Source organism: Streptomyces sp. NPDC050416 (genome assembly GCF_044458845.1).
Lineage (GTDB): Bacteria > Actinomycetota > Actinomycetes > Streptomycetales > Streptomycetaceae > Streptomyces.
The window spans coordinates 635,726-691,680 of the sequence record NZ_JBITII010000004.1; the positions used below are offsets into that span (position 1 = coordinate 635,726).

The following is a 55,955-nucleotide window of genomic DNA, read 5'->3' on the forward strand; positions in this document are numbered from 1 at the left end:
TCCCGTACGAGGTGAACCAGGCGTACGGCACCTGGCTGTTGTTCTCGCCGTGCTGCGCCGTACCCGTCTTGCCGCCGACCGTCGCGCCCGGGACCTGGGCGTTCGTGCCCGTGCCCTTCTCCACGACCGTCTGCATCGCCGACTGCAACTGCTCGGCCGTCGAGGAGGAGACGATCTCCTTCGAGCCCGCGTCGTCGTCGTAGTCCTGCAACACATCACCGCCGCTGTCGGTGATCTGCGAAACCATATGCGGCGAGACCAGCTTGCCGCCGTTGGCTATGGCCGCCGACACCATGGCCATCTGCAGGGGCGTCGCCGTGACGTCGAACTGGCCGATGCCCGTCAGAGCCGTCTGCGACGGGTACATGTCCGAGGGGTACACGCTCGTGTAGGCCCTCACCGGCACATCCAGCTTGTCGTCGTTGAAGCCGAACTTCTCGGCCATCGCCTTCACCTTGTCCTGACCCAGCTGGACGGCCATCTTCGCGAAGACGTTGTTGCACGAGTACTCCAGCGCCGTACGGATCGTGGCGTTCGTGCAGGGCGCGTTCGGGTTCTCGTTCGACAGGTCCCTGGTCGTGCCCGGCAGCGTGTACGGGTCGGGGCTGGCCGTCCTCTCGTCCACCGACGAGTACAGCCCGTCCTCCAGCGCCGCCGCCGCCACGACCAGCTTGAACGTCGAACCCGGCGGCAGCGGCTGCCGCAGCGCCCGGTTGACCATCGGCTTCTCCGGGTCGGTCGTGAGCTTCTTCCAGGCCACCCCCGCCGTGTTGGCGTCGGTCAGCGACGAGGGGTCGTACGAGGGCGTCGACACGACCGCGAGTATCTTCCCGGTCTTCGGGTCGATGGCGACGGCCCCGCCCTTCTTGTCGCCGAGCGCGTCGTACGCCGCCTTCTGCACGTCCGGGTCGATCGTCGTCACCACGTTGCCCGGATCGGCCCGCTGGTTGGTGAGGGTGTCCATCACGGACTTCAGACGGCTGTCCGTGCCGTTCAGGAGGTCGGTGTAGATGCCCTCCAGCTGGGTCGGCGCGTACGCCTGCGAGGCGAAGCCCGTCACCGCCGCGTACAACTCGCCGTCCGTGTACGTGCGCTTGTACTTGAGGTCGCTGCCCTTCGTCGGCGCCGAGCCGGTGACCGACCGGCCGCCCACGATGATGTTCCCGAGCGGCGCCGAGTACGTCAGAATCGCGTTCCGCCGGTTGTCCTTGTCGTCTGCGAGCGCCTGGCCCTCGTAGAACTGCACCCAGGTCGCCCTGACCAGCAGAGCGAACACCAGCAGCAGCGTGAAGACCGACGCGCGCCTGATCGTCTTGTTCATCCCGAACTGGAAGACGAGCCAGGTGGGGCGGATCGTTCCCACCCGTCCCGTTTTCTCATCCGGCGTTCAGAAACCGTGCCTCGTACGCCGCGATGACCGCCTGCGTGCGGTCCCGGGTGCCCGTCTTGGCCAGTACCGCCGCCACGTGTGACTTCACCGTGGCGGGGCCGACCTCCATGCGGCGGGCGATCTCCGCGTTGGTCAGCCCCTGCGCCATGTGCCGCAGCACCTCCCGCTCGCGTCCGGTGAGCTTCGCCACCCACTGCGGCGGCGCCGGGTGCGCGCGTGCGTGCTCCGTCGCGAGCGTGCGGACGGCCGCCGGGAACAGCAGGCTGTCACTGCGCGCCACCAGCCGGACCGCCTGCACCAGCGCGTCGGCGTCCGCCCGCTTCAGCAGGAACCCGGCGGCTCCGGCGCGCAGCGCCTCGTAGACGTAGGAGTCGTTCTCGAAGGTCGTCACGACGATGATCCGGGGCGGCTCGCCCAGGGTGGCGAGGATCTGCTCGGTGGCGCGGATGCCGTCGACCTCCGGCATGCGGACGTCCATGAGGACGACGTCCGGCCGCAGGTCCCGGACGACCGACACCGCCTCCGCGCCGGTGGCCGCCTCACCCACCACCTCCAGGTCCGGCTCGGCGGAGAGGATGGCACGCAGCGCGGTGCGGACCATGCGCTCGTCGTCGGCGAGGACGACACGGATGGGGGCGGGGCGGGTCATACGGGTCCTTTCATCGGCAGACGTACGTGCAACCGCCAGCTCTTCCCGGCCGGTCCGGACGAACCGGCGGCCGGTCCCGCCGTCATGGTCCCGCCCAGCAGCCTGACCCGGTCCGCGATGCCGCGCAGCCCGTGGCCGCCGCCGGGGCGGGAGGACGCGGGACCGGTGACGGTGGCGGGGCCGGTCACCGGATTCTCCACGGTGATCTCCAGCGCTCCGCCCGTCACCGCGATCCGCACGTCCACGGCGACCCGGTCGCCCGCGTGCCTGAGGGCGTTGCTCAGCCCCTCCTGCACGATCCGGTAGGCCTCCCGGGACAGCAGCGCGGGCAGCGCCTCCAGATCGGTGCGGACCGTGGCCGTCACGCGCTGTCCGCCCGCCCGGGTGCGACGCAGCAGCCCGTCGAGGTCGGCCGCGAGCGTCGGCGCGGGGGCCGTGCCTGGGGCGTCGCCCTCGCGCAGCACGCCCAGCACGGCGTCGAGTTCGCCGACGGTGCGCCGGGTCGTGTCCTCGATCGCGGCGAGGGCCTCGCGGACGAACTCCGGGTCGGAGTCCAGGACGCGGCGCGCCGCGCTCGCCTGGAGACCGACCGCGCTGAGCGCGTGGCCGACGGAGTCGTGCAGCTCCCGCGCCAGCCGGTTGCGTACGGCCAGGTCGGCGGCGCGCGCCTCGGCGGCCGCGAGCCGCCCCTCGGGAGACGGGCCGAGCAGCGTCGGCGCCCAGCGGGCCAGCAGCGCGCCGCCGCCGGCCGCGCACCCCGCCAGGGCGACGAGCATCGCCGCGCCCGCGACCGGCGCGAGCGCCAACGTCCAGGCGTGGTCGAGGACTTCGGGAAGCCCGAGCCGGGTGCCGCCCAGTCCCGCGGCGACCGGCAGCGCGATCAGCACGACGGCGAACGGCGGCACGGCCAGCGACATCCCGGCGATGATCCCGCCGAGCCCGAGATGCAGCGTGAACCAGCCCGCCGTACGTCCCTTCTCGCCCCGCGTCCGCGCCGGCCCGAAGGCGAGCCGGTCCGTGTCGACACCGCACAGCCAGCGCACGGCGGCGGCCTCCAGCGGCCGGGTCAGCGGGAACAGGGACGTCACGGCGGCGAGCGGCAGGCCCACGCCGAAGGAGGCGAGCTGGAGCGGAAAGGACGCGAAGACGTCCGCGCCGCCGGTGGCCGGACCGATGATCACCGACCCGACCAGGACGTACGGCATGGCGAGCGCGCCGCCGAGGATGAGATGCACCCAGCGCAGCCGGGCCCGCCGGCCGAACAGCGACCGGGCGGCCCGTCTCACGCCGCCCGCCGCGCGGCCCTGGCCGAGCGCTCCGCGAAGAAGTAGACGCCGATGGCGGCGACGAGGAAGCCGACGAGCATCTGACCAGCGTAGGCGAGGCTCATCAGCGGCGTCGGACGGTCGGCGATGTCCTCGGCGCCGCCGAGGGAGGCGAGCGACAGCCAACCGCCCCAGCAGGCCACGGCGCCCGAGCCGACCCAGGCCAGACCGAGCGGCACGGCCACGGGCAGCGCCCGGCCCCGCCGGAAGGCCAGCAGGAAGCCGCCGGCGACGGCCGCGAGGAGGAACACGACGAACACCGCTTCCAGGACGTGGACGTCCGCGCCCCGGTCCGCCGCCCGGCCCTCGCTGAGCCCGGCGGTGCCGCCGCAGGCCCACAACACGTGGAGGACGAGCGGCAGCAGGGCGAGCACACCGGCCGCGACGGCCAGGGCGCGGTGGGCCGGCCCCGCGACCCCCACGGGCAGCTCCCACACCCGCCCGCGCCACAGGTGCCCCCAGCGGTCGCGGGCGTAGAGCATGAACAGGGCGCCCAGCGCGAGCCCTTGGAGGATGAACCCCGTGTAGACCACGGTGAACACCCACTCCTCCAGGAAGGCCTCCTGGCCCGGAGACTCCGCGCTCCCTCCGCCGAACGCCCTCACGACCAGCTGCGCCGGGAACCCGGCCATGATCGGCGCGAGCAGCCCGGTGGCCACCCAGACGGGCAAGGCCAGGAGCCACGCGGGCACCCGCAGCCCCCACGGCCGGGTCAGCACCAGCGCCAGCACGATCACCGCGCTGTCCAGCAGCACGGAGAGACTGTTGATCACGGCCATGCCCACCCGGTCGTCGAGCAGCCCGCTCCCCTCCGGGATGCCGATGTGGCTCCCGGCGATCCACGCGGCCTTGAGCCCGAGGTAGGGCACGCAGGAGAGGACGGCGACGGCACGCAGGAGTCGCCGGGGGCGGCTGAGGCCAACGGCGGGGCGGGAAGCGATCGACTGAGGCATGCGATCAGGCTCGCGCCGGACAGGCTCCCGCCACCTCCTGCGCGATGACGATCCGTCTCCGCCGGACGGGGGAGGGCGGCTCAGTCCTCCAGGATCAGCACGGTCTCGTCGATCTCGGCGCCCCGGGCCTGCGCGTACCCCCGGGCCGAGGCGACCGCACGGAACCCGCACTTCTCCAGCACGCGCAGCGAGCCCGCGTTGTCCGACGCCGCCCGTGCGTACAAGGGGCGCTCGGGCACCTCCGTCAGCAGCGCCCGCAGGGCCGCCGTGGCGATGCCCTTCCCCCAGTACGCGCGGTCGACCCAGTACGTCACCTCACGTTCGCCCGCCACGCCGTACACCGCCGCGCTGCCGACCACGTCCCCGTCGGCCAGGACGGTCCGCACCACGTCGAACGAGGACCGGATCTTGGCCCAGTGGGCGTCGAAGGCGTCCCGGTCGGCCGGGTCCTTGGGAACGAAGGCCGCCATACGGAGCGCCTCCGGGTCGTTCATCTGCCGGAAGAAGACCGGCAGATCGCTGTCGTGGACCTGGCGCAGCTCGACGTTCATGCCTCAGAGCCTACGGGTGGCCAGTGTCAGCCGGTCCCGCGCGTCGAACAGTGCGTCCTTCACCAGCTGTTCGTGCGCCGGCGTGAGCCGCGCCACCGGAACCGAGCAGCTGATCGCGTCCCGCGCCGGCGTGCGGTACGGGATCGCCACGCCGAAGCAGCGCAGCCCCAGCGTGTTCTCCTCGCGGTCCACGGCGAAGCCCTGCTCCCGGACCTGGTGCAGCTCCTCGATGAGCTTCTCGCGGTCGGTGATCGTGTTCTCGGTCAGCGCGGGCAGCGTCTCCGGGAGCATCTTGCGGACCTGCTCGTCGGAGTAGGTGCTCAGCAGCGCCTTGCCGAGGGACGTGGAGTGCGCGGGCAGGCGGCGGCCGACCCGGGTGAAGGGACGCAGGTAGTGCTGCGACTGGCGGGTGGCGAGGTAGACGACGTTCGTGCCGTCGAGGCGGGCCAGGTGGATCGTCTCGGTCGTGTCGTCCGAGAGCCGGTCCAGCGTCGGGCGGGCCGCCGCCACGACCTCGTCGCCGTCGATGTACGACGTGCCGACCAGCAGGGCCCGCACCCCGATGCCGTACCGCGTGCCCGTCGCGTCCGTCTCCACCCAGCCCAGCTCGACGAGCGTGCGCAGCAGCATGTAGAGACTGGACTTGGGGTATCCGACGGCCTCCTGGACCGCCGCGAGCGAGTGCATACCGGGACGCCCGGCGAAGTATTCGAGCAGTTCAACCGTTCGTACCGCGGACTTGACCTGCGCCCCGCCGCCCGTCTCGCCAGCCGACATCGCCCTTGACCCCTTCGTTCGACGGGAAATAGTCTCCACAGCATATTCATCATCAGAGACAGCGTTCAGTATATCGAACGTCCCTGGTGGATGACCCAGTACTGCGGCATTACATGTGTGGAGGGACCCGCGGTGGCAGCAGCACCAGTCTGGAGTGTCGACCCCCGAACCGGGAAGCAGCGTGAACAGGTTGCGGTGGAGGCCACAGCCCAGGAGGTGGACGCCGCCGTCCGCGCCGCGCACGAGGCGCGTGGCTCGCTCGCCGACCGTACCGTCCGCGCGGCCTTCCTGCGCAGCGCCGCCGAGGAGCTTGAGGCGGCCAAGGACGGTCTCGTCGAGACCGCCGACGCCGAGACCGCGCTCGGCCCGGTCCGGCTGACCGGCGAGCTCGCCCGCACCTGCTACCAGCTGCGGGCCTTCGCCGACATCGTCGACGAGGGCGCCTTCCTCGACGTCGTCATCAACCACCCCGACGACACCGCGACCCCGCCCATCCCGGACCTGCGCCGCTACAAGGTGCCCCTGGGCGTCGTCGCCGTCTACTCGGCCTCGAACTTCCCCTTCGCCTTCTCCGTCGCCGGCGGCGACACGGCGAGCGCCCTCGCGGCCGGCTGCCCCGTCGTCGTGAAGGCCCACCCGGACCATCCGGCCCTGTCCGAGTACGTCGCGAAGGTGCTGCGCCGCGCCGCCGCCCGGCACGACATCCCCGAGGGTGTCCTCGGGCTGGTGCACGGCTTCGAGGCGGGTGTCGAGCTGATCAAGCACCCGCTGGTCGCCGCGGCCGGCTTCACCGGTTCCGTGCGGGGCGGGCGTGCGCTGTTCGACGCGGCCGCCGCGCGTCCCGTGCCGATCCCGTTCCACGGCGAGCTGGGCTCGCTGAACCCGGTCGTCGTCACCGAGGCCGCCGCCGCCGAGCGGGCCGAGGCGATCGGCTCGGGCCTCGCCGGTTCGATGACGCTGGGTGTCGGCCAGTTCTGCGTGAAGCCGGGCCTCGTCCTCGCGCCGTCCGGCGCCGCCGGTGACGCCCTGCTGAAGTCGCTGACCGACGCCGTCAGCGACACCGACGCCGGGGTCCTGCTCGACCACCGCATGCGCGACAACTTCGTCGCCGGTGTCGCCGAGCGGGCCGAGCTGCCTGACGTCGACTCCCCGGTCACCCCGGGGGCGGGCGGCGAGCACACCGTCAGCGCGGGCTTCCTCACGGTGCCGGCGAGCAGGCTGGCGCAGGAGGGTGAGCACGACCTGCTCCTGGAGGAGTGCTTCGGGCCGGTCACCGTGGTGGCCCGCTACGAGGACGAGGACGAGGTGAAGGCCGTGCTGTCGCGGCTGCCGGGCAACCTCACGGCGACGGTGCAGCTGTCCGAGGAGGAGGCCGCGGGGCAGGGCCGGGGCGCGGAGCTTCTGCAGGAGCTGACGCCGCTGGCCGGGCGTGTGCTGGTGAACGGGTGGCCGACGGGGGTCGCCGTCGCGCCGGCTCAGCATCACGGGGGGCCGTACCCGGCGACGACGTCTACGTCCACGTCGGTGGGCGGTACGGCGATCGAGCGGTGGTTGCGGCCGGTTGTCTACCAGAACGCTCCGGAGGCGCTGCTTCCGGCCGAGCTGCGGGATGAGAATCCGTTGGGGCTGCCTCGGCGGTTCAACGGGCGTTTGGAGCGGTAGCGCCGTAGGGGTGCGGTGAGTTGCGGGGGTGGCGGTTCGTTGGGGTTGATCGCGCAGTTCCCCGCGCCCCTGGAGGTCGGACCTGGAAGACTGAGTTGGATGGATCTGGAACTTCCCGAACTTCCTTTCGCTCTGCGCACATACGGGCCCGAGGCCCACTGGTCCTATGAGGACGGGGTGCTCACCGGGTGGGCCGGGGCGCGGCAGGATCGGTTTGTGCCGCCCACGGGGGAAGGGCTGGACCCCGCTTCCGACGCGCCGCGGCTGCTGGGGGCGCCCGAAGGGGACTTTCAGCTGATCGCGCGGGTCACGGTCGGGTTCGGTGCCGCGTTCGACGCCGGGGTGCTCTACGTCCATGTCGGCGAGCGCGCCTGGGCCAAGCTCTGTCTGGAGTACTCCCCGGACGTGCCCACCGTCTGCACGGTGGTCACCCGGGGGCACTCCGACGACGCCAACTCCTTCACCGTCGACGGCAGTTCCGTCTGGCTCCGGGTGAGCCGCACCGGCCGCGCCTTCGCCTTCCACGCCTCCCGCGACGGTGAGCGCTGGACCTTCGTCCGCCTCTTCACCCTCGGCGACGAGAAGGAGACGGGCGCGGCCCTGATCGGCTTCATGACCCAGTCGCCGATGGGGGAGGGCTGCGTGGTGACGTACGACCACATCGAGTTCAGGCCCCACTGGCCGAACGACCTGCGCGACGGGAGCTGAGGCGTGGTGATGATCCGTACCGTCCTGCCCGCAGAGGTGGAGGACATCGTCGCACTGCACGCGCGATCCCGGGCGACCTACTACCCCGACGGGCTGCCGCAGGACGGCACCGACTGGCTCGCCGCCTGGCGAAGCGCCCTCGCACGACCGGACGGCCGGGTGCTGTGCGTCGAAGAGGCGGGACGCATCGTCGGCCTGGCCTCCTTCCGCACTCCCGAGGGCGTCCCGGCGGACACGGTGAAGCTGTTCCAGTTCCACGTCGACCCGGACCGCTGGGGCCGCGGCGTCGGCAGCGCCCTGCACACGGCCTGCGTCGAGTCATGGACATCCGGCGGCAAGCACACGGCCGTTCTCGAGGTGCACGTCGACAACCGGCGGGCGCAGCGGTTCTACCGGCGGCACGGGTGGGCGCCGGAACCTGCCGAGCCGGGGGATCACCACCTGACGATGAGGCTCCCCCTAACCGCGGAATGAACCCAGCTGTTTGAATGTTCACCAACTCGGCGGAGGGAGCCTCCGCACCCCGGACGAGCTGGAGAGAGCCGAAGACATGCGCGTCGAGATCTGGAGCGACATCGCCTGCCCCTGGTGCTACGTGGGCAAAGCCCGCTTCGAGAAGGCGCTGCGGGAGTTCCCCCACCGCGACGACGTCCAGGTGGTGCACCGCTCCTTCGAGCTGGACCCGGGCCGCGCCAAGGACGACATCCAGCCCGTGATCACGATGCTCACCAGGAAGTACGGCATGAGCGAGGCCCAGGCCGAGGCCGGTGAAGACAACCTCGGCGCGCAGGCCGCCGCCGAGGGCCTGGACTACCGCACCCGGGGCCGCGACCACGGCAGCACCTTCGACATGCACCGCCTGCTGCACTTCGCCAAGGAGCAGGGGCGCCAGGAGACGCTGCTCGACCTGCTGTACCGGGCGAACTTCGCCGAGGAGCGCTCCGTGTTCAACGACGACGAGCGGCTGGTGGAGCTCGCCGTGGCCGCCGGGCTGGAGGCGCAGGCCGTCCGCGCGGTGCTCGCCGATCCCGGCGCCTACGCCGACGACGTCCGCGCCGACGAGCGCGAGGCCGCGCAGCTGGGCGCGAGTGGTGTGCCGTTCTTCGTGCTCGACCGCACGTACGGCGTCTCCGGTGCCCAGCCCGCGGAGGTCTTCGCCCGGGCCCTGGCCCAGGCGTACGGCGAGCGCTCGTCCCTGACGATCGTCGACAGCGGTGACGCGGACGCCTGCGGGCCGGACGGCTGTGCGGTGCCCCAGCGCTGAAAACGCAGGTCGGGGCATATCCATAAGCGCTCCTTAGCGGCATCACGCAGAAATCGGCAATGGACGGGGAGATCCAGGGGACGCAGAGTGGTTCCATGGAGACCTTCGAGAACCTCGTCCGTGCCGAGTTCGCCCCGAAGCACACCTACCTCAACACCGCGAGCAACGGGCTCCTGCCCGCCCGGACCGTCACCGCCGTACAGCAGGCGGTGCGGATGCGCGCGGAGGGCACGCCCCTGGGTCCCCTGTACGAGGACGTCGAGGCCGCTCGCGCTTCCTTCGCCCGGCTGGCCGGCGTGCCGGCCGAGCGGGTCGCCACCGGCGCCTCGGTCGCCGAGTACGGCGGGCTGATCGCCGCCTCACTGCCCGAGGGCGCCGAAGTCCTCACCGCGGAGGCCGACTTCGCCTCCCTGGTGAACCCGTTCCACGCGCGCGGCGACCTCAAGGTGCGCGCCGTGCCCCTGGAGCGGCTCGCCGAGTCCGTCCGCCCCGGCACCGCGCTCGTCGCGGTCAGCACCGTCCAGTCCGCCGACGGCCGGCTCGCCGACCTGCAGGCCGTGCGCGAGGCGGCCCGGGCGCACGGGGCCCGCACCTACGTCGACGCCTCCCAGTCGGCCGGCTGGCTGCCGATGGAGGCCGACGCGGACGACTTCCTCGCCGCCGTCGGCTTCAAGTGGCTCCTGGGACCGCACGGGGCCGCGTTCTTCGTCGCCCCGCGGGACTTCGGCGGGCTCACGCCGCTGCTCGCCGGCTGGGTCGCCGGTGAGAAGCCCTGGGACAGCTGCTACGGCCCCGTCGAGGAACTCGCCCACTCCGCACGGCGCTTCGACATCAGCCCGTCGCTCTTCAGTTACGCCGGGCTGCGCGCCTCCCTGGAGCTGCTGGAGGACATCGGCGTCGACGTCGTGCACGCCCACGACGTCGCCCTCGCGGACCGCTTCCGCGTCGGGCTCGCCGAGCTGGGGCACGCGCCGGTGCCCGCGCCGGGCTCGGCGATCGTGTCCGTGCCGGGGCTCGGCCACCGGCAGGGCGAGCTGAGCCGGGCGGGCATCGAGGTGTCCGACCGGGCGGGGAATCTGCGAGCCGCGTTCCACCTCTACAACACGGCGGCGGACGTCGACCGGCTCCTGGACGTCCTGAAGGCATGAAGGCATGAAAAAACCGGGTGGGGCCTCCCGTCCCACACGAGGAGGCCCCACCCGGCAGCTTCGTCACACGGTCACTTCACCGGCGTGAAGTCCCGAGCGCCGATGAACTCCGGCCGCCGCACCGGCGCCGCGAACGGTTCCACCGCAGTGTTCTCCACGCTGTTGAACACGATGAACACGTTGCTGCGCGGGAACGGCGTGATGTTGTCGCCGGAACCGTGCATGCAGTTGCAGTCGAACCACGTCGCCGAACCGGCCTTGCCCGTGAACAACTTGATGCCGTGCTGCGAGGCCAGCAGGGTCAGCGCCTCGTCCGACGGCGTGCCCGCGTCCTGCATCTGCAGCGACTTCTTGTAGTTGTCCTTCGGCGTGGCCCCCGCGCACCCGAGGAACGTCTTGTGCGACCCCGGCATGATCATGAGTCCGCCGTTGGTGTCGTAGTTCTCGGTCAGCGCGATCGAGACCGACACCGTGCGCATCCGCGGCAGACCGTCCTCGGCGTGCCACGTCTCGAAGTCGGAGTGCCAGTAGAAACCACTGGCCCCGAAGCCCGGCTTGACGTTGATCCGCGACTGGTGGACGTAGACGTCCGAGCCGAGGATCTGCCGCGCACGGCCGACGACCCGCTCGTCCCGCACCAGCTTGGCGAACACCTCGCTGATCTTGTGCACCTCGAAGACCGAGCGGATCTCCTTGGACTTCGGCTCGACGATCGACCGCTCGTCGGCACGGATGTCCGGGTCGTTCACCAGCCGGTTCAGCTCGTTCCGGTAGACGGCGACCTCGTCGTCGGTGATCAGCTCGTCGATGGCGAGGAAGCCGTCACGCTCGAAGGAGAGCAGATCGGCCGGCGCGACCGGACCGGGCGCGTCGGGGGCGCCCCAGACGACCGGGTCCTGGCGCGGGGTGAGCACCTCGGTGGCGCCCCGACTGGGATACAGGTCGGGGATACCGGTGGTGGTGGTGTCGGTGATGGCGGTCATGGAAACGTCACACCTCCTCGGTGAGCAGCGGGTAGACGCCGTTCTCGTCGTGGTCCTCCCGTCCGGTCACGGGCGGATTGAAGACGCAGAGGCAGCGGAAGTCCTTCTTGATCCGCAGCGTGTGCTTCTCGTGCCCGTCCAGGAGGTACATCGTGCCGGGCGTGATGGTGTACGACTTCCCGGTCTCGCGGTCGGTCAGCTCGGCCTCGCCCTCCACGCAGACGACGGCCTCGATGTGGTTGGCATACCACATCGACGTCTCCGTACCCGCGTACAGGATCGTCTCGTGCAGGGAGAAGCCGACCTTCTCCTTGGCGAGGACGATGCGTTTGCTCTCCCACGTGCCGGACGCCGACTTCACGTGCCGGTCGGTACCTTCGATCTCCTTGAACGAACGGACAATCACGGTGCTGCGATGCCTCCTAATTGGGGTGGTGCCGGTTGCTCGATCAGGCGGTCTCACGGACGGCGCGGGCCAGCGTCGACAGACCCTCGTCCAGTTCCTCGGGCGTGATGGTCAGGGCGGGGAGCAGTTTCACGACCTCGCTCTCCGGCCCGGACGTCTCGATGAGCAGGCCGAGCTCGAAGGCCCGCTTGGCGACCTTGCCCGCACGGTCCTTGTCGTGGAACTCCAGGCCCCACACCAGGCCGCGGCCCCGGTACTCCTTGACGTCGGCCAGGTTCTCCTCGGTGATGGAGATCATGGCCTGCTCGACCTGCTCGCCGCGCTTGCGGGTCTGCTTCTCCATCGCGGAGCCGTCGGCCCAGTACGCCTCCAGGGCCGCGGTCGCCGTGACGAAGGCGGGGTTGTTGCCGCGGAAGGTGCCGTTGTGCTCACCGGGCTCCCATATGTCGAGCTCCGGCTTGAACAGGCAGAGCGACATGGGCAGGCCGTAGCCGCTGATCGACTTCGAGACGGTGACGATGTCCGGCGTGATGCCCGCCTCCTCGAAGGAGAAGAAGGCGCCGGTACGGCCGCAGCCCATCTGGATGTCGTCGACGATCAGCAGCATGTCCTGCCGCTCGCACAGCTCGGACAGGGCGCGCAGCCACTCGGCCCGGGCCACGTTGATGCCGCCCTCGCCCTGCACGGTCTCGACGATCACGGCGGCCGGCTTGTTCAGGCCGGAGCCCTGGTCCTCCAGCAGCCGCTCGAACCACAGGAAGTCCTCGACGGTGCCGTCGAAGTAGTTGTCGAACGGCATGGGCGTGCCGTGCACCAGCGGGATGCCGGCGCCGGCCCGCTTGAACGCGTTGCCGGTCACGGCCAGCGAGCCGAGCGACATGCCGTGGAAGGCGTTGGTGAAGGACACGATCGACTCGCGCCCCTTCACCTTCCGCGCCAGCTTCAGCGCGGCCTCCACGGCGTTGGTGCCGGTCGGGCCCGGGAACATGACCTTGTACGGCAGGTCGCGCGGCCGCAGCAGCAGGTTCTGGAAGGCCTCCAGGAACGTGCGCTTGGCGGTGGTCGACATGTCGAGCCCGTGCGTGACGCCGTCGCGCTCCAGGTAGTCGATCAGGGCGCGTTTCAGGACGGGGTTGTTGTGCCCGTAGTTCAGTGACCCGGCTCCGGCGAAGAAGTCGAGGTACTCATGGCCGTCCTCGTCGTACATGCGGCTGCCCACCGCACGGTCGAAGACGGTGGGCCAGCCGCGGCAGTAGCTGCGTACCTCGGACTCGACGGTCTCGAAGACGCTCAGGTCGGGCTGGGTGATGGTCACGACGAATCGCTCCTCGGTGCGTGGGGGAAGTCTGGGGAGTCGGGGGAAGTCAGTGGGACAGCGGGCCGATGCGGTACAGGACCTCTGGGTCGTGCGGCCCGTCGGGGAACACGGCCGTGTCGAACAGCACCTCGCGCTCCAGCCGGGCGCCGTGCCGCTCGGCGAATGACGTGAACAGGCGCTCCGAGGCGGTGTTGCCCGGGGTGATGGTGGTCTCCACCGTCGTCACCCCGCGTTCCGTGGCGGTCCGGGCGACCAGACCGTCGAGCAGCGTGGCGGCCAGCCCGCGCCCGCGGTGCGCCTCGTCCACCGCCACCTGCCAGACCAGCAGGGTGTGCGGGCTGTCCGGCCGCACGTACCCGGTGATGAAACCCATCGGCTCGCCGTGCTCGTCACGCGCTACGGCCGACGTGGCCGCGAAGTCGCGGCACCACAGCAGATAGCTGTAGGACGAGTTCAGGTCGAGAACCTTCGAGTCCTTCGCCATCCGCCACAGTGCGGCTCCGTCAGCCACCGTGGGGCGGTCGATTTGCGGATCTGCTTGTACGGCAGTCATGCGAATTGAACTTACCCAGCGAAATTCGAAATTGCATCGCCGGGAGGGGTTACGTATGAGCCGGTCCTGTGTTATCGCGCGAGCGCGAGGCTCCGCGTAAAAGGGCAGCGGTATGCCCAATATTGTCCGGGTAATACCGGGCATAGTGGTCACGGTGTGTAACGCGTCACAGCCGTGTAATCACCACGAGATCTGTCCGAATTCCTTCTCCAGGTGTCCTCAAAATCTTTGGGTTTAGGATTGGAGAAAGCGGGCAGAAGAATACGGGAAGCTGTTCTTGAAGGAATTCCTAATTGTGTGCCAGCTTACATGCGGGTCGTCTCGGAAACACGTTTAATTCAAGCCCCGGTCACTCCGTCGATACGTTCCCGCAGGAGATCGGCGTGACCGTTGTGCCGGGCGTACTCCTCGATCATGTGGATCAGGACCCAGCGCATGCTGACCGCCATCCCGGGCACCGGGCCCTCGGCGACCCGCCCGATGTGGTCCAGCGGCAGCCCCGCGCACAGCTCCCGCCCCCGTGCGATCTCCCGCCGCCAGATCCCGAGCGCCTCGTCGAGCCCCCGCCCCGGGTCCAGCGTGTAGCCGGTGCCGTCCTCGTACACCGGTGGCACGTCGAGGCCGGCGGCCACCCGCTGGAACCAGTTCCGCTCGACCTCGGCGAGATGCTGCACCAGCCCGAGCAGCGTCAGCGTGGACGGCTCGGCCGACGCCGTCCGCACCTGCGCGTCGTCCAGCCCGGCGCACTTCAGCTCCAGCGTGGCCCGGTGGAAGTCCAGCCAGCTCTCCAGCATGGCCCGCTCGTCACCGGTGAGATGCGGGACGGGACGGCCGTCGGGAAGGGTGATGGGGGCGTCGGCGGGGGTGTTGTCGGCAGGGCTGTTGGTGGTCATGCGGCGAGCATGGCACGGACGACTGACAACGACGGCGGACCCGGGCTGCGGCCCGGCGGCGGGCTCTGGCTGCCGCCCGGCGGCGGGCTCTGGCTCCTGCCCGGCCTTGGGCCCCGGCTCCTGCTGGCGGTGGACCCTGGCTCTCGCCCGGCGGCGGCCCCGGCTCCTGCCCGGCTTCGGCCTCTGGCTCTCGCCCGGCTTCGGCCTCTGGCTCTCGCCCGGCTTCGCCTCTGGCTGCCGCCCGGCGGTGGACCCTGGCTCTCGCACGGCGGCGGCCCCGGGCTGCCGCCCGGCCTTGGCCCCCGGCTCCCGCCCGGCGGCTGGCCCGGGCCACCGCCCGGCCTCGGACCCCGGTTCCCGCCCGGCGGCTGGCCCGGGCCACCGCCCGGCCTCGGACCCCGGTTCCCGCCCGGCGGCTGGCCCGGGCCGCCGCCCGGCCGTGAACCCCTGCTACCGCCACGCCTCCTCGGCCGCCCGCAGTGCCCCCGCCACGTCCACCGACAGGCCCGCCTCGGAGAGTGCCGCGCCCAGTGCCGCCAGGCTCGCCCGCACGGTGCCCGGCGTCGCGTCCGCCCCGTAGTGGTTGACCCGGATCATCTCCTTGGCCAGCGCACCCCCGCCGGCGGCGAGCGGCGCCGCCGGATCCGCCTGGAGCGCCCTGGCCACCAGCTCCGACGCCACCACCCCGGACGGCGCCCGGAGCGTCGTCGCGACCGGCGCCGCGTCCCGGGCCTCGTACACGTACGGCTCCAGCCCGCCGCCGAGCGCCACCGCCCCGGCCCGCGTGGCCGCCGCCGAGGAGGCGTGCCGGGCCATCACCGCCTCCAGCCCGATCGTCTCGATCCGCTCCACGCACGCCTCCAGCGCCAGCATCTCCAGCTGCGCAGGAGCGTGCAGCAGCGCCTTGCGGCCGCCGTCGATCCACCGCTCCTTCCAGTCGAGCAGCGACAGGTACGACCGGCGCGGCGCCCGCGGGTTCGCCGCCATCCGGGCCCAGGCCCGCTCGCTCACCGACACCGCCGACACCCCGGCCGGCCCGCCCATCGCCTTCTGCGCCCCGATCACGCACAGGTCCACGTCCCACGCGTCCGGCAGCACCGGCTCGGCACCGATCGACGCCACCGCGTCCAGATAGAACAGGGCCCCGTGCTCCCGCACCACCGCGCCGATCTCCGCGACCGGATTGGTGTTGCCGGTCGCCGCCTCCGCGTGCACCAGCGACACGAAGTCGATCTCCGGGTGCTCGGCGAAAGCCTGCCGGACCTGCTCGGCCGTGACCGCCGTGTGGAAGGGCACCGCCAAGTCGACCACCGTCGCCCCGCAATCGCGCAGCCAGTCGCCGAAGGTCCGCCCGTACGGGCCCGTGATCACGTTCAGGGCCGTCGTGCCCGGACCGGCCGCGGCGCGGATCGCGCCCTCCAGCGGCAGCAGTGCCTCGCCCTGCATGATCACGACGTCCTGCTCGGTGCGCAGCAGCCGTGCCACACGGTCCTCGATCGCGGCGAAACGGTCCGCACCGAGCGGGGTCAGGTCCAGAAACGGATGCGTCACGGTGGCACTCTCTTCACGTGCGGGGACAACTCGCGGGACTACTCGCGGGAACAACGGGAACGAGCGTAACCGCCGCGCCCCAGCCCGCTACGACCGAGCCCCAGCCCCCTACAACCGGTGACTTCGCAGGCCCGACGCCCCCCGCAGCCATCGGATTGTTTTCAGTCACTCAAACTTCTCCTTATGATCGGAACCCACAGTTCACTCACAGGAGGCTCGCCGTGAACACGCACCCCGGGCACCGGGCCCGCATCCTGGCCGCCACCACCGCGACGGCCGGGCTGCTGCTCGTGGCCGGCTGCACCTCCACCGACGACGGCGGCAGCGGCAAGAAGACGGCCCCGGGCGGCGTCGAACTCGTCAAGGCGGGCAAGCTCACCACCTGCACCCACCTGCCGTATCCGCCGTTCCAGTCGGAGATCGACGGCAAGGTGCAGGGTTTCGACGTGTCGCTGATCGACCTGGTCGCCAAGGACCTGGGCGTGAAGCAGGACATCGTCGACCAGCCCTTCGAGAACTTCAAAACCGGCGGGTCCCTCAACGCCGGCCAGTGCGACCTCGCCGCCGCCGGCATGACCATCACCGAGGAGCGCAAGAAGAACGTCGACTTCTCCGACCCGTACTTCAACGCCACCCAGGCCGTACTGGTCGACAAGAAGAGCGGCATCTCCTCCTTCGCCGGCCTCAAGGGCAAGAAGCTCGGCGCCCAGGCACAGACGACCGGTGAGGACTACGCCAAGAGCAAGGGCCTCGACCCGGTCTCCTTCGAGTCCTCCGACGCCGTCCTCAACGGCCTGCGCACCGGCCAGGTCCAGGCCGTCGTCATCGACTACCCGGTCGTCCAGGGCTGGCTGAAGGACAAGGCCAACGCCGATGCCTTCGAGGTCGCCGAGCAGATCAACACCGGCGAGCAGTACGGCTTCACGGTGAAGAAGGGCAACACCAAGCTCCTCGCCGCCATCAACAAGGCGATCGCGGACGCCAAGGCCGACGGCACGTACAAGAAGCTGTACGAGCAGTGGATCGGTCCCTACGACGAGTCCGCCGCGTCGCCCGCCGCCTCATGACGGACACGGCCACGCCCGAAGTCCAGCCGAAGAAGAAGGGCCTCACCCGGCGGCAGAAGCGCGGCGTCTCGCGCGGCGTCCAGTACGCCGTCTTCGTCGCGGCCGTGATCGCCTTCGCGGTCTCCGCCGACTGGGACCGGCTCCAGAACCAGTTCGCGCAGGCGGACATCGCCGAGCGCATGTTCCCGGACGTCATCGAGCTGGCGCTGAAGAACACCGTGCTCTACACGGTGTCCGGCTTCGCCGTGGGGCTGGCCCTCGGCATGGTGATCGCGCTGATGCGGCTGTCCTCCGTGGGGCCGTACCGCTGGCTCGCCGGGATCTACATCGAGATCTTCCGCGGCCTGCCCGCCCTGCTGATCTTCATCTTCATCGGCGTCGCCGTACCGCTGGCCTTCCCCGGCACCGAGATCATCGGCGGCACGTACGGCAAGGTCGCCCTGGCGCTCGGCCTGGTGGCCGCCGCCTACATGGCCGAGACGATCCGCGCGGGCATCCAGGCCGTGCCCAAGGGGCAGATGGAGGCGGCCCGTTCACTCGGCTTCTCGCCCGCGCGGGCGATGATCTCCATCATCATCCCGCAGGCGTTCCGCGTCATCCTCCCGCCGCTCACCAACGAACTGGTGCTGCTGTTCAAGGACTCCTCGCTGGTGCTGTTCCTCGGCGTCACCCTGGAGGAGCGGGAACTGTCCAAGTACGGCCGCGACCTGGCCAGCCAGACCGCCAACTCCACGCCGATCCTGGTCGCCGGACTGTGCTACCTGCTGGTCACGATCCCGCTCGGCTTCGTCGTACGCCGCATGGAGGCGAAGGCCCAGGAGGCCGTGAAATGAGCCGACCCGAGATCGAGGTACGCGCGCTGCACAAGTCGTTCGGCGCCAATGAGGTGCTGCGCGGCATCGACCTGGAGATCGGCCGGGGCGAGGTCGTCTGTGTCATCGGCCCGTCCGGCTCGGGCAAGTCGACGCTGCTGCGCTGCGTGAACCTGCTGGAGGAGCCGACCAAGGGGCAGGTGTTCGTCGGCGGCACGGAACTGACCGACCCGGACGTCGACATCGACGCCGTACGCCGTCGCATCGGCATGGTCTTCCAGCAGTTCAACCTGTTCCCGCACCTGACGGTGACCGAGAACCTCACGCTGCCGCAGCGGCGGGTGCTGCGCCGCGACAAGGCTGCGGCCGCGAAGGTGGCCGCCGAGAACCTGGCGCGCGTGGGCCTGTCCGAGAAGGCGGCGGCCTACCCCTCCTCCCTGTCCGGCGGCCAGCAGCAGCGCGTCGCCATCGCCCGGGCCCTGGCCATGGGCCCCGAGGTGATGCTGTTCGACGAGCCGACCTCGGCCCTGGACCCCGAACTGGTCGGGGACGTCCTCGCGGTGATGCGCATGCTCGCCGACGAGGGCATGACGATGATGGTCGTCACCCACGAGATGACCTTCGCCCGCGAGGTCGCCGACCGGGTCGTCTTCATGGACGGCGGCGTGATCGTCGAGGACGGCACCCCCGAGCAGGTCATCGGAGCCCCGCGCCACGACCGCACCCGCCACTTCCTCTCCCGCCTCCTCGACCCCGCCATGGCCGAGGTGGAGGAGGAGACCTCGGACCAGGTGGGCAAGGCCGACTAGCGGCTCACTAAGGTGCCGTACATGAGCGATCGCACGGTGCTGCACGTGAAGGGACGGGTGCTCGTCGGACCCGAGGAGGTCCGCGACGAGCTGTGGGTCGTGGACGGCCGGATCTCCTACGGCCGTCCCGTCGGCGCCCGCGACATCCGTACCGTCAGGGGCTGGGCCCTGCCCGGCCTCGTCGACGCGCACTGCCACGTGGGACTCGACCGGCACGGCGCGGTCCCCAGGGACGTCGCCGAGAAGCAGGCGCTGACCGACCGGGACGCGGGCACGCTGCTGATCCGCGACGCGGGCTCGCCCTCCGACACCCGCTGGATCGACGACCGCGACGACCTGCCGAAGATCATCCGTGCCGGGCGGCACATCGCCCGCACCCGCCGCTACATCCGCAACTACGCCTGGGAGATCGAGCCGGACGACCTCGTCGCCTACGTCGCCCAGGAGGCGCGGCGCGGCGACGGCTGGGTGAAGCTGGTCGGGGACTGGATCGACCGCGACCTCGGCGACCTGTCGGCCTGCTGGCCGCGCGGGGCGGTGGAGGCGGCGATCGCCGAGGCGCACCGCCTGGGCGCCCGGGTCACCGCGCACTGCTTCTCGGAGGACTCCCTCCAGGACCTCGTCGAGGCGGGCATCGACTGCATCGAGCACGCGACGGGCCTGACCGAGGACCTGATCCCGCTGTTCGCCGAACGGGGCGTCGCCATCGTCCCGACCCTGGTCAACATCGCCACCTTCCCGCAGCTCGCCGACGGCGGCGAGGCCCGGTTCCCGCGCTGGTCGGCCCATATGCGCCGGCTCCACGAACGCCGCTACGACACCGTGCGGAACGCCTACGACGCCGGCGTCCCCGTGTTCGTCGGCACCGACGCGGGCGGCGGACTCGCCCACGGCCTCGCGGCGGCCGAGGTCGCCGAGCTGGTCACCGCGGGCATCCCGCCCGTCGAGGCCCTGGCGGCGGGAACCTGGACGGCCCGGACCTGGCTCGGCCGCCCCGGCCTGGACGAGGGCGCCCCGGCCGACCTCGTCGTCTACGACGAGGACCCGCGCAAGGACGTGGGCGTGCTGACCGCGCCGCGCCGGGTGGTGCTGAACGGGCGCGTGGTCGGCTGAAGCAGAGGCGGCACCCCGGGGCCCGGATGGCGGGGCAGGCCGGCCTCTGGGAGCGTGGAAGGCGAGGACGAACCCTGCCAGAGCGGGAGGTTCCGATGCGCGTCGCACCTTTGAGCGGACTGCTGGCCGTCATCCTGACCATCACCGCTTTCGCGCTGCTCGGCGACACACCCGCCTATGACGCCACCGGCCGCGAGGTCAGAGCCTTCTACGAGGACCACCAGGGCCAGACGTGGACGAGCCTGTACCTGCTGGTGCTCGCCGCGGTGTTCGTCGTCTTCTTCGCGGCCCACCTGGCCGGTGTCGTACGGGACGTCCCGGCGGGCGGCGGCTGGCTGCACCGCGTGGTCCTCGGCGGCGGCCTGCTGATCGCCGTCGGCTTCCTGATCGGGGCCTCGCTGACCCTGGCCCTGGCGGACCTCGCCGGCGAGCCGACGGCCTCCGGTCCCGCGCTCCAGGGCCTCAACACCTTCAACGAGGACTTCTTCATCCCCTTCGTCGGCGGCATGGGCCTGTTGCTTCTGGGCACGGGCCTGGCCACCTTCCGCGCCACCGTCAGCCCGCTGCCCCGCTGGCTGGCCTGGGCGGCCGTCGTCATCGGCGTGCTGATCTTCATCCCCTGGGTCGGCTACCTCGCCTTCGCGGCCGCCGGGCTCTGGGTCGCCGTCACCAGCGTCCTGCTGACCCGCCGCCCCGAGGACGGCACCCCGATCGCGAGGGAGACGGCCGGGACCGCACGGCGGTGAGCCGTCAGCTCGCCCTTGCACGGCGGTGACACCGCACGTCAGTGAGCCGTCAGCCCGCCACCGCCCGCTCCAGCGCCCGCAGGAACCCGTCCACCGTCGCCCGGTCCCGCACCGCCAGCCGCAGCCACTCCCCGTCCAGGCCGGGGAAGGTGTCCCCGCGCCGCACGGCGTAGCCGAGGTCGCGCAGCCGGTCGCGTACGGCCGCCGCGTGCGGAAGCCGGATCAGGACGAACGGGCCCTGCGCGGGCTCGACCACCCGCAGCCCGGCCGGGGCGAAGCGGGACAGGCCCGTCAGCAGGTGGGCCCGGTCCGCGGCGATGCGGTGGGCCGCGTGAGCCGCCTCCGCCAGCGCCCGTGGCCCCACGCACGCCCGCGCCGCGGCCAGCGCCGGCGTCGACACCGGCCACAGCGGCTGCGCCCGCTCCAGGTCCGCAATGGTCTCCGGCGCCGCCAGCACGTACCCGATCCGCAGCCCGGCCAGCCCCCACGTCTTGGTCAGGCTGCGCAGCACCACGAGCCCGGGCACGTCGACACGGTCCGCGAGGGCTTCCCGCTCGCCCGGCACCGCGTCCATGAACGCCTCGTCCACCACCAGCAGCCGCCCGGGCCGGGCGAGAGAGGCGATCACCTCCGCCGGGTGCAGCACCGACGTCGGGTTCGTCGGATTGCCGATCACCACCAGGTCCGCGGCCTCCGGGACGGCCGCCGGGTCCAGCCGGAATCCGTCCTCCTCCCGCAGCAGCACCCGGTCGACCGTGTGCCCCGCGTCCCGCAGCGCGGCCTCCGGCTCCGTGAACTGCGGATGGACCACGACCGGCCGCCGCACCTTCAGCGCCCGCGCCAGCAGCACGAACGCCTCCGCCGCCCCCGCCGTCAGCAGCACCCGCTCCACCGGCAGGCCGTGCCGCGCCGCCACCGCCGCGCGCGCGGCCCGCCCGTCCGGGTAGGCCGCCAGATCGCCCAGCGACGCGGCGATGTGCTCCCGCAGCCACGCCGGCGGGGTGTCCGCGCGGACGTTCACGGCGAGGTCGACGAGCGACCCGCCGCCGTCCCGGACCTCCGCGTCCCCATGGTGCCGCAGGTCGTGCCCGCCGTCAGTGCGCATGGGAGTGCGCCCCGTGGTGGTGGCCGTGCCCGTGGTGATGGCCGGCGTCGTCCGGGTGGAAGTGCGGCTGCTGCGGCATCCCCACCTTGTCCTCGAAGCCCGGCAGCGCGACGCGGTACACGCACGAGTCGCAGTTCATCCGCAGATCGCCCTCGACGGCCTCCGTGTACCGCTCCCACACCAGGTCCAGCAGCTCCGGCTCCGGCCCGATGACGTCGGCCGAGCGCACCTCGACCTCCGGGTGCGCCGCCGCCCAGCCCTCGGTCTGCAGCCGCACCCGGTCCGGCAGGATGCCGGTGAACAGGAAGTAGGGGAGCACCACGATCCGGCGGGCGCCCAGCCGCGCGCAGCGGTCTAGTCCGCTCGGCACGTCCGGCGCCGCCAGCGACACGAACGCCGTCTCGACCCCCGCGTACCCGCGCCCCTCCCACAGCAGCCGCGCCGCCTTGTGCACCTCGGCGTTGGCGTCCGGGTCCGTCGAACCGCGCCCCACCAGCAGCACCGTCACATCGGCCCGGTCACCCGGCCTGCGTCCCGCGGCGCCGCCCAGCGCCTCGTCCAGCCGCCGCTCCAGCACGTTCAGCAGCGCCGGGTGCGGACCGAGCGGACGACCGTACGTGTAGGAGATCCCGGGGTGCCGCTCCTGCTCGCGGGCCAGCGCCGCCGGGATGTCGCCCTTGGCGTGCCCGGCGGACACCAGCATCAGCGGCACGGCGGCGAACCGCCGCACACCCCGCTCCACCAGCTCGGCGACGGCCTCGCCCAGCGGCGGCGGGGACAGCTCGATGAAGCCGCCCGCGACGGGCAGTTCCGGGTGGCGGGCCCCCAGTTCCCGCACGAAGTCGCGGAACGCCTCGGCTCCGGCGTCGTCACGGGTGCCGTGGCCGGCGATGAGCAGGGCTGGCGGAGTGGTCACAGGTTCTCCTCGGCGGACGTGGGGTGGTGGACGACGCGGTTCACTCGGGCTCCTCCTGCCAGCGGTAGCCGCGCGGCGTCACCATGCGCCCGGCGATCTCCCGGGTCGCGGTGTTGCCCACGGTGACGACCGTCATCATGTCGACCGTCGCCGGATCGAGCGCGGTCAGCGTCGTGAGCCGGGCGGACTCGTCCGGCCGTGAGGCGTTGCGTACGACACCGACCGGCGTCGTCGGCGCCCGGTGCTCGGCGAGGATGCTCAGCGCCCTGGGCAACTGCCAGTCGCGGCCGCGCGAACGCGGGTTGTAGAACGTCACCACGAGGTCGGCCTCGGCCGCCGCCCGTACCCGCCGCTCGATGACCTCCCACGGCGTGTGCAGGTCGGACAGGCTGATCGACACGTGGTCGTGGCCCAGCGGCGCGCCCAGGATCGCACCGGCGGCGAGCGCCGCCGTCACGCCGGGCACGCCCACCACGTCGATGTCGTCGGAGGCCTCGGCCAGCGCGGGGGACGCCATGGCGTACACGCCCGCGTCCCCGCTGCCGATCAGCGCGACGGCCCGCCCCGCCCGGGCCTCCTCGACGGCCGTGCGCGCCCGCTCCTCTTCGGCCCCGAGGCCCGACTCCAGGATCCGGGTGCCGGGCCGCAGCAGATCACGGATCTGGTCGACGTACTGGTCGAGTCCGACGAGCACGGAAGCGCGCCGGAGTTCGGCCTTCGCCCGCGGCGTGAGCAGGTCCCGGGCACCCGGCCCGAGCCCGACCACCGCGAGCCGCCCGCGCCCCGGGCGCCGTACGACGGCACAGGTCGCCATGGCGGACTTCCGCTTGGGGACCAGGAGTTCGCCGCCACGCAGAAGTGCCGAGGCCTCCGCGACCGAGGGCGTACCGACGGCGGCGAGCGGCGCGTCGGACGGATTGGGCACGTCGACGGCGGCCAACTCCCCGGCGGAGTACGTCACCAGGGGCACACCGAGCCGCCGCGCGGCCTCGACGAGGCCGGGCTCCCCGGCCTTGGCGTCGACGGTGGCCAGCTCGGCGACCGACGCCGCGGACAGCCCGGCCTCCCGCAGGGCGTCCTCGACCAGCCCGAGCACCTCTTCGACGGGAGCGCCCTTCGACGCCCCGACCCCGACGACCAGCGACGGCGGGCGCAGCACCACCTCGCGCTCGGCCGCCTGGACGAGCCGGTCGGTCAGCCGGATCGTGTACGACCCCTCGGCGGCCACCGGGAGCGGCGGCAGCGGCCAGGCCACCTCGGCCCGCAGCGTCACCGCCTCACCGTCCAGCAACGCCCGCGAGACCCCGGCGACATCGCCCTCCACGGGCAGGCCGAGGGCGTCGAGACCGGGCAGGCCCACGGCGTCCGTCGCCGTGGTCACCACCGGCTCGGCACCCAGCAACTCCCCGACCTCCCGGGCGAGTTCATTGGCCCCGCCGGCATGCCCGCCCAGCAGGGACACCGCGAACCGGCCGCCCTCGTCGACGCACACCACGCCCGGGTCGGCCGCCTTGCCGGCCAGCAGCGGCGCCACGAGTCGCACCACCGCGCCCGTCGCCAGGAAGCACACGAGCTGCTCGCACTGCGCGAACGCGGCCCGCACGGCGTCCCCGACGGGACCCTCGTACACGCGCGTGCGGTCCGGCCAGGCGGCGGCCAGCCGGTCCCGCGCGGCCGCGCCCGCCGCGGTGGCGGAGATGAGGCCGATCACTGAGCGACTCCTTCTGCGATTCCTGCGTCTTCTTCGACAGACCGGGCGATCATGTGCGGGCACCCCGTTCGCGCAGGGCCTTGCGGGCCTCGGGGTCGGCCTTGCGGTAACCGTGGAAGTGACCCGGGTGGTAGAGGTGCGAGCGCGTGCCGTGCGCGTCGAGCGCCGGGCCGACCAGGAACAGCGTGTGCTTCCAGAGCTTGTGTTCCTTGACCGTCTCCTCCAGCGTGCCGACCGTGCACTTCACGATCAGCTCCTCCGGCCAGGTCGCCTGGTACGCCACCACGACCGGGGTCGTCGTCGGATAACCGCCCTCCAGCAGCTCCCGCACGAGCTGCCCGCTGCGGGCCGCGGAGAGGAAGATCGCCATGGTGGTGCCGTGCCGGGCGAACTCGCGGACCTCCTCCCCGGGCGGCATGGGCGTCTTGCCGCCGCCGAGCCGGGTCAGGACGACGGACTGCGCGACCTCGGGGATGGTCAGCTCGCGCTGCGCGAGCGCGGCGACGGCGGAGAAGGCGGACACCCCGGGCACGACCTCGGTCGCCAGGCCGATCTCGGCACACCGGTCGAGCTGCTCCTGGGTGCCGCCCCACAGGGCGGGGTCACCGGAGTGGATCCTGGCGACGCGCAGGCCCTCCTCCCGGGCCCGCCGGTACACGGCCACGACGTCCTCCAGGGACAGGGCCGCAGAGTCGAGGATCTCCGCGTCCTCGCGCGCGTGCTGGAGAACCTCCGCCTGGACCAGGCTCGCCGCCCAGATCACCACGTCGGCCTCGGCGATGGCCCGTGCGGCACGGAACGTCAGCAGGTCGGCGGCGCCGGGGCCGGCACCGACGAAGGTCACCTTGCCCGTGGGGGCGTCGGCCATGGAGTGGTCCTCTCGTACAGGGGGTTCCGATGGGTGGGCGAGTCAGAGCTTTCCGCCCCGCCCGCCGTCGCGCCGGGCGGGGGAGATGAGCGTCGACAGGTAGGGCAGGGGAGTGCCGTCCAGGTCGGCGGCCGGCCGGATCGACTCCTCCGTCAGCCCCAGTGCCGACCCCCACACCGCGTCACCGATCCGCCCGGTCTCCCGCAGCGCGTCGGCGACCTCGTGCGCCTGCCGGCCGAACTTGTAGGCGACGACCGTCCCGGGTCCGGCGAGGGCCTCCTTGAGGACGGTCGACCCCGCCGTGACGGGCACGAGCGTGAGCGGCTCGGTCCCCTCGGTCAGCACGGCGCCCGACCGCGCGGCGAGGTCCTGCATGGCGGTGATCCCGGGCACGGTCTCGACGACGGTCCCCGGCACCAACTCGGCGACGGTCTGCGCGAGATACGTGAACGTGGAGTACACGTTGGGGTCCCCGATGGTCGCGAAGGCGACGGCACCGTGCCCGCGCAGCAGCTCGGCCACCCGTTCGCCCGCCGCGTCCCAGGCCGCCTCGCGCCGCGCCCGGTCGCTCCGCTCGTTCAGCGCGAACACGACCCGGACGACCTTCTCCTCGGGCACGTAGTGCAGCACGGTCGCCTCGGCCCGCCCGCGCTCGCCGCCGTCTTTTCCATCAGACGCAGCCATCACGGGAACGACCACGACCTCGGCCTTCCGCAGGGCGTTCACACCCTTGACGGTCACCAGCTCCGGATCCCCCGGCCCGACCCCGACCCCGACCAGCCTGCTGCTCATGACGTCCGGCACCTCTCCACGAACCGACGGGCGACACCGGGCTGTGCCGCCCAGTGCGTGTGCAGATAGCTCGCGTGCACACCGCGCCGCACGAACCCCTCGACGCGCCGCTGAGGGGTCCTGAGGCCCCAGGCGGGTTCGGCCCCCGCCCCGGGCTCCACGGCGGTCCGGTGGAACTCGTGCCCGCGCATCCGTGTCCCCGCCGCCGCGAGCACACTGTCGCCGACGGCCACCGCGTCCCGGTACCCCAGGGTCAGCCGTCCGGTCATCCGCGCCCCGGCGTCCAGCACCCCGCACATCGGCTGTCCGTCCAGCTCCCGGCACAGATAGAGCAGCCCGGCACACTCGGCGGCCACGGGAGCGCCGCTCTCCGCCAGGTGGGCAACGGCCTTGCGCAAGGGTTCGTTGGCGGACAGCTCGGCGGCGTACACCTCGGGGAACCCGCCCCCGATCACCAACCCGCGCGTCCCTTCGGGCAGTTCCTCGTCCCGCAGCGGATCGAAGGGCACGACGTCGGCACCGGCGGCGGTGAGCAGCTCGGTGTTCTCGGCATAGGAGAAGGTGAACGCCTCACCGCCGGCGACGGCGACGACCAGCCCGTCCGGCGTTTGAGGACGCGGCCGTTCAGGCCGACCGGGGGTCCAGGGGGCGGAGCCCCCTGGCGGGGTCGAAGGGGCGGAGCCCCTGGAGGACGGGACGGGTAGGGCCGGCGGGGGCGAGGAAGCCACAGCCGCAGCAGCATCCCACGCCTCGCACGACAACACCCCCGCACTCCGGGCCAGCCCCGCCAACGCGTCCAGATCACAACCGTCGGAGACCTGCGCGGCCATCGCCGCAACCGCCTCGACCGCCTCGGCCCGCCGCTCGGCGACCGGCACCAGCCCCAGATGCCGCGACGGCGTGTCCACCTGAGGAGCCCGCCGCAACACCCCGAGCACCGGCACGCCCGTCTGCTCCAGCGCCTCCCGCAGCATCTCCTCGTGCCGGTCCGACGCGACCTTGTTCAGGATGACGCCCCCGACCCGCACCTCCGGATCCCAGGAGACGAACCCGTGCACCAGCGCGGCCACCGACCGCGACTGCGACGACGCGTCGACGACCAGCACCACCGGCGCCCGCAACAGCTTCGCGACATGCGCCGTGGAGGCCAGCTCCCCCTCCCCGGCGGCCCCGTCGTACAGCCCCATCACGCCCTCGACGACCGCGATGTCACACCCGCGCGCCCCGTGCAGGAACAGCGGCCCGACCAGCTCGGGCCCGCACAGATACGCGTCGAGGTTCCGTCCCACCCGTCCGGTCGCGAGCGCGTGGTACCCGGGGTCGATGTAGTCCGGCCCGACCTTGTGCGGGGACACGGCGAGCCCCCGCGCGGCGAACGCGGCCATCAGCCCCGTGGCGACGGTGGTCTTGCCGCTGCCCGACGAGGGCGCGGCGACGACCAGCCGGGGCACGGACGAGGACGTCACCACTCGATGCCCCTCTGCCCCTTCTGCCCCGCGTCCATGGGGTGCTTCACCTTGGACATGTCGGTCACGAGGTCGGCGAAGTCCAAGAGCTTCTGGGGGGCGTTGCGCCCCGTGATCACCACATGCTGGGTGCCGGGCCGGTTGCGCAGGACGTCCACGACCTCGTCCGTGTCGACCCATCCCCAGTGCATCGGGTAGGCGAATTCGTCCAGCACGTACAGCCGGTACGTCTGAGCCGCCAGGTCCCGCTTGACCTGCTCCCAGCCCTCCCGGGCCTTCTCCTCGTTGTCCAGCTGTGCGTCGCGCTGCACCCAGGACCAGCCCTCGCCCATCTTGTGCCAGGCGACGGACCCGCCCTCACCGGAGGCACCGAGGACACGCAGCGCGTTCTCCTCGCCGACCTTCCACTTCGCCGACTTGACGAACTGGAACACCCCGATCGGCCAGCCCTGGTTCCAGGCCCGCAGCGCGAGCCCGAAGGCGGCCGTCGACTTGCCCTTGCCGACGCCCGTGTGCACGACCACCAGCGGCCGGTTCCGGCGCTGCCGGGTCGTCAGACCGTCGTCCGGAATCACACTCGGCTGTCCCTGCGGCATTACGCGGCCCTCCTCGAAGTCCCCTGCACATCCCTGACCAGCCCGGCGATCGAGTCGGCCCGCAGCTCGTCCAGCGTCACGGCCGTGCCGCCCAGCTCACCGGCGAGCTGCCCGGCGAGTCCCAGCCGCACCGGCCCCGACTCGCAGTCCACGACGACCGACGCGACACCCTCGGCCGCGAACAACCGTGCCGCCCGCCCGGCCAGCGCGACCGGCTCCGGGCCCCCGGTGGCCCGCCCGTCCGTCACCAGCACGACCAGCGGCCGCCGCGCCGGATCCCGCAGCCGCTCCAACCGCAGCACGTCGTGCGCGCGCAGCAGTCCGGCGGCGAGCGGCGTCCGCCCGCCGGTCGGCAGCGACTCCAGCCGGGCCGCCGCCGCGTCCACGGACGAGGTCGGCGGCAGCGCGACGTCCGCGCCCGAACCCCGGAACGTCACCAGCCCCACCTTGTCCCGCCGCTGGTAGGCGTCCAGCAGCAGCGACAGCACGGCCCCCTTCACGGCACTCATCCGCTGCCGCGCCGCCATCGACCCGGAGGCGTCCACGACGAACAGCACGAGATTGCCCTCGCGCCCCTCGCGGGTGGCCTGCCGCAGATCGTCCCGGCGCACGACCAGACCCGGCCCGGACCGCCCGCGCGCCCGCTGGTGCGGCGCCGCGGCCTGCACGGTCGCCGCCAGGTGCAGCTTGGTGAGCGTGCCCCGCGGTCGCCGGGACCCGGTCGTCCGCCCGTGCTCGGTCCGCGCCCGCGAACGCCGCCCGGCCGCGCCCTCGCCGATCCCGGGCACGCTCAGCACTTTGGCCCGGAACGGCTCGGCCGCCCGTACGGCCGACTGCTCACCGGCACCCGACGGCTGCGGCTGCCCGTTCTCCCCGGCCTCGGGCGTGGCCCCGGTGTCGTCGCCCTGGGGACCCTCGTCGGGCTCCGGCTGCCCGCCGTCTCCGCCGCCTCCGCCGGGTCCGTCCGGCCCCTGGTCGGGGTCGGGATCGGGGTCCGGGTCGTCGTCCCCGGAGAACTCCTCCAGGGTCTCGTCCAGCTTGTCCTCGTCAAGACCCGGCGCGTCGAAGGGGTTGCGCCGCCGCCGGTGCGGCAGCGCGAGCAGCGCGGCCTGCCGGACGTCCTCCGCGAGCACGTCCGTACGCCCCGCCCAGGCCGCCAGCGCGGTCGCCGTCCGCGCCATCACGATGTCGGCGCGCATGCCGTCGACCTCGAAGGCCGCGCAGGTCGCCGCGATCTGCCGCAGCGCCCCGTCGCCCAGCCGCACGGACGGCAGCAGCTCCCGTGCCGCGATGATCCGCGCCCGTACGTCGGCCTCCTCGTCCGCCCACCGGGCCGCGAAGCCGTCCGGATCGTCGTCGTAGGCGAGCCGCCGCCGGACGACCTCGACCCGCTGGTCGGGCTCCCGCGAGGCCGCGACCTCGACGGTCAGCCCGAACCGGTCGAGCAACTGCGGCCGCAGCTCGCCCTCCTCGGGGTTCATGGTGCCGACGAGCAGGAAGCGGGCCGCGTGCCGTACGGAGACGCCCTCGCGTTCCACGTACGAGGCGCCCATCGCGGCCGCGTCCAGCAGCAGGTCGACCAGGTGGTCGTGGAGGAGGTTGACCTCGTCCACGTAGAGGATGCCGCGGTGCGCGTCGGCGAGCAGGCCGGGCTCGAAGGCCTTCACGCCCTCCGACAGCGCCCGCTCGATGTCCAGCGCGCCCACGAGGCGGTCCTCCGAGGCACCGACGGGCAGTTCGACCATCCGGGCCGGACGGGCCTGGCCGGCTGCTCCCGGCGCGTGCGGCCCGTCGGGGCAGGCGGGGTCTGGGGAGGAGGGGTCGCAGGAGAAGCGGCACTCGGGGACGACCGGGACCTCGGGCAGCAGCGCCGAAAGAGCGCGCACGGCGGTGCTCTTCGCGGTCCCTTTCTCCCCGCGCACGAGCACGCCGCCCACGGCCGGGCTGACTGCGTTCAAGAGCAACGCCAAGCGCAGGTTGTCTTGTCCGACGACGGCTGTGAACGGATAGGGAACACTCACGCCGGGATAACTCCTTCGAGTGGCTGGTGTGATGACTGCGCGCCGCAAGCGGGATCGGCTGAAAGGCTGCGGGCATGCTCCCCGCCGACGCGGGGGTGGTCCGACGTAGTCGGCGCTGAGTTGCTCGTAGATCCAGTGGTCCCCGCCGACGCGGGGTTGGCGAGGAGGGTCACCTGTCCCCCTCCAGTTCTCCCTCAAGTTCGAGGTAGGTCGCGCGGAGCCGGTCCAGCGTTTCTTGGTTCGGCTCCGCCCACAGCCCTCGGTCCGCCGCCTCCAGAAGCCGTTCGGTGATGCCCCTCAGAGCCCAAGGGTTGGACCTCTTCATGAAGTCCCTGTTCTGGGCGTCGAAGACGTACTCCGCCGACAACTTCTCGTACATCCAGTCGTCCACGACCCCGGCCGTGGCGTCGTACCCGAACAGGTAGTCCACCGTCGCCGCCATCTCGAAGGCGCCCTTGTAGCCGTGCCGCCGCATGGCCGCCATCCAGCGCGGGTTGACCACCCGGGCGCGGAACACCCGGTGCGTCTCCTCGCCCAGCGTGCGGGTCTTCACCTGGTCCGGGGTGGCCGAGTCGCCGACGTACGCCTCGGGGCTCGCGCCCGTCAGATGGCGGACCATGGCGACCATGCCGCCGTGGTACTGGAAGTAGTCGTCGGCGTCGACGAGGTCGTGCTCCCGCGTGTCGACGTTCTTCGCGGCGACCGCGATCCGCCGGAACGCCGTCTCCATGTCCCCGCGCGCGGCCCGCCCGTCCAGCCCCCGCCCGTAGGCGTAGCCGCCCCACACCGCGTACACCTCGGCGAGGTCCGCGTCGGAGCGCCAGTTGCGGGCGTCGATCAGCGGCAGCAGACCCGCCCCGTACGCCCCCGGCTTGGAGCCGAAGATCCGGGCGGTCGCCCGGCGCCGGTCGCCGTGCTCGGCGGTGTCCTCATCGGCGTGCGCCCGGACGTAGTTCTGCTCGGCGGGCTCGTCCAGCTCGGCGACCTTGCGGACGGCGTCGTCGATCAGCCCCACCACGTGCGGGAACGCGTCCCGGAAGAAGCCCGAGATACGGACCGTCACGTCGATGCGCGGCCGGCCGAGCTCCTCCGGGGGGATCACCTCGAACCCGGTCACCCGGCGCGAGGCGTCGTCCCACACCGGCCGGCAGCCCAGCAGCGCCAGGATCTCGGCGATGTCGTCGCCCTGGGTGCGCATGGCCGAGGTGCCCCACACCGTCAGGCCGACGGACTTCGGGTACGCACCGGTGTCGGTCAGATACCGCTGCACCAGCGAGTCCGCGAGCGACTGCCCGACCTCCCAGCTCAGCCGGGACGGGATCGCCTTGGGGTCGACGGAGTAGAAGTTGCGTCCCGTCGGCAGGACGTTGACCAGACCGCGGGTCGGCGAACCGGAGGGACCGGCAGGGACGTAACCGCCGTCCAGCGCCCGCAGGATGTGCCCGATCTCGTCGGTGGTCCGGGCCAGCCGCGGCACGACCTCCGTGCAGGCGAACTCCAGCACCGCCACGGCGTCGGGGACGTCCCTGCCGAGCACATCCCGGACCAGCGCCGGGACCTCGGCGACCGTCCAGTCGCGCTCCTCCATGCCCTCCGCGATCCGCCGGCACAGCTGCTCCAGCAGGTCGATCGCGTCGGCGCCGGTGCGCGCCGGGCCCGCCACCAGGCCCGTCAGCTCCGCCGGCACCTTCAGCGGAGCGCCCGGTTCGGCCAGCAACTCCTTCTCCACCAGCCCGAAGTGCTCCGCCAGCGCCGCCCTCAGCCCGGGCAGCGCGTCTGCCTGACCGCCCCACACCTGCGAGGCGCGCAGCACCGCCAGCACGAGGTTGACGCGCGGTTCGCCGACCGGGCCGCCGCCCAGGACGTGCAGGCCGTCGCGGATCTGCACGTCCTTGATCTCGCACAGATAGCCGTCGATGTGCATGACGAACTCGTCGAACGCCTCGTCGTCCGGCTGTTCGTCGACATGCAGGTCATGGTGCAGCTCGGCGGCCTTGACCAGGGTCCAGATCTGCGCGCGCACCGCCGGGGCCTTCGCCGGGTCCAGGTCGGAGACGAGCGCGTACTCGTCCAGGAGCTGCTCCAGCTTGGCCAGGTCGCCGTAGGTGTCGGCGCGGGCCATCGGCGGCACCAGGTGGTCGACGACCGTGGCGTGCCCGCGCCGCTTGGCCTGGGTGCCCTCGCCCGGGTCGTTGACGATGAACGGGTAGATCAGCGGCAGCTCCCCGAGCACGGCGTCCGGGGCGCACCCGCCGCTGAGCCCGAGGCCCTTGCCGGGCAGCCACTCCAGCGTGCCGTGCTTGCCCATGTGCACGATCGCGTCCGCGCCGAAACTGTTCTCCAGCCAGCGGTAGGCGGCCATGTAGTGGTGGGACGGCGGCATGTCCGGGTCGTGGTAGATCGCGATGGGGTTCTCGCCGAAGCCGCGCGGCGGCTGGATCATCACGACGACGTTCCCGAACCGCAGGGACGCCAGCACGATGTCGTCCCCGTCGACGTAGAGGCCGCCCGGTGGCTCGCCCCACGCCTCGGTCATGGCGTCCCTCAGCTCTGGGTCGAGCTGGTCGAACCAGGCCCGGTAGTCCGCCAGCGGCACCCGCGCGGGCGCGGCGGCCAGCTGCTCGTCCGTCAGCCACTCCACGTCGTGCCCGCCGGCCTCGATGAGCCGGTGGATCAGCTCGTCACCGCCCTCGGGGTACTCGGTGAGGCCGTACCCGGCGTCCCTGAGGGCGTCCAGCACCCGCACGGCCGAGGCCGGGGTGTCCAGTCCGACGGCGTTGCCGACCCGCGAGTGCTTGGTCGGGTAGGCGGTGAAGACGAGCGCGACCTTCTTCTCGGCGTTCGCTTTGTGCTTCAACCGCGCGTGCCGTACGGCGATCCCGGCGACCCGCGCGGCCCGCTCCGGGTCGGCGACGTACACGGGCACGTCGTCCGCGCCCTGTTCCTTGAACGAGAACGGCACGGTGATCAGCCGCCCGTCGAACTCCGGGATCGCCACCTGCATCGCGGCGTCCATGGGGGACAGGGCTGCGTCGGACGCTTCCCAGGCGCTCCGTGAGGACGTCAGGCACAGCCCTTGCAGCACGGGGATGTTCAGCTCGGCGAGGGCGCCGATGTCCCAGGACTCCTCGTCACCGCCCGCCGAGGCCTGCGAGGCGTGGGTGCCGCCGGCGGCGAGGACGGTGGCGACGAGGGCGTCCGCCCGCCCGAGGATCTCGTACAGCCCCGCGTCGGCCCCGCGCAGCGAACCGCAGTACACGGGGAGCGCGTTGGCGCCCCGCGCCTCGATCGCGTCGCACAGGGTGTCCACGAAGGCGGTGTTGCCGCTCAGCTCGTGCGCCCGGTAGAAGAGCACGCCGACGGTCGGGCGGCCCTCGACCTGGGCGCGCTCGCCCCGGACGCCGTACTCCGGCATCCGCTGCGGCGCGGCGAAGCCCTCGCCCGTGAGCAGCACGGTGTCGGACAGGAACCGCGCCAGCTCGGTGAGGTTGGCCGGCCCGCCCTCCACGAGGTACTTCAGCGCCTCCGCGACGACACCGGCCGGCACCGACGACTCGGCCATCAGCTCCGCGTCGGGCACGGCCTCGCCGCCCAGCAGCACGGTCGGGACACCGGACGCCTTCAGCGCGGCGAGCCCGTCCTCCCAGGCCCGCTTGCCGCCGAGCAGCCGCACGACGGCGATGTCCGCGCCGTCGAGCAGGGCCGGAAGCTCCTCCTGGACGTCCACGCGGGTCGGGTTGCCGATCCGGTACGAGGCTCCGGCGGCGGCCCGGGCCGCCAGCAGGTCGGTGTCGGCGGTCGACAACAACAACACAGTGCTCATGCGGGCGCTCCCGGTGGAATGAAGGGCAGTCCTCGCGGCGCGCCCGACTCGATGAGCCGCCACAGCGCGTCCGTGTCCGCGTGCTGTTCGATCAGGTCGCCGAGCCGGTCGAGCTGCTCCTCGCGCAGCGCGGCGAACGAGGTGTCCGGCGCCGGCACGAAGCGGCGCCCCGCGGCGGCCGCCACCTCGCGCAGGAAGGCCCGCCGGAACCCGTCCGACTCCAGCGAGCCGTGCCAGTGCGTGCCCCAGGTCTGGCCGACCCGGCAGCCGTCCAGGCTGTGTCCATGGTCATCAGAGATGAACGCGTCCCCTCCGGTGACGTCGGCGACCCCGTGATGGATCTCGTAGCCCTCCACGCGCTCCCCGAGGGCCTCGCCCTCCGGCCGCGTGAGGGTCTTCTCGCGGGCGAACCGCACCCGCACGGGCAGGACCCCGAGCCCCTCGACATGCCCCCGGCGGCTCTCCACGTCGTCCTCGATGTGCTCGCCGAGGATCTGGAAGCCGCCGCAGATCCCGAGGACGGGCCGCTGCTCGGCGGCCCTGCGGACCAGGGCCTCGGCGAGCCCCCGCTCCCGCAGCCACTCCAGCGCACGGACGGTCCCCCGGGTCCCGGGCACGATGACGAGGTCGGCGTCGGCGAGTTCCTCCGGCCGGTCCACGAACCGCACCACGACACCCGGTTCGGCGGCCAGCGCGTCCACGTCCGTGAAGTTGGACATGAGCGGAACGGCGCACACGGCGACGCGCAGCACGTCCTCGCCGACCGGCGGGGCGACGACGGACTCCCGGACCGTCCCCCGCAGGGAGACGCGCAGCCCGTCCTCCTCGTCGATCCCCAGCCCGTGCCGGAAGGGCAGGACACCGTACGTACGCCGCCCGGTGAGGCCCTGCAACATGTCGAGCCCCGGCTCCAGCAGGGAGACGTCCCCCCGGAACTTGTTCACGAGGAACCCGGCGACGCACTCCTGGTCCTCGCGCGACAGCAGCGCCACGGTCCCGAAGAACGAGGCGAAGACACCGCCCCGGTCGATGTCGCCGACGACGAGCACAGGGAGCCCGGCGTTGCGGGCGATCCCCATGTTGACGATGTCCGTCCGCCGCAGATTGATCTCGGCCGGACTGCCCGCCCCCTCACAGATCACCGCGTCATACGTGCCCCGCAACTGCTCCAGGCAGTCCAGCACGGTTCCGAGCAGCTTCTGCTGCCGTCCGCCGTGGTACCCGCGTGCGCTGAGCTCCCCGACCGGCTTGCCCAGCAGCACGACCTGGCTGCTGCTCTCGCCGCCGGGCTTGAGCAGCACCGGGTTCATCAGCGCCGTCGGCTCGACGCGGCAGGCCTGCGCCTGCATGGCCTGCGCCCGGCCGATCTCGGCGCCCTCCTTGGTCACGAAGGAGTTGAGGGACATGTTCTGCGCCTTGAAGGGCGCGACCTTGACGCCCTGCCGCACCAGCCACCGGCAGATCCCGGCGGTCACGACGCTCTTGCCTGCGTCGGACGTGGTGCCGGCGACCAGAAGCCCACCGCCCGTCATGACGTACGCCCTTTCGCGATGCGGCGCGCGGCGGCACAGACGCCGAGCGCGAGCCAGCCGACACGCCTGGACAGCCGTACGGCCCGTTCGATGTCCCGGGTGGCGACGGCGCGCCCGGCCCTGTTGAGCACGGGCCGGTGCTCGACGCGCCCGCCGTACGCCAGGGTCCCACCCAGCCGCACCCCGAGCGCCCCCGCGAACGAGGCCTCCACGGGCCCGGCGTTGGGGCTCGGATGCCGGTCGGCGTCGGCACGCCAGGCGCGCACCGCTCCCCGGGGATCGTCTCCTGCCAGGGCCGCGAGCACGGCGGTCAGCCGGGCCCCAGGCCAGCCCGCGAGATCGTCCAGCCGCGCGGAGGCCCACCCGTAGCGCCGGTACCGGGCCGACTTGTGCCCGACCATGGCGTCGAGGGTGTTGACGGCCCGGAACCCGAGGAGCCCCGGCACACCGCCGACGGCCCCCCACACCAGTGCCCCCACGACCGCGTCGGAGGTGTTCTCGGCGACGGACTCGACCACGGCCCGGGCGATCCCGTCGGCGTCGAGCGCCTGCGGATCCCGCCCGCACAGATGCGGCAGCCGCGCCCGGGCGCCGTCGACGTCCCCCGCCTCCAGGGCACGCCCGATGGCCCGTGCCTCCCGCGCGAGCGAAGTCCCCCCGACCACGGCCCAGGTGGCGGCACCGGTCAGTGCCACGGAGGCGACAGGGAAGTTCCGCACGGCGCGCGCGGCGACGCCCCCGAGCGCGAGGGCTCCTCCGGCGCACACCACGGTGTGCAGCGCGCCCCACCCCCGGTGGTCCCGCCACAACATCCGTTCCACGGCGCCCGCGGCCCGCCCGAACACGGCGACCGGATGCCCCCGGCGGGGATCGCCGAGCAGCAGGTCACCGATCAGACCGGCGGCGGCGCCGTACGCGAAGACGCGACCGGCACCCATGGGCTCAGCCGGCCGCGGGGGCGGGCAGGGGTGGGGTAATGAACCTCGATCGGCAGCCGCGCATGGCGATATGTCCTCACTCAGGGTGTCCACGCCCTGGTTCGACTAGACCGGCGGTGAGAGTTCCTGGCTCCCGGGGATTGCTACCCCGGTGACAGTGGCGGGACCGCGCCGGACTTCCACCGGCTTCCTCTCCTGCCGCCGTTGATGGCCCCGGCAGTCCACCACGGCCGGGTTCAGCCGTCAACTTGCCGTTGACCTGCGAGGGGAGAGTGTGCAGAAGCCCACACCGCCCCCCGCACACGACAACCGGGCGGCACAGAACCGAAGTCCCGAACCGCCCGGCGGAAGTGACCGTGGTCAGGCCACGATCAGATAGATCCCATAGCCCACGGCCGCCGCACACGCCGCGAAGCACGCGTACGCGCCCGTCACGGCAAGTCCCGCGGAGCCGCCGGCGGCCACCGCCCGCTCGCGGCGGGACAGGCCGGTGATGCCGAGGGTGAACAGGCCCACGAGGGCCACGGTGACCACGAGGCTGACGCCGAAGACGGAACCGAGGGCCGCCCAGTCGATCTTCATATCGGAGACTCTTCCTTGTTACCGGTCGGCGGGGTCAGACCGTGGTGGTCGTCGAGGGCGTCCGCTCGGCGGCGGCCTGGGCCGGGAACGACGGCAACGGGTCCTCCGTCGCCTCCGTCACCGTGCCGGCCGGCGGCGGCGTCACCGCGGCCATCGCCGCGGTCACCACACCGGCCGGCTCCGCCGCGTCGGCGTCGTTGACGTTGGTGTGGTCGACGACCTCACGCCGCGAGAGCTTCCAGATCGCCGCGCTGGAGGCGACGAGGAAGACGGCCACCACCGCGGTGCCCCAGCTGCCGAAGCCGGTGACGTACTCGGCGAGCGCGCCCACCAAGGCCGCCGCCGGCAGCGTCAGGCCCCACGCGACGAACATCCGCGTCGCCGTCGACCAGCGGACGACACCGCCCTTGCGGCCGAGCCCCGCGCCCATCACCGAGCCGGAGACGGAGTGGGTGGTGGAGAGGGAGAAGCCGATGTGCGAGGAGGCCAGGATGACCGTGGCCGCGCTGGTCTGGGCGGCGAAGCCCTGCTGCGGCTGGAGGTCCGTCAGGCCCTTGCCCATGGTGCGGATGATGCGCCAGCCACCGAGGTACGTGCCGAGCGCGATGGCGAGACCCGCCGAGAGGATGACCCAGGTGGGCGGGTCGGAGTCGGGGGCGACGGCGCCGCCGGCGACCAGGGCGAGGGTGATGACACCCATCGTCTTCTGGGCGTCGTTCGTGCCGTGGGCCAGCGAGACGAGGCCCGCGGAGGCGATCTGGCCGGCCCGGTAGCCCTTCTCGGAGGCCTTGCCGTCGGCCTTCTTGCCGAGGGAGTACGTCAGCCGGGTCGCGAGCATCGCCGCGATGCCCGCGACCAGCGGGGCGGCGATCGCCGGGATCAGCACCTTGGTGACCAGCACGTCGCCGTGGACAGCGCCGACGCCCGCCGAGGCGATCGTGGCGCCGATCAGGCCGCCCATCAGGGCGTGCGAGGAGCTCGACGGCAAGCCGACCAGCCAGGTCAGCAGGTTCCAGAGGATCGCGCCGACCAGGGCGGCGAAGATGACCTCGGGACGGATGCCGGTCTCGTCGACGAGACCCTTGGAGATCGTGTTGGCGACTTCCACCGACAGGAAGGCGCCGACCAGGTTGAGGACGGCGGACATGGCGACGGCGACCTTGGGCCGCATGGCGCCCGTGGAAATGGTCGTGGCCATCGCGTTCGCCGTGTCGTGGAAACCGTTCGTGAAATCGAACGCGAGTGCGGTTACCACCACAATCGCGAGGATCAGCGAGAAGCTTTCCATTTACCCAGGCAATCGTTCGAGGTCATTGGCTCGTCGAACGTAGGTAACCCGAGTGAACGGAAGATGAACTGAGGGGGGCGCATGGGTGTCCGCAATCGAGGTTTAGGGTTCCGCCGTGGGGGCGGGGTGGTATGCACCTTTTCGTATACACGGCTTCCGGCCTGAAGCGGACCCGCCCTGCGGCGCGTTGAGGGCCCGCCTGGCAGGATCGCCGCATGGCTGAGCAGCGAGGCGACGGGCGGGACGTGCGGGACGTGGGGGAGTCGCGGCGCAGAGGCGTGCGCCCCGAGGAGGCGGGCGCCTGGGAGGAACTCGTCACGACCGCCCGCCGGACCGTCTCCGACGGGCTCGTCGTCGGCACGTCCGGGAACGTCTCGGTGCGCGTCGGGGACACGGTCCTGGTCACGCCCTCGGGCGTCCCCTACGACCGGCTGCAGCCGGACGACGTGACGGGCGTCGGCCTCGACGGCCGGCAGGTCCTCGGCACCCTCGTCCCGACCAGCGAGCTGCCCATGCACCTCGCGGTCTACCGCACGACCGGCGCCCGTGCCGTCGTCCACACCCACGCCGTGCACGCGACGGCCGTCTCGACGCTCGTGAGCGAGCTGCCGCTGATCCACTACATGGCCGCCGCGCTCGGCGGACCCGTCCGGGTCGCCCCGTACGCCACGTACGGCACCGCCGAGCTGGCCGAGAACATGCTCCGCGCCCTCGCCGACCGCTCCGGCTGCCTCCTCCAGAACCACGGCACCGTCACCCACGGCGCGTCCCTGGACCAGGCCTACGACCGCACGGCCCAGCTGGAATGGATGTGCCGCCTGTGGCTGACCGCCACATCGGTCCCGGGCCTGTCCCCGAGCCTGCTGTCGCAGGAGCAGCTGGCGGAGGTCCAGGAACAACTGCGGGGCTACGGGCAACGCGGCTGACGTCCGCCCGGACGCCCGGTACTGCCGGGCTTGCCCGAATGCCCCGGGCCGACGGGTCCGGCCTGCCGCCCCGGGCCGACGCGTCTGCCGGATGCCCCGTCCTGCTCCGGCCGCCTCGGCCCACCGGCCGGGTATGCCACCGGTGCGCCGCCGACGCCGCCAACTCTCGCGGCTCTCCTGGGGGCCGTCCGGCCGTGCGCTGCCCGCGCCGCCGTTCTGTGCGTACGAGGGCACATGCGCGGGCTGAGTTCGCCCTGCCCTCCGGGCGCCTCGGTCACGCCGCTGCCCCAGCGTCTCCCGAGGGCGCCCAGTACGCCGTGCGCTGCCCGCGCCGCCGTTCTGTGCGTACGAGGGCACATGCGCGGGCTGAGTTCGCCCTGCCCTCCGGGCGCCTCGGTCACGCCGCTGCCCCAGCGTCTCCCGAGGGCGCCCAGTACGCCGTGCGCTGCCCGCGCCGCCGTTCTGTGCGCACGAAGACCACGCACGCCCTCGCCCCACCCCCAGCTCAGCCGCCCCGCCGCCGACACGGACGCCCTTGGCCCCGGGCACGGCCGTCACACCGTCGCCCGCCGGCGCCCTGCGCTCCGGGCGCCGCCCACCCCTCCGCCGCCCACCCGTCCCCCCGGGAGGCAGCCGCACCCAGCCGACCACCCCTATGCCCTCCCGCCCGGCCCCACCGCGCCCATCACCCCGCCGCTGCCGCCCACTGGTCCGTCGCCCGGTCCGCCAGGACACTGGAGCCGTGCGCACTGTCAAAGCGACGGCCGCTGCCGTCACCGCCGTGATCGGAGCCGGTGCGGCCGCCGTGGCCGCCGGGCGGCTCGCCAGTGACGCCGCGCTCAAGGCGCCTCCTGGCAGGCCCCTGCCCACCGAGCCCCGGCTCACCGTGCACGGCACCGCCGCGGGGCAGATCAGCCTCACCCGGGACCTGGCCGCCCTGCGGCCCGGCCGCTACGGCCTGTCAGGCGACGGTTCCCACGCGGTCGTCGGGCCCGTCCTGGCCGGCGCCTCGGACACCGCCGACACCGTCGTACGCCGCCTGGAGAGCGTCACGCACGGCACCCTGAAACCCGGCGACAAGGCCTGGCTCACCCCGAACGTGTACGTCGGCAACCCGAGCGCCGCCCTCGGCATCGAACACGCCGACGTCGACATCCCCGGCGAACTCGGCGCCCTGCCCGCCTGGTTCGTGCCCGGCGCCCGGGACACCTGGGTGATCGCCGTGCACGGCCTCGGCACCACCCGGGAACTCGCCATGAACGTCATGGGGTTCCTGCACCGCAACCACTTCCCCGTGCTCGCCCTCGCCTACCGCGGCGACCTGGGCGCACCCCGCCCGCCCGACGGCCTGAACCACCTCGGCGAGACCGAGTGGCGCGACCTCGACGCGGCGATCCGCCACGCCGTGCGCTCCGGCGCCCGCCAGGTCGTCCTGCACGGCTGGTCCACCGGCGCCACCATGGCCCTGCACGCGGTCGCGCACTCGGGGCTGCGCGACCGCGTCTGCGGGCTCGTCCTGGACTCCCCGGTGCTCAGCTGGGAGACCACCCTGCGCGCGCTCGCCGCGGCCCGCCGCACCCCGGGCGCGCTGCTGCCCCTGGCGGTCCGCGCCGCACAGGGCCGCACCGGCCTGTACGGCGACCGCCTCCCCGGCGCGTCCCCCGCAGCCGGGCTCCGGGTCCCGGCACTCGTCCTCCACGGACCGGACGACACGGTGGCCCCCTGGCAGCTCTCCCGCCGGCTCGCCGACGCCCGCCCCGACCTGGTCGCCTTCCGCACCGTCGGCGACGCGCCCCACTCGGCGATGTGGAACGCCGACCCGCAAGGCTACGAGGAAGCCCTGCGACGCTTCCTGACACCTCTCATCTGACCCCTGGCCCGCACACCGGCCTCCACACCCCCCGTTCATGCCCCCTCGCCCCGTCGCAACCACGTCCCCTCCCACTCCCCGCAGACCGGTCGGGAAGATTCCGTTTAGCGTCGTACCACTGGCTTGTTTGCGGCCCTCGACCATTCACGGGACCCCGTGCGTTGGCCATCCCCGTCGCCCGCCGTGACATTCCGTTTGGGTTTTCGGACCGTCAACCGGAAGACTGCCCTCGTGACGTCCCGTATCCCGCGCGACTCCAGGCTTCGACTCGTCCGCCCGCGACCCCTGGCCGCCGCCCCCAGAGCGATGAACCAGCGGCGCTCGCGCCGCCCCGCACCGCGCCCCCCGGAGGGCACCCCGGCTCCGGCGGAGCTGGCCAGAATGGCACGCTCAGGTCTTGCCGACGCGGCCCGCGTCGCCCGCTGGGCCGACACCGAGCTCGGCCCCGGCCGGGGCAGCGCCACCGCCGACGGCAAGGCCACCCTCTCCGCCGCGACCGCCGAACGGGCCGCCCAGGAGCTGGGCCTGACCCCGGATCAGGTCAGGGCCGACTGGGACACCGCCCGGCTCGCCGGTCTCGTCGAGGTGCACGGCGACAGCGCGCGCCCCGGCTGGCGGCTGCGCGCCTGGGACCGCGACGACAGTGCCGTCCTGCGGGGCTGGGTCGCCCTCTTCGACGCCTGGTCGCTGGCCTGCCCGGAACCCGAGGACCACGAGCCCGCCGCCGTCGCCGAGGTCGTCTCGGCCATGCCGCAGGTGCTCTCCTTCCTCCAGCTGTCCGCCGGGCCCGTCCCCGTGGAGCAGCTCCTCGACCTCCTGGAGCAGCGCGTCACCGAGCTGCGCACCGCACGCTGCGAGATCCCCTACGGCCCGCAGCCCGAGACGCCGGCCGAACAGGCGCCCACCGACGCCCCCCTCGCCCCGCTCCTCGACTGGGCCCTGCGCGCCCTCGCCGCCGTCGGCGCCCTCACCTACGGCGACGGCCAGGCCACGCTCACCCCGCTCGGCAACTGGGCCGTCTGGGTCAAGCTGGAGCAGATCTGCGTCGCCGCGCAGAGCCCCGCCGGGAACATCGAGCAGGCGGCCGAGGACATGCTCCGCGGCTGCGCCCAGCTGCGCCCGAACGCGGCCCGCGCCGAGTACCGGGCCTGGCTCGCCGCCCGCACCGTCGGCAGCGCCGTCACCGAGCTCCTGGCCGCGGCCCGCGGCGAGGACGCCCTGCTGCGCGGCCTCGCCTTCGAGGCGCTGCGCGTGGTCGGCGCCCCCGCCGAGCCGGACGTCCGCGCCGTGCTGGACGAGCCGACGCTCAGGCCGTACGCGCTGCTGTGGCTGGCCGAGCACGACGGGACCGACCCCGAGGACGCCCACGAGGTCCTCACCCGGGAGGAGGCGACCTGGCTGTGGGTGGACACCGCGGCCGCCGTCGCCGACCACGGTGAGGCACCTCTCCTCGTGCGCCACCTGGAGTCCGCCGTGCAGCCGACCGTCCCGATGCTGCTGGACGAGGTGCGCGCCGTCGGGCACCCGCGGACCGTGCAGGTCCTGGTCGCCCTCGCCGCGGCACACCCCGACCCGGCCCTGGCCAAGGCCGTACGCCGGGCCGCCTTCCAGGTGCACACCGGAGGAAGTTAGCCGGACGCCCCGGCGTGGGCCGTCAGCCCGGTATCTCCGGCGCGTACGTCCCGAAACTCCACACGTTGCCCTCGAGGTCCCGGGCCATGTAGTCCCGCGAGCCGTAGTCCTGGTCCGTCGGGGGCATCAGGATCTCCGCGCCGTGGTCCACGGCGCGGCGGTGGTGCGCGTCCACGTCGTCCACGACGACGTACACCCCGGTCGTGTCCGCGTCCTTCATCGCCTTGTCGAAGACGCTGCCGGTGCCCTTGCTGCCGATCATCACCGCGCCGTTGCCCTGTACCAGCTCGGCGTGCATCACCGCGCCGTCCTCGCCCTCGAACACGGACAGCTCCGTGAAGCCGAAGGCCTCCGTGAGCTGCCGGACGGCCGCCTTCGCGTCGGCGTACAGCAGCGTGGGGTAGATGCTCGGACGCCCGCCGGACGTGCCTGCCATACCGATCACTCCCTTGTGTTCGGTCCTTGTGCTCGGTCGCCGGAAAACCGATGATCCGGTTCTGCTGCCCAGTCTGGCACCCACCACTGACAACGACCCGGCGAGACGAGATCCGGCGAGACCAACCGAACACCCGCACGCAGAAAAAGTGGTTGCACCGCCCCGTTAGACTGTCCCCCATGGCCTTTCTCCTCGCGCATTAGACGGCGGGAACGTCCTCAGCCGCCCATTCCGCCCCCGTATCCGCCCTGGAGTCTGTCCGTGATCTCCGCCTCCGGTATCGAGCTGCGCGCCGGTGCCCGCGTCCTCATCGAAAACGCCACCTTCCGCGTCGCCAAGGGCGACCGCATCGGCCTGGTCGGCCGCAACGGCGCGGGGAAGACCACCCTCACCAAGTGCCTGGCGGGGGAGGGCGTGCCCGCCGGCGGCACCATCACCCGCTCCGGCGAGGTCGGTTACCTCCCGCAGGACCCCCGCACCGGCGACCTCGACATCCTCGCCCGCGACCGCATCCTCTCCGCGCGCGGCCTCGACGTACTGATCCGCAAGATGCGCGACAACGAGCAGCGCATCGCCAACGGCCAGGGCGCCACCCGCGAGAAGGCCCTCAAGCAGTACGAGCGGCAGGAGACGGAGTTCCTCACCAAGGGCGGGTACGCCGCCGAGGCCGAGGCCGCCACCATCGCCGCCGCGCTGAACCTTCCCGACCGGGTGCTCGGCCAGCCCCTGCACACGCTCTCCGGCGGTCAGCGCCGCCGTATCGAGCTGGCCCGGATCCTGTTCTCCGACGCGGACACGCTGCTGCTCGACGAGCCCACGAACCACCTCGACGCCGACTCGATCATCTGGCTGCGCGACTACCTCAAGACCTACCGCGGCGGCTTCATCGTGATCTCCCACGACGTCGACCTGGTGGAGACGGTCGTCAATAAGGTGTTCTACCTGGACGCCAACCGCGCCCAGATCGACGTCTACAACATGGGCTGGAAGCTCTACCAGCAGCAGCGCGAGGCCGACGAGAAGCGCCGCAAGCGCGAGCGGCAGAACGCCGAGAAGAAGGCCTCCGCGCTGCATTCGCAGGCCGACAAGATGCGGGCCAAGGCCACCAAGACCGTCGCCGCGCAGAACATGGCCCGCCGAGCGGACAAGCTGCTGGCCGGCCTGGAGGCCGAGCGGAAGTCCGACAAGGTCGCCAAGCTGCGCTTCCCCGAGCCCGCGCCCTGCGGCAAGACCCCGCTGATGGCCGAGGGCCTGTCGAAGTCGTACGGCTCGCTGGAGATCTTCACCGACGTCGACCTGGCCATCGACAAGGGCAGCCGCGTCGTCATCCTGGGCCTCAACGGCGCCGGCAAGACCACCCTGCTGCGGCTGCTGGGCGGCGTCGAGCAGCCCGACACGGGCGCGGTCGTCCCCGGCCACGGCCTGAAGCTCGGCTACTACGCGCAGGAGCACGAGACCCTCGACCCGGAGCGCACGGTCCTGGAGAACATGCGCTCGGCCGCCCCCGACCTGGACCTGGTGGAGGTCCGCAAGACGCTCGGCTCGTTCCTGTTCTCCGGCGACGACGTCGACAAGCCCGCCGGTGTCCTCTCCGGCGGCGAGAAGACGCGCCTGGCGCTCGCCACCCTGGTCGTGTCCTCGGCGAACGTGCTGCTCCTCGACGAGCCGACCAACAACCTCGACCCGGCCAGCCGCGAGGAGATCCTCGGCGCGCTGCGCACGTACAAGGGCGCGGTCGTCCTCGTCACGCACGACGAGGGCGCCGTCGAGGCGCTCCAGCCCGAGCGGATCATCCTGCTGCCCGACGGCGTCGAGGACCTGTGGGGCGCCGACTACGCGGACCTCGTCGCCCTGGCCTGAGAGTCAGTGCGGTTTGATCGAACACGTGATCAACGGCGTATGGATCATTCGGCCCAGCGGTGATCCATCATCTGTGTGAGATCTCCTCGTACCGAGGTGTGTCCTACATCGATTTCGCGGCCGAGCCCCCGATTCTTCCGGGCTCGGCCGCGACGCCTTTCTGACCTGGCCTTTCACGGGGGAATCCGTTCGGGCGTACGGACACCACTCGTCGGAATTTTGTATTCCGTTTGTGGGGACGCGCTCCCGTCGTCACAACCTTGTCTCACGGACCTTGCCGAATGGGTGGCCATCAGGGCCCGGAGGGGTGATCATGAGGAGACCAGAGCGCACTTCCCATGAGGAGGCACGGGTGGCCGAGACTCTGAAGAAGGGCAGCCGGGTGACCGGCGCCGCGCGCGACAAGCTCGCGGCAGACCTGAAGAAGAAGTACGACGCCGGTGCGAGCATCCGGGCGTTGGCCGAGGAGACCGGCCGCTCGTATGGCTTCGTGCACCGCATGCTCAGTGAGTCGGGCGTCACGCTGCGAGGGCGTGGCGGGGCGACGCGGGGCAAAAAGGCCACGGCCTGATCCCCGGGTGGCCCCTCGGCTCCGATGGTGGCCACCCGGTCGGTCGGCTGATCGACCGGGTGGTTACTGTGCAGTCACTTAGCTGACCGCACACCTCGGAGGCGTCCATGGCTTCGCCCGACAAACACCTCGTTCCCGTACTCGACAAGGACGGCGTACGGCTCACCGTCGACGACGCGATCGCCACGGTGACGCTGACCAATCCGGCCAAGCGCAACGCGCAGAGCCCCGCTCTGTGGCGGGCGCTGACCGAGGCAGGGCGGCAGCTGCCGGGCTCCGTCCGCGTCGTGGTGCTGCGGGCCGAGGGCAAGTCCTTCTCGGCCGGTCTCGACCGGCAGGCGTTCACGCCCGAGGGCTTCGACGGGGAACCGTCGTTCATCGACCTCGCGCGTGGCAGTGACGCCGAGCTGGACGCGACCATCGCCGAGTACCAGGAGGCGTTCACCTGGTGGCGGCGCAGCGACATCGTCTCCGTCGCCGCCGTCCAGGGGCATGCCATCGGGGCGGGCTTCCAGCTCGCCCTCGCCTGCGATCTGCGCGTCGTCGCCGACGACGTGCAGTTCGCCATGCGCGAGACCAGCCTCGGACTCGTGTCCGACCTGACGGGCACGCACCCGCTGGTGGGACTCGTCGGCTACGCCCGCGCGCTGGAGATCTGCGTGACCGGGCGCTTCGTCACGGCCGACGAGGCCATGAACACCGGTCTGGCCAACGTGGCCGTGCCCGCCGACCAGCTCGACGACACGGTCCGCGACCTCGTGTCGGCCGTGCTCGCGGCGCCCCGCGACGCGGTCGTCGAGACCAAGGCACTGCTGCGCGGTGCCCAGGACCGCACCTACGAGGACCAGCGCACCGCGGAACGCCAGTCCCAGGCCCGCCGCCTGCGGGACCTCGCGGGCATCGGGGACTGATCCGGCCGGATCACGCCCGTCGCGGGCGTCACCCGGGGAGTTGCCGCCGGGTGCCGCTCGCTCAGCCGATCCCGCTCACCAGGACCGCCACCGTCGGATGGTCCTGCAGTGTCGCCCGTACCGCTGTGCGGACCTCGCGGGCCACGTCCCGGGCCCGGTGGTCCTCCCGCACCGCGAGTTCCAGTCGGACGTGGCGGTGCGGCAGGGCGGTGTCGCCCCGGAGTTCCTCGATGTGCACGGGGTGGCCCAGTGCGCCGGTCAGCCGGAGTACGCCCGGGACCCCGAGCGCGGCGGCGGCGACACGTCTCTCGTCGTCGCCCCCGGCCTCGGCGGCGTGCGGTGGCTCGGGGAGCGGCGCGGCGGGCCCGGGCGGTTCCGTCTCCTCGTCCAGCAGGCCCGTCACGCGCAGATCCACCTCCCTCACCGTCAGACCGAGCCGCTGCGTCGCGGCCGTCGCCAGCGCCGCCCGCAGCAGGGACGCCGTCGTCGGCAGCGGCTGCGAGGCCGTGGCCGCGAACTCCGCCGTCACCCGCAGGGGCCCGGGCGGCAGACCGCTCGGCGGGGCCGGCACGACAGAACTGCCGGTCTCCGCCGGATCGGCGAGCGCGACGCGGAGCGTGTCGAGGCGCACGCCCGGAGCGTCCCCCGCCGCACGCCGCAGCACCGCCTCTGCCGCCCGCTCGGCGATCCATGCGCCGTCCCGCGCATCACCCAGCGGCAGCAGCTTGCCGAGGCCCAGCTGATGTCTCACTGCCTGCGTCCACCGATCGGCCGTCATTCCTCCAGCCTGCCGCATCAAAGGCGCGTATCCACGCAACCGTGCTTACGGTGGTCGAAGGACGACAACCGAAAAGGACACACGGCGATGACTGACATGACCGAGAACCGGGGCGGAGAGACCGAGACATCGGCGGCGCGCAGGAGTCCGCTGACCAAGCGCGGCGGAGGAGACCCCGGATCCCGGGGGCGGACGACCATCGCGGACGGCGTCGTGGAGAAGATCGCCGGACTCGCCGCACGCGATGTCGACGGCGTGCACGCCATGGGCAGCGGCCTGTCCCGCACCTTCGGAGCCGTGCGCGACCGCGTGCCCGGCGGCGCGAAGTCGGTGACGCGCGGGGTGAAGGCCGAAGTCGGCGAGGTGCAGGCCGCTCTCGACCTGGAGATCGTGGTCGTCTACGGCGTGGCGATCGCCGATGTGGCCCGGGACGTACGGGAGAACGTCATCACCGCCGTCGAGCGGATGACGGGCCTCGAGGTCGTCGAGGTCAACATCGCGGTCAGCGACGTGAAGCTGCCGGACGAGGAGGAAGAGGAACCGGAGCGCCGGATCCAGTGAGCCACCCCGCCCCGCAGAGCGCAGCGACCGAGGAGCTGAGGAGCGCAGCATGAGCATGGCCGTCGTCGGCATGATCGCCGGCATGGCACTGGCATTCGCCGGGTATTTCGGCGGATTCGGCGCCTTCCTGCTGGTGGCGGCGCTGGGCGCCGTCGGCTTCGTCGTCGGCCGGTTCCTCGAGGGGGACATGGACTTCGGCGACTTCTTCCGTCCCCGTGAACGGCGGCGGTGACGGCCGTGAGCACGGGGGCCGGTGAGCTCGACAGACCCCTGACCGTCGTCGCGCCGGGGGAGCGGGGCGCCACCCGGATCGCCGACCGGGTCGTCGCCAAGATCGCCTCGCAGGCGGCCCTCGAAGCCGTCGGAACACTGCCGCCCGACGCCGACCGTCCGTCCGCCACCGTCGTCGTCCGCCACGAGGTCGCGCATGTCCGGGTCCACGTCGAACTCGACTACCCCTGCGACGTCGGCGCGCGCTGCCGCCAGGTGCGTCGCCGGGTCGTCGAACGGGTAGGCGGCCTCGTGGGAATGCAGGTGCCGGAGGTCGTCGTCCAGGTGGAGCGGCTGCACCTGGCCGCCGGGCCCGGCGCGGTACAGGGGAGGACCCGATGAGCGAACCCCGGGGCACCGAACCGCCCGAGCCCGAGCACGACAACACCACCCAGCGGCTGCCCGTCCTCCAGAAGCCGGAGACCGGCACCGGACCCGACCGGTCCGCACAGGCGGCCGGGGACGGAAAGCCGCCCGAATCCGAGAGCGAGGGCGGCCGCGAAGGCCGCTTCTGGTCGGCACGCCGCATCCCGGCGGGCATCGTCGCGCTGCTGCTCCTGGGACTCGCCGGACTGTTCCTCTACGACATCGCCTCCGTGCGCGCCGACCGGCCCGTCATGAGCTGGCGCCGGGAGCTGGCCCGCCAACTCGCCGAACGGCCCCTCGACGACACCTGGGTGCTCGTCGGGGCCGGGGTCGCCGCCGCCCTCGGGCTCTGGCTGCTGGCCCTGGCCGCCACGCCCGGCCTGCGGCACGTGCTCCCGATGCGGCGGACGCACCCCGACGTACGCGCCGGACTGGACCGGGACGCCGCCGCGACCGCGCTGCGCGACCGGGCCATGGAGGTGGCCGGCGTGCAGTCGGCACAGGTGCGGGTGCGCCGCAGGCGGGCGAAGGCCCGCGCCGTGTCCCACTTCCGTGAACTGGACGACGTACGAAGCGACTTGGACGCCGTGCTCACCGACGCGATCCGCGGACTGGGACTCTCCCGGCCGCCCGCGCTGTCGGTGCGCGTCCGGCGCCCCGGCCGGAAGGAGTGACCGCGATGCTCAGGGTCGTCAACCGCGTGTTCCTGGGGCTCGTCGGCCTCGTCCTGCTGGTGCTGGGCGGCTCCGTGCTGGCCGTCGGCCTCGGCGCTCCGGCACCCTCCTGGTGGATCCACCACAGCCGCCACGACGTGCTGCTGAGCGACGCCGAACGCACACGCTGGCGGGACGCCGGCTGGTGGTGGCCGGTCGTCATCGCCGTCCTCGCCGTCCTGATGCTGCTCGCCCTGTGGTGGCTGGTCGCGGTACTGCGCCGGCGCCGCCTCGCCGAGGTCCTCGTGGACACCGGCGACGGCGAGGGCGCCCTGCTGCGCGGCCGGGCCCTGGAGAACGCCCTCACCGAGGAGGCGGCCCGGATCGACGGCGTCGACCGGGCCCACGCCCATCTGAGGGGCCGCCGCAGCGCCCCCGAGGCGCGCGTACGGCTCGCCCTGGAACCGAACGTGGACCCGGGCACGGTCCTGCACGACCTGACGACCGGAGCCCTGACCCACGCCAGAACATCGGCGGGCCTCGCGTCACTGCCGGCGGAGGTACGCCTGAGAGGCGTCCGGCACCATGCGGAGAGAGTGAGTTGACGTACTCAGGGGCGCGGGGAACTGCGTGACGAACCCCCACGCGCGCGCCCCAGCGAAGCCCCAGACGAGAACGGCGCTCAGAACCCGTGCCGCGCCCCGCCGTCCACCGGCACCATGACCCCGGTCAGATAGGAAGCCGCCGGAGACAGCAGGAACGCCGCCACCCGCCCGAACTCCTCGGGCGCCCCGTACCGCCGCAACGGAATGCGCGACTCCGACGCCGCCCTGGTCGCCTCGGGATCCGCCGACAACGCGTCCAGCTCGCGCACGCGGTCCGTGTCGATGCGCCCGGGGAGCAAACCGACCACGCGAACTCCCCGCGGCCCCAGTTCGTCGGACAGCGACTTGGCGAACCCGGCCAGCCCCGGCCGCAGCCCGTTCGAGATCGTCAGCCCGGGAATCGGCTCGTACACCGACCCGGACAGCACGAACCCGATGACACCCCCGGCCTCCAACTCGGCCGACGCGGCGCGCGCCAGCCGCACCGCACCCAGGAACACCGACTCGAACGCCGCCTGCCACTGCTCGTCCGTGTTGTCGGAGACGAACCCGGCCGGAGGCCCGCCCACGCTGACGAGGACACCGTTGAAGCGGCCGAAGTGCTCCCGCGCGGCCCCGATCAGCAGGGCCGGCGCGTCGGGGTCGGCGTTGTCGACGGCCACCCCGACCGCGTTCGGGCCCAGCGCGGCCGCCGCGTCGGCGACGCTCTTCTCGTCCCGCCCCGAGACGACCACCTTCGCCCCGTCCGCGACGAGCTCCCGCGCGGTGGCGTTGCCGAGGCCCCGGGTGGCCCCGGTGACGACGTACACCCGGTCCTTCAGTCCAAGATCCATGGTCCCTATCCTGCCCCCTCCGCCCCGAACAGGGCGAGGGTGGTGTTCACCAGGCCGATGTGGCTGAACGCCTGCGGGACGTTGCCGAGCTGCCGGCCGGTCACCGGGTCGAACTCCTCGGACAGCAGGCCCACGTCGTTGGCGAGTCCCACCAGCCGCTCGAACAGCTCCCGGGCCTCCTTGGTACGGCCCGTCATGTGCAGGGCGTCCGCGAGCCAGAACGAGCACACCAGGAAGGTGCCCTCGGAGCCGGGCAGTCCGTCGATCTCCGCCTGGTCCGAGTCGGTGGTGCTGTAGCGGCGCAGGAAGCCGCCGTGGTCCAGCTCCTTGCGCACCGCGTCGATGGTGCCGATCACCCGTGGATCGTCGGGCGGCAGGAAGCCGACGCGCGGGATGAGCAGCAGCGCGGCGTCCAGTTCGCGCGAGCCGTAGGACTGCGTGAACGTGTTGCGCTCGGGGTCGTAGCCCTTGTCGCACACCTCGCGGTGCACCTCGTCGCGCAGCGCGCGCCAGCCGTCCAGGTCGCCGTCCAGCTCCGGATGGCGCTCCATGGTGCGTACGGCACGGTCGGCGGCGACCCACACCATCACCTTCGAGTGCACGAACTGGCGCCGGCCGCCGCGCACCTCCCACAGCCCCTCGTCCGGCTGCCGCCAGTGGACGCGCAGGAAGTCCATCAGGGCCGTCTGCAGCGCCCACACGTCCGGCTGGGCGGACAGGCCCGATTCACGGGCCAGCGACAGGGAGTCCATGACCTCGCCGTAGACGTCCAGCTGGAGCTGGTTCACGGCGTCGTTGCCGATGCGTACGGGGGCGGATCCGGCGAAGCCGGACAGCCACGGCAGTTCGAACTCGGGCAGCCGCCGCTCGCCCGCTACGCCGTACATGATCTGGAGGTCCGCCGGGTCACCGGCGACCGCGCGCAGCAGCCAGTTCCGCCAGGCCTCCGCCTCCTCCTGGTAGCCCGCGGCCAGCAGCGCGCCCAGGGTGAGGGTGGAGTCGCGCAGCCAGCAGTAGCGGTAGTCCCAGTTGCGTACCCCACCCGGCTCCTCGGGCAGTGAGGTGGTCGCGGCGGCGACGATGCCGCCGGTCGGGGCGTAGGTGAGCGCCTTGAGGGTGATCAGGGAGCGGACGACGGCGTCCCGGTACGGCCCGTCGTAGCTGCAGCGCGCCGCCCAGGCCTGCCAGTCCTCGACGCTGTGCCGCAGCGACTCGTACGGGTCGACGAGCGGCGGGCGCTCCTCATGGGAGGGGTGCCAGGTGAGGACGAACGCGACCTTCTCGCCCTTGCGGACCGTGAACTCCGCGTGGGTTCCGAAGTCCTCGCCCCAGCTGCGCACCTCCGGTTCGCTGCGCAGCCAGGTCGAGTCGGGTCCGGCGACGGCGACGCGGTGGCCGTCGGCCCGGCGCACCCAGGGGATGATCGAGCCGTAGTCGAAGCGCAGCTTGAGGACGCTGTGGAGCGTCACCTCGCCGTCCAGGCCCTCCACGACGCGCACGAGGTCGGGGGCCTGGTCGCGCTGCGGCATCAGGTCGGTGACGCGGACTGTCCCCTTCGCGGTCTGCCACTCGGTGTCCAGGACGAGGGTGTCGCGGCGGTAGGCACGCCGGGTGCACCGGTCCGCCCCCACGGGGGCGATGCGCCAGTAGCCGTTGTCCTCGTCGCCGAGCAGCTTGGCGAAGCAGGCGGCCGAGTCGAAGCGGGGCAGGCAGAGCCAGTCCACGGATCCGTCAGTGCCGACCAGTGCGGCGGTCTGTTCATCGCCGATGAGTGCGTAGTCCTCGATGCTCGGGTCCACGGAGTGCGGGTTCCCGGCAAGTCGGCCCGGCAATCAGGGCGAGAGCCGGGGGAGTGACGTGCCGTCGGCGACGGGGGCGCGCGTGCCCGAGAAGATCACCCCCGGATCCGACGGGGCCTGGTTGAGCACCCACAGGCCGATCAGGGTGGCCAGTGTGAAGACGACGGCGATCAGCACGGCGAGCACGAGCCGCCGCCGGCGCTCGCGCCGCAGCCACTCACCGCGTGCCGTGCGGTACGCGTCGGGGTCCGGAAGCACCCCGCCCGCCAGCACCCGAAGTGCCTCGCGGAGTTCCTCCTCGGTGCGGCCGTGACCGGCCCGGTCCCCACTGGTGCCGTGCGACGGAGTCGCGTCTCGATGCGTCATCGCCGGGCCTCCATCGCCTGGGTCAGGGCGGCGATGCCGCGCGCCGTGTGCGTCTTGACCGAACCGCCGGATATGCCCATCGCGGCGGCTATCTCGCTCTCCTTGAGACCGAGCCAGTGCCGCAGCACCAGCGCCTCGCGCTGCCTCGGCGGCAGCTGCTGGAGCGCGTCGATCAGCACGCGCTGGTCGTCCCGCAGCAGCGCGGCGTGCTCGGCGGAGGCGACCGTGTCGTCCGGCGTGTTCTCCTCGTGTCTGCGGGCGACTTGGAGGTGCCGGATCCGCATGCGCGTCAGATTGCAGACGGTGGAGCGCAGATACGCTTCCGCCGCGGCCGCGTCCCGCAGCCGCCGCCACTTGCGGTAGATCTGGTAGTAGGCCTCGGCCACCACGTTCTCCGGGTCGTCGGCGCCGAGCAGGACGGCCAGGCGCAGCATCGAGGAGTAGTGCAGCTCGAAGAGACGGGCGACACCGGCCTCGCGCTCCGCGTCGGCGGAGTCGCCGGCTGGGGGAGCGAGGGGCTCGGCCGGTGCCGGTGTCGGTATCGGTGCCGGTGGCAGTGTGGGGTTCTCTCTGCGTCTCACGGGTTGTTCGCTCCGGTCTCCGGGCGTCGCCGGACGGTCAGGCGGGACGGCAGGTCGGTCGTGTCGGCGGCGCGCGGGACACCGAGGCGGGTCAGCACCGCGGTGCCGGCCACCACGACGGTCAGGTTGAGCAGCAGGGCGGCGAGCCCGGCGTAGATCTCCAGCGGCCGGTCGCCCGTGCCGAGCGGCACGATCGGGGAGAACCCCTCGCGCACCACCAGGTACGTCCCCGACGCCATGCCCACGGCCCACCCGGCGAGCAGCGCCCGCGGGTGCGGCCACCCGGTGAACAGCCCGACGGCGACGGCCGGGAAGATCTGCAGGATCCACACGCCGCCGAGCAGCTGGAGGTTGACGGCGTCCTGGTCGCGCAGCCCGAACACGAACGCCACTGCGCCCACCTTCGCGGTGAGCGACACCGCCTTGGCGATCCGCACCTGCCGCTTCGGCGTGGCCGTCGGATGGACGTACTCGACGTACACGTTGCGGACGAAACTCGTGGCCGCGGCGATCGACATCACCGCCGCCGGGACGAGCGCCCCCACGGTGATCGCGGCGAACACCAGACCGGCCAGCGGCGCCGGCATCAGCCGGTCCACGAGCATCGGCACGGCCGCCTCGGCACCCCCGCGCGGCGCCCGCACCCCCGCCGCGAGGGCGGCGATGCCGAGGAACCCGAACAGCGCGAGGAGCCCGGTCCAGGCGGGCAGCGCCACCGAGACCTTGCGCAGGGTGCGCGGTCCGTCGGCGGCGAAACCGGCGGTGAGCACGTGCGGGTACATCAGCAGCGCGAGGGCGGAGCCGAGGGCGAGCGAGGCGTAGGCCGGCTGCTGGGCGGGCGACAGGAGCAGCGCCGGGCCGCCCAGCCGCTGCGCCGCGCCCTCGAAGACCGGGCCCGGCCCGCCCAGCCGCGCCAGGACCAGCCAGGTCACCGCGGTGAGGGAGACGAACACGGCCACCGCCTTCAGCGCGGAGATGACCGTCGGCGCCCGCAGCCCGTGCCGGTACGTCGCCACCGCGAGCCCCGCGAACAGCCCGACCAGCACCAGGTCCCCGGCAGCGCCCCGCGGGTACACGCCCCCGGCCGTCAGGACCGCCCTGATGCCCAGCAGTTGCAGCGCCAGGTACGGCATCGTGGCGAGGATCCCGGTCAGCGCCACCATCAGGGCCAGCGACGGAGACCCGTACCGCCCGCGCACGAAGTCGGCGGCGGTGATGTAGCCGTGCCGCCGCGCCACGCTCCACAGCCGGCTCAGCAGGACGAAGGCGAGCGGGCAGACGATCACCGTGTACGGCACGGCGAAGAAGGCGGGCGCGCCGTTGCCGTAGGCCAGTCCGGGTACGGCGGTGAAGGTGTACGCGGTGAAGATCGTGCCGCCCAGCAGCAGCCAGGTCCAGCCGGGGCCGAGGGAGCGGTCCGCCAGGGCCCAGCCCTCCAGGGAGGGCAGCCGGTCGACCGGGCGCAGCCGCCGCGCGGTGATGGCGAGCAGCGACGCCCCGCCGATCACGGCGAGGAACGTCGCGGTCATGGCGCCGTCAGCCATGGGTCACCGTCCTTGGTGTGCCTGTGCCCTCGCGCGAGAGTTGCGCGGACGGCCCGTCCGGAGGACAGGAAACCGGCGGGAAATCTTTCCCGAACGTCCTGTCAACCACTTCCGGCGAGTGCGCAACTCTTGCACAGACCGACAGCGAGCGGGAGAGGAGCACAGGTCATGGCACGCACCGGGCACCCCCGGCTACGGCGCGTCGCCGTCGCCCTGCTGCTGCTCGCACCCGCGGCCGGGTTGCTGTGGGTCCCGCTGTACGCCGGTGCCGGTCCGCGGCTCGCGGGGACGCCGTTCTTCTACTGGTACCAGCTCGCGTGGGTGCCGGGCTGCGGCCTGTGCCTGCTCGCGGCGTACGCGCTGACGGATCGCCACCGCTGATCCACACTCCCTGATCCGCACTCCCCGTTGTGCACACCCGTCGAGGTGAGGAGCCGCCATGCCCGCATCAGCCCTGCCCGAATCCGGCCCCGAGGTGCCGGAAAAGTCCAGAACTCGGCCGATTCTGCTCTGGACGGCCGTCTCCCTCCTCGGAGCGGTCGCCTGGGGCGTCCTCGCCCTGGCGCGCGGCGAGCGGATCTCCGCGGTCTGGCTGGTGATCGCCGCACTTGGGTCGTACGCCATCGCCTACCGCTTCTACTCCCGGTTCATCGCCCGCCGCGTCCTGCAGCCGGACGACCGCAGGGCCACCCCCGCCGAACGCCTCCAAGACGGCGTCGACTACCACCCCACCGACCGCCGCGTGCTGCTCGGGCACCACTTCGCCGCCATCGCCGGCGCGGGACCACTGGTGGGGCCGGTGCTCGCGGCCCAGATGGGCTACCTGCCCGGGACCCTGTGGATCGTGGCGGGGGTGATCTTCGCGGGCGCGGTGCAGGACATGGTCGTACTGTTCCTGTCGATGCGACGGGACGGCACGTCGCTCGGGCAGATGGCCCGCGACGAGATCGGCCGGGCGGGCGGCGCCGCCGCCCTGATCGCCGTGTTCGCCATCATGATCATCCTGCTGGGGGTCCTGGCGCTGGTCGTCGTCAACGCCCTCGCTCACAGCCCCTGGGGCACCTTCTCCGTCGCGAT

General features: G+C 72.5%; 55 protein-coding genes and 1 riboswitch (2 of these 56 running past the window's edge). Of the genes, 23 read left to right on the forward strand and 32 right to left on the reverse strand.

What is annotated here, in order from left to right; genetic code table 11:
- The 6 genes from ACIBL4_RS16180 to ACIBL4_RS16205 form a co-directional block, all read right to left on the reverse strand.
- Positions 1-1,321, reverse strand: partial view of a peptidoglycan D,D-transpeptidase FtsI family protein gene (locus ACIBL4_RS16180; RefSeq protein ID WP_399410600.1) — the 5' portion only. Its footprint begins 137 nt before the window's first position; the window shows 1,321 of its 1,458 coding nt (coding positions 1-1,321); it begins with the start codon at positions 1,319-1,321; its stop codon lies off the left edge, out of view.
- A gap of 55 nt (positions 1,322-1,376) precedes the next feature.
- Positions 1,377-2,039: a response regulator gene (locus ACIBL4_RS16185; RefSeq protein WP_399410388.1), complete on the reverse strand. Its 663-nt coding sequence runs from the start codon at positions 2,037-2,039 to the stop codon at positions 1,377-1,379.
- Positions 2,036-3,325, reverse strand: a complete 1,290-nt coding sequence (locus tag ACIBL4_RS16190; RefSeq protein WP_399410390.1) for a sensor histidine kinase — start codon at positions 3,323-3,325, stop codon at positions 2,036-2,038. Before ACIBL4_RS16190 ends, ACIBL4_RS16185 begins: the two co-directional genes overlap by 4 nt.
- Positions 3,322-4,317, reverse strand: coding sequence for a hypothetical protein (locus ACIBL4_RS16195; protein WP_399410392.1), 996 nt, complete (start codon positions 4,315-4,317; stop codon positions 3,322-3,324). The genes ACIBL4_RS16190 and ACIBL4_RS16195 overlap by 4 nt, the downstream gene beginning before the upstream one ends.
- 80 nt (positions 4,318-4,397) lie before the next feature.
- The gene (locus ACIBL4_RS16200) at positions 4,398-4,868 is read right to left on the reverse strand and encodes a GNAT family N-acetyltransferase (RefSeq protein WP_399410394.1); all 471 of its coding nucleotides are present in this window, start codon (positions 4,866-4,868) and stop codon (positions 4,398-4,400) included.
- Positions 4,869-4,871: 3 nt separating this feature from the next.
- On the reverse strand, positions 4,872-5,645 hold the full coding sequence (locus ACIBL4_RS16205) for an IclR family transcriptional regulator (protein WP_010037854.1): 774 nt from the start codon (positions 5,643-5,645) through the stop codon (positions 4,872-4,874).
- A 132-nt stretch (positions 5,646-5,777) separates the two neighbouring features.
- On the opposite strand from ACIBL4_RS16205, the gene ACIBL4_RS16210 reads away from it, so the two are divergent.
- The 5 genes from ACIBL4_RS16210 to ACIBL4_RS16230 all read left to right on the forward strand — a co-directional run bounded on the left by ACIBL4_RS16210 (position 5,778) and on the right by ACIBL4_RS16230 (position 10,427).
- Positions 5,778-7,307 carry an aldehyde dehydrogenase (NADP(+)) gene (locus tag ACIBL4_RS16210; RefSeq protein WP_399410396.1) on the forward strand — a complete coding sequence of 510 codons (1,530 nt, stop codon included), beginning with the start codon at positions 5,778-5,780 and terminating at the stop codon, positions 7,305-7,307.
- Between the two features lie 99 nt (positions 7,308-7,406).
- The gene (locus tag ACIBL4_RS16215; protein WP_399410398.1) at positions 7,407-8,015 is read left to right on the forward strand and encodes a DUF1349 domain-containing protein; all 609 of its coding nucleotides are present in this window, start codon (positions 7,407-7,409) and stop codon (positions 8,013-8,015) included.
- A gap of 9 nt (positions 8,016-8,024) precedes the next feature.
- On the forward strand, positions 8,025-8,489 hold the full coding sequence (locus ACIBL4_RS16220; RefSeq protein ID WP_399410400.1) for a GNAT family N-acetyltransferase: 465 nt from the start codon (positions 8,025-8,027) through the stop codon (positions 8,487-8,489).
- A 76-nt stretch (positions 8,490-8,565) separates the two neighbouring features.
- On the forward strand, positions 8,566-9,279 hold the full coding sequence (locus ACIBL4_RS16225) for a DsbA family oxidoreductase (RefSeq protein WP_399410402.1): 714 nt from the start codon (positions 8,566-8,568) through the stop codon (positions 9,277-9,279).
- A gap of 95 nt (positions 9,280-9,374) precedes the next feature.
- A complete protein-coding gene (locus ACIBL4_RS16230) occupies positions 9,375-10,427 on the forward strand; it encodes an aminotransferase class V-fold PLP-dependent enzyme (protein ID WP_399410404.1) in 1,053 nt (350 codons plus the stop codon).
- 71 nt (positions 10,428-10,498) lie between these two features.
- Here ACIBL4_RS16230 and thpD read toward each other — a convergent pair whose 3' ends face one another.
- From thpD to ACIBL4_RS16260, 6 genes are all read right to left on the reverse strand, one after another.
- A complete protein-coding gene (gene thpD / locus ACIBL4_RS16235) occupies positions 10,499-11,410 on the reverse strand; it encodes an ectoine hydroxylase (protein WP_399410406.1) in 912 nt (303 codons plus the stop codon).
- A 7-nt stretch (positions 11,411-11,417) separates the two neighbouring features.
- The gene (locus ACIBL4_RS16240) at positions 11,418-11,816 is read right to left on the reverse strand and encodes an ectoine synthase (RefSeq protein WP_059422332.1); all 399 of its coding nucleotides are present in this window, start codon (positions 11,814-11,816) and stop codon (positions 11,418-11,420) included.
- A gap of 43 nt (positions 11,817-11,859) precedes the next feature.
- On the reverse strand, positions 11,860-13,131 hold the full coding sequence (gene ectB / locus ACIBL4_RS16245; RefSeq protein ID WP_399410409.1) for a diaminobutyrate--2-oxoglutarate transaminase: 1,272 nt from the start codon (positions 13,129-13,131) through the stop codon (positions 11,860-11,862).
- Positions 13,132-13,180: 49 nt separating this feature from the next.
- Positions 13,181-13,687 (reverse strand): diaminobutyrate acetyltransferase, encoded by a 507-nt coding sequence (ectA, locus tag ACIBL4_RS16250; protein WP_399410411.1) that lies wholly within the window; start codon positions 13,685-13,687, stop codon positions 13,181-13,183.
- 338 nt (positions 13,688-14,025) lie between these two features.
- A complete protein-coding gene (locus ACIBL4_RS16255; protein WP_399410413.1) occupies positions 14,026-14,580 on the reverse strand; it encodes a DinB family protein in 555 nt (184 codons plus the stop codon).
- Between the two features lie 450 nt (positions 14,581-15,030).
- A complete protein-coding gene (locus ACIBL4_RS16260) occupies positions 15,031-16,131 on the reverse strand; it encodes a pyridoxal-phosphate-dependent aminotransferase family protein (RefSeq protein WP_399410415.1) in 1,101 nt (366 codons plus the stop codon).
- A 221-nt stretch (positions 16,132-16,352) separates the two neighbouring features.
- On the opposite strand from ACIBL4_RS16260, the gene ACIBL4_RS16265 reads away from it, so the two are divergent.
- The 5 genes from ACIBL4_RS16265 (at position 16,353) to ACIBL4_RS16285 (ending at position 20,678) form a co-directional block, all read left to right on the forward strand.
- A complete protein-coding gene (locus ACIBL4_RS16265) occupies positions 16,353-17,198 on the forward strand; it encodes a transporter substrate-binding domain-containing protein (RefSeq protein WP_399410417.1) in 846 nt (281 codons plus the stop codon).
- Positions 17,195-18,031, forward strand: coding sequence for an amino acid ABC transporter permease (locus ACIBL4_RS16270; RefSeq protein WP_399410419.1), 837 nt, complete (start codon positions 17,195-17,197; stop codon positions 18,029-18,031). The genes ACIBL4_RS16265 and ACIBL4_RS16270 overlap by 4 nt, the downstream gene beginning before the upstream one ends.
- The gene (locus ACIBL4_RS16275; RefSeq protein WP_399410421.1) at positions 18,028-18,819 is read left to right on the forward strand and encodes an amino acid ABC transporter ATP-binding protein; all 792 of its coding nucleotides are present in this window, start codon (positions 18,028-18,030) and stop codon (positions 18,817-18,819) included. The genes ACIBL4_RS16270 and ACIBL4_RS16275 overlap by 4 nt, the downstream gene beginning before the upstream one ends.
- A 21-nt stretch (positions 18,820-18,840) precedes the next feature.
- The gene (locus ACIBL4_RS16280; RefSeq protein ID WP_399410423.1) at positions 18,841-19,932 is read left to right on the forward strand and encodes an amidohydrolase family protein; all 1,092 of its coding nucleotides are present in this window, start codon (positions 18,841-18,843) and stop codon (positions 19,930-19,932) included.
- Between the two features lie 95 nt (positions 19,933-20,027).
- Positions 20,028-20,678, forward strand: a complete 651-nt coding sequence (locus tag ACIBL4_RS16285) for a hypothetical protein (RefSeq protein ID WP_399410425.1) — start codon at positions 20,028-20,030, stop codon at positions 20,676-20,678.
- A gap of 49 nt (positions 20,679-20,727) precedes the next feature.
- Here the strand turns inward: ACIBL4_RS16285 and cobC are convergent, their stop codons facing one another.
- The 13 genes from cobC to ACIBL4_RS16350 all read right to left on the reverse strand — a co-directional run bounded on the left by cobC (position 20,728) and on the right by ACIBL4_RS16350 (position 38,316).
- Positions 20,728-21,783, reverse strand: coding sequence for an Rv2231c family pyridoxal phosphate-dependent protein CobC (gene cobC, locus ACIBL4_RS16290; protein WP_399410427.1), 1,056 nt, complete (start codon positions 21,781-21,783; stop codon positions 20,728-20,730).
- Complete coding sequence (locus ACIBL4_RS16295) at positions 21,773-22,699, reverse strand: sirohydrochlorin chelatase (RefSeq protein ID WP_399410429.1); 927 nt, start codon at positions 22,697-22,699, stop codon at positions 21,773-21,775. The genes cobC and ACIBL4_RS16295 overlap by 11 nt, the downstream gene beginning before the upstream one ends.
- A 40-nt stretch (positions 22,700-22,739) precedes the next feature.
- Positions 22,740-24,410 carry a precorrin-3B C(17)-methyltransferase gene (gene cobJ, locus ACIBL4_RS16300; protein WP_399410431.1) on the reverse strand — a complete coding sequence of 557 codons (1,671 nt, stop codon included), beginning with the start codon at positions 24,408-24,410 and terminating at the stop codon, positions 22,740-22,742.
- Between the two features lie 49 nt (positions 24,411-24,459).
- Positions 24,460-25,278, reverse strand: coding sequence for a precorrin-4 C(11)-methyltransferase (cobM, locus tag ACIBL4_RS16305; RefSeq protein WP_399410433.1), 819 nt, complete (start codon positions 25,276-25,278; stop codon positions 24,460-24,462).
- Positions 25,279-25,320: 42 nt separating this feature from the next.
- A complete protein-coding gene (gene cobI / locus ACIBL4_RS16310) occupies positions 25,321-26,070 on the reverse strand; it encodes a precorrin-2 C(20)-methyltransferase (protein WP_399410435.1) in 750 nt (249 codons plus the stop codon).
- Positions 26,067-27,539 carry a cobyrinate a,c-diamide synthase gene (locus ACIBL4_RS16315; RefSeq protein ID WP_399410437.1) on the reverse strand — a complete coding sequence of 491 codons (1,473 nt, stop codon included), beginning with the start codon at positions 27,537-27,539 and terminating at the stop codon, positions 26,067-26,069. Before ACIBL4_RS16315 ends, cobI begins: the two co-directional genes overlap by 4 nt.
- The gene (gene cobO / locus ACIBL4_RS16320; protein ID WP_399410439.1) at positions 27,533-28,132 is read right to left on the reverse strand and encodes a cob(I)yrinic acid a,c-diamide adenosyltransferase; all 600 of its coding nucleotides are present in this window, start codon (positions 28,130-28,132) and stop codon (positions 27,533-27,535) included. Before cobO ends, ACIBL4_RS16315 begins: the two co-directional genes overlap by 7 nt.
- Positions 28,132-30,153 (reverse strand): putative cobaltochelatase, encoded by a 2,022-nt coding sequence (locus tag ACIBL4_RS16325; protein WP_399410441.1) that lies wholly within the window; start codon positions 30,151-30,153, stop codon positions 28,132-28,134. The genes cobO and ACIBL4_RS16325 overlap by 1 nt, the downstream gene beginning before the upstream one ends.
- A gap of 169 nt (positions 30,154-30,322) precedes the next feature.
- Positions 30,323-33,976, reverse strand: coding sequence for a cobaltochelatase subunit CobN (cobN, locus tag ACIBL4_RS16330; RefSeq protein WP_399410443.1), 3,654 nt, complete (start codon positions 33,974-33,976; stop codon positions 30,323-30,325).
- Entirely contained in the window at positions 33,973-35,508 is a 1,536-nt protein-coding gene (locus tag ACIBL4_RS16335; RefSeq protein ID WP_399410445.1) for a cobyric acid synthase, read from the reverse strand. The genes cobN and ACIBL4_RS16335 overlap by 4 nt, the downstream gene beginning before the upstream one ends.
- Positions 35,505-36,446: a cobalamin biosynthesis protein gene (locus ACIBL4_RS16340; protein ID WP_399410447.1), complete on the reverse strand. Its 942-nt coding sequence runs from the start codon at positions 36,444-36,446 to the stop codon at positions 35,505-35,507. Before ACIBL4_RS16340 ends, ACIBL4_RS16335 begins: the two co-directional genes overlap by 4 nt.
- Before the next feature lie 98 nt (positions 36,447-36,544).
- A riboswitch (cobalamin riboswitch) is annotated at positions 36,545-36,679 on the reverse strand.
- Positions 36,680-36,806: 127 nt separating this feature from the next.
- Entirely contained in the window at positions 36,807-37,028 is a 222-nt protein-coding gene (locus tag ACIBL4_RS16345; protein WP_086606028.1) for a hypothetical protein, read from the reverse strand.
- 34 nt (positions 37,029-37,062) lie between these two features.
- Positions 37,063-38,316: an anion permease gene (locus ACIBL4_RS16350; RefSeq protein WP_399410449.1), complete on the reverse strand. Its 1,254-nt coding sequence runs from the start codon at positions 38,314-38,316 to the stop codon at positions 37,063-37,065.
- 215 nt (positions 38,317-38,531) lie between these two features.
- On the opposite strand from ACIBL4_RS16350, the gene ACIBL4_RS16355 reads away from it, so the two are divergent.
- From ACIBL4_RS16355 to ACIBL4_RS16365, 3 genes are all read left to right on the forward strand, one after another.
- A complete protein-coding gene (locus ACIBL4_RS16355) occupies positions 38,532-39,242 on the forward strand; it encodes a class II aldolase/adducin family protein (RefSeq protein ID WP_399410451.1) in 711 nt (236 codons plus the stop codon).
- Positions 39,243-39,984: 742 nt separating this feature from the next.
- Positions 39,985-41,112 (forward strand): alpha/beta hydrolase, encoded by a 1,128-nt coding sequence (locus ACIBL4_RS16360; RefSeq protein ID WP_399410453.1) that lies wholly within the window; start codon positions 39,985-39,987, stop codon positions 41,110-41,112.
- A gap of 231 nt (positions 41,113-41,343) precedes the next feature.
- Positions 41,344-42,744: a hypothetical protein gene (locus tag ACIBL4_RS16365; protein ID WP_399410455.1), complete on the forward strand. Its 1,401-nt coding sequence runs from the start codon at positions 41,344-41,346 to the stop codon at positions 42,742-42,744.
- Positions 42,745-42,766: 22 nt separating this feature from the next.
- Here the strand turns inward: ACIBL4_RS16365 and ACIBL4_RS16370 are convergent, their stop codons facing one another.
- Positions 42,767-43,180, reverse strand: coding sequence for a VOC family protein (locus ACIBL4_RS16370; RefSeq protein ID WP_399410457.1), 414 nt, complete (start codon positions 43,178-43,180; stop codon positions 42,767-42,769).
- A 261-nt stretch (positions 43,181-43,441) separates the two neighbouring features.
- On the opposite strand from ACIBL4_RS16370, the gene ACIBL4_RS16375 reads away from it, so the two are divergent.
- From ACIBL4_RS16375 to ACIBL4_RS16385, 3 genes are all read left to right on the forward strand, one after another.
- Positions 43,442-45,040 carry an ABC-F family ATP-binding cassette domain-containing protein gene (locus tag ACIBL4_RS16375; RefSeq protein WP_399410459.1) on the forward strand — a complete coding sequence of 533 codons (1,599 nt, stop codon included), beginning with the start codon at positions 43,442-43,444 and terminating at the stop codon, positions 45,038-45,040.
- A gap of 352 nt (positions 45,041-45,392) precedes the next feature.
- The gene (locus ACIBL4_RS16380) at positions 45,393-45,611 is read left to right on the forward strand and encodes a helix-turn-helix domain-containing protein (protein WP_010037790.1); all 219 of its coding nucleotides are present in this window, start codon (positions 45,393-45,395) and stop codon (positions 45,609-45,611) included.
- 107 nt (positions 45,612-45,718) lie between these two features.
- A complete protein-coding gene (locus tag ACIBL4_RS16385; protein WP_399410461.1) occupies positions 45,719-46,522 on the forward strand; it encodes an enoyl-CoA hydratase/isomerase family protein in 804 nt (267 codons plus the stop codon).
- A 61-nt stretch (positions 46,523-46,583) separates the two neighbouring features.
- On the opposite strand, the gene ACIBL4_RS16390 is transcribed toward ACIBL4_RS16385, so the two are convergent.
- Positions 46,584-47,300, reverse strand: a complete 717-nt coding sequence (locus ACIBL4_RS16390) for a nucleopolyhedrovirus P10 family protein (RefSeq protein WP_399410463.1) — start codon at positions 47,298-47,300, stop codon at positions 46,584-46,586.
- Positions 47,301-47,387: 87 nt separating this feature from the next.
- Here ACIBL4_RS16390 and ACIBL4_RS16395 point away from each other — a divergent pair, with 87 nt between their 5' ends.
- Genes ACIBL4_RS16395 through amaP form a run of 5 tightly spaced genes read left to right on the forward strand, consistent with a single transcriptional unit; the run spans position 47,388 to position 49,755 of the window.
- Positions 47,388-47,861 (forward strand): Asp23/Gls24 family envelope stress response protein, encoded by a 474-nt coding sequence (locus ACIBL4_RS16395; RefSeq protein WP_086561225.1) that lies wholly within the window; start codon positions 47,388-47,390, stop codon positions 47,859-47,861.
- Positions 47,862-47,910: 49 nt separating this feature from the next.
- Positions 47,911-48,093 (forward strand): hypothetical protein, encoded by a 183-nt coding sequence (locus ACIBL4_RS16400; protein WP_399410466.1) that lies wholly within the window; start codon positions 47,911-47,913, stop codon positions 48,091-48,093.
- On the forward strand, positions 48,090-48,473 hold the full coding sequence (locus ACIBL4_RS16405) for a hypothetical protein (protein ID WP_399410468.1): 384 nt from the start codon (positions 48,090-48,092) through the stop codon (positions 48,471-48,473). The genes ACIBL4_RS16400 and ACIBL4_RS16405 overlap by 4 nt, the downstream gene beginning before the upstream one ends.
- Positions 48,470-49,171: a DUF6286 domain-containing protein gene (locus tag ACIBL4_RS16410; RefSeq protein WP_399410470.1), complete on the forward strand. Its 702-nt coding sequence runs from the start codon at positions 48,470-48,472 to the stop codon at positions 49,169-49,171. Before ACIBL4_RS16405 ends, ACIBL4_RS16410 begins: the two co-directional genes overlap by 4 nt.
- Positions 49,168-49,755 (forward strand): alkaline shock response membrane anchor protein AmaP, encoded by a 588-nt coding sequence (amaP, locus tag ACIBL4_RS16415; protein WP_399410472.1) that lies wholly within the window; start codon positions 49,168-49,170, stop codon positions 49,753-49,755. Before ACIBL4_RS16410 ends, amaP begins: the two co-directional genes overlap by 4 nt.
- 77 nt (positions 49,756-49,832) lie before the next feature.
- Here amaP and ACIBL4_RS16420 read toward each other — a convergent pair whose 3' ends face one another.
- From ACIBL4_RS16420 to ACIBL4_RS16440, 5 genes are read right to left on the reverse strand one after another with little or no spacing between them, the layout of a single operon-like run.
- Positions 49,833-50,588, reverse strand: coding sequence for an SDR family oxidoreductase (locus tag ACIBL4_RS16420; RefSeq protein ID WP_399410474.1), 756 nt, complete (start codon positions 50,586-50,588; stop codon positions 49,833-49,835).
- Positions 50,589-50,593: 5 nt separating this feature from the next.
- Positions 50,594-52,387, reverse strand: coding sequence for a glycoside hydrolase family 15 protein (locus tag ACIBL4_RS16425; protein ID WP_399410476.1), 1,794 nt, complete (start codon positions 52,385-52,387; stop codon positions 50,594-50,596).
- A gap of 33 nt (positions 52,388-52,420) precedes the next feature.
- Positions 52,421-52,753: a hypothetical protein gene (locus tag ACIBL4_RS16430; protein ID WP_356923276.1), complete on the reverse strand. Its 333-nt coding sequence runs from the start codon at positions 52,751-52,753 to the stop codon at positions 52,421-52,423.
- Positions 52,750-53,334, reverse strand: coding sequence for a sigma-70 family RNA polymerase sigma factor (locus tag ACIBL4_RS16435; protein ID WP_399410478.1), 585 nt, complete (start codon positions 53,332-53,334; stop codon positions 52,750-52,752). The genes ACIBL4_RS16430 and ACIBL4_RS16435 overlap by 4 nt, the downstream gene beginning before the upstream one ends.
- Positions 53,331-54,878, reverse strand: coding sequence for a sodium:solute symporter (locus ACIBL4_RS16440; protein ID WP_399410480.1), 1,548 nt, complete (start codon positions 54,876-54,878; stop codon positions 53,331-53,333). The genes ACIBL4_RS16435 and ACIBL4_RS16440 overlap by 4 nt, the downstream gene beginning before the upstream one ends.
- Positions 54,879-55,046: 168 nt before the next feature.
- Between ACIBL4_RS16440 and ACIBL4_RS16445 the strand changes: the two genes are divergently transcribed.
- Complete coding sequence (locus tag ACIBL4_RS16445; RefSeq protein ID WP_086852193.1) at positions 55,047-55,259, forward strand: DUF3311 domain-containing protein; 213 nt, start codon at positions 55,047-55,049, stop codon at positions 55,257-55,259.
- 58 nt (positions 55,260-55,317) lie between these two features.
- Positions 55,318-55,955: the 5' end (the start) of a carbon starvation CstA family protein gene (locus ACIBL4_RS16450; RefSeq protein WP_399410483.1), read on the forward strand. It continues 1,510 nt past the right edge of the window; the window shows 638 of its 2,148 coding nt (coding positions 1-638); its start codon is at positions 55,318-55,320; its stop codon lies off the right edge, out of view.

Bases quoted from the DNA above. Each gene is read 5' to 3' on its own strand.
- ACIBL4_RS16390 (WP_399410463.1), bottom strand. From the start codon at position 47,300: ATGACGGCCGATCGGTGGACGCAGGCAGTGAGACATCAGCTGGGCCTC.
- ACIBL4_RS16410 (WP_399410470.1), top strand. From the start codon at position 48,470: ATGAGCGAACCCCGGGGCACCGAACCGCCCGAGCCCGAGCACGACAAC.
- ACIBL4_RS16255 (WP_399410413.1), bottom strand. From the start codon at position 14,580: ATGACCACCAACAGCCCTGCCGACAACACCCCCGCCGACGCCCCCATC.
- ACIBL4_RS16195 (WP_399410392.1), bottom strand. From the start codon at position 4,317: ATGCCTCAGTCGATCGCTTCCCGCCCCGCCGTTGGCCTCAGCCGCCCC.
- ACIBL4_RS16285 (WP_399410425.1), top strand. From the start codon at position 20,028: ATGCGCGTCGCACCTTTGAGCGGACTGCTGGCCGTCATCCTGACCATC.
- ACIBL4_RS16430 (WP_356923276.1), bottom strand. From the start codon at position 52,753: ATGACGCATCGAGACGCGACTCCGTCGCACGGCACCAGTGGGGACCGG.
- ACIBL4_RS16225 (WP_399410402.1), top strand. From the start codon at position 8,566: ATGCGCGTCGAGATCTGGAGCGACATCGCCTGCCCCTGGTGCTACGTG.
- ACIBL4_RS16420 (WP_399410474.1), bottom strand. From the start codon at position 50,588: ATGGATCTTGGACTGAAGGACCGGGTGTACGTCGTCACCGGGGCCACC.
- ACIBL4_RS16205 (WP_010037854.1), bottom strand. From the start codon at position 5,645: ATGTCGGCTGGCGAGACGGGCGGCGGGGCGCAGGTCAAGTCCGCGGTA.
- cobN (WP_399410443.1), bottom strand. From the start codon at position 33,976: ATGAGCACTGTGTTGTTGTTGTCGACCGCCGACACCGACCTGCTGGCG.
- ACIBL4_RS16340 (WP_399410447.1), bottom strand. From the start codon at position 36,446: ATGGGTGCCGGTCGCGTCTTCGCGTACGGCGCCGCCGCCGGTCTGATC.
- thpD (WP_399410406.1), bottom strand. From the start codon at position 11,410: ATGACCGCCATCACCGACACCACCACCACCGGTATCCCCGACCTGTAT.
- cobI (WP_399410435.1), bottom strand. From the start codon at position 26,070: ATGAGCAGCAGGCTGGTCGGGGTCGGGGTCGGGCCGGGGGATCCGGAG.
- ACIBL4_RS16200 (WP_399410394.1), bottom strand. From the start codon at position 4,868: ATGAACGTCGAGCTGCGCCAGGTCCACGACAGCGATCTGCCGGTCTTC.
- ACIBL4_RS16370 (WP_399410457.1), bottom strand. From the start codon at position 43,180: ATGGCAGGCACGTCCGGCGGGCGTCCGAGCATCTACCCCACGCTGCTG.
- ectA (WP_399410411.1), bottom strand. From the start codon at position 13,687: ATGACTGCCGTACAAGCAGATCCGCAAATCGACCGCCCCACGGTGGCT.
- ACIBL4_RS16395 (WP_086561225.1), top strand. From the start codon at position 47,388: ATGACTGACATGACCGAGAACCGGGGCGGAGAGACCGAGACATCGGCG.
- cobC (WP_399410427.1), bottom strand. From the start codon at position 21,783: ATGCGCACTGACGGCGGGCACGACCTGCGGCACCATGGGGACGCGGAG.
- ACIBL4_RS16335 (WP_399410445.1), bottom strand. From the start codon at position 35,508: ATGACGGGCGGTGGGCTTCTGGTCGCCGGCACCACGTCCGACGCAGGC.
- ACIBL4_RS16185 (WP_399410388.1), bottom strand. From the start codon at position 2,039: ATGACCCGCCCCGCCCCCATCCGTGTCGTCCTCGCCGACGACGAGCGC.
- ACIBL4_RS16215 (WP_399410398.1), top strand. From the start codon at position 7,407: ATGGATCTGGAACTTCCCGAACTTCCTTTCGCTCTGCGCACATACGGG.
- ACIBL4_RS16350 (WP_399410449.1), bottom strand. From the start codon at position 38,316: ATGGAAAGCTTCTCGCTGATCCTCGCGATTGTGGTGGTAACCGCACTC.
- cobM (WP_399410433.1), bottom strand. From the start codon at position 25,278: ATGGCCGACGCCCCCACGGGCAAGGTGACCTTCGTCGGTGCCGGCCCC.
- ACIBL4_RS16230 (WP_399410404.1), top strand. From the start codon at position 9,375: ATGGAGACCTTCGAGAACCTCGTCCGTGCCGAGTTCGCCCCGAAGCAC.
- ACIBL4_RS16400 (WP_399410466.1), top strand. From the start codon at position 47,911: ATGAGCATGGCCGTCGTCGGCATGATCGCCGGCATGGCACTGGCATTC.
- ACIBL4_RS16355 (WP_399410451.1), top strand. From the start codon at position 38,532: ATGGCTGAGCAGCGAGGCGACGGGCGGGACGTGCGGGACGTGGGGGAG.
- ACIBL4_RS16275 (WP_399410421.1), top strand. From the start codon at position 18,028: ATGAGCCGACCCGAGATCGAGGTACGCGCGCTGCACAAGTCGTTCGGC.
- ACIBL4_RS16345 (WP_086606028.1), bottom strand. From the start codon at position 37,028: ATGAAGATCGACTGGGCGGCCCTCGGTTCCGTCTTCGGCGTCAGCCTC.
- ACIBL4_RS16440 (WP_399410480.1), bottom strand. From the start codon at position 54,878: ATGGCTGACGGCGCCATGACCGCGACGTTCCTCGCCGTGATCGGCGGG.
- ACIBL4_RS16385 (WP_399410461.1), top strand. From the start codon at position 45,719: ATGGCTTCGCCCGACAAACACCTCGTTCCCGTACTCGACAAGGACGGC.
- cobO (WP_399410439.1), bottom strand. From the start codon at position 28,132: ATGCCGCAGGGACAGCCGAGTGTGATTCCGGACGACGGTCTGACGACC.
- ACIBL4_RS16445 (WP_086852193.1), top strand. From the start codon at position 55,047: ATGGCACGCACCGGGCACCCCCGGCTACGGCGCGTCGCCGTCGCCCTG.
- ACIBL4_RS16270 (WP_399410419.1), top strand. From the start codon at position 17,195: ATGACGGACACGGCCACGCCCGAAGTCCAGCCGAAGAAGAAGGGCCTC.
- ACIBL4_RS16220 (WP_399410400.1), top strand. From the start codon at position 8,025: ATGATCCGTACCGTCCTGCCCGCAGAGGTGGAGGACATCGTCGCACTG.
- ACIBL4_RS16280 (WP_399410423.1), top strand. From the start codon at position 18,841: ATGAGCGATCGCACGGTGCTGCACGTGAAGGGACGGGTGCTCGTCGGA.